A 55697-nucleotide genomic window follows, 5' to 3' on the forward strand; every position below is an offset into this window, starting at 1 on the left:
CTCCACGCGCTCGGCGTCGTAGGGGAGTTCCCGGTGGAAGTAGGCCGCCTCCGCCGTGTCGTACCCGACCCGCCCCGATGTGCCCAGGCGGACCAGGGCGGCCCGGACCCGCTCGGCCGTCAGGCCCGCGGCCGCGGCGAGGTCGGTGACGTCGATGCGCGGCTCCCAGGCCAGGAGCACCGAGATCAGCTCGGCGTCCTCAGCGGCCTCGTCGGTGGCGAGGGCGTCCAGGACACCTCCCTCGCCGGAGAATCCGCGCGAGGCGTCGGGCGACAGCGTGAGCGTGAGCCGCATGCCCGGCAGCACGGCCTCCCAGGCGCCGGCCGTGGCGGCCGCGCCGGTACTCGGGGTCACCGCGGGGCCGTACACCCGCAGGGCCGTCGCGAAGCGCAGCACCCGCTGGAGCGCGATCAGCCGGTCCGGACCCGGCAGACACACCGCACCCGGCACCGCGCGGGTCGTCGGCCGGAGAGTGCCGCCCGCGGGGACCACCCAGCGCGGACCACCGGCCCGCGCCCCGGTCCGGGGGAGCGACCTCAGGAACCGCACCGCCTCGGCGGCGGGCAGCTCGGCCCGCAGATCGAAACCGGCCGCGATGACCTGGGCCTCGGCGAAGCCGCGCAGCCAGCGGTCCGGGAGCGGCACCTTCTTCTCCACGACCGGGCCGTCGAGCGTCGTGACCGCCAACTCCTCGGGGCCGACGCGCAGATGGAGCGGGTCGTCCGTACCGATCCGCGAGAGGGCCTCGCGCAGCGGGTTGTTGACGTCCACGTTCGTCGTGCCGTGGCCCACTTCGCCGCCGTCGAGTCCGGGCGCCAGCACGTCCAGGCGGGCGTACACACCGCCGCAGCCGGAGAAGGACTCGAACCGCAGCCGGTCGCCGTTGCCCGTCACCACCGGGTCCAGTGAGGCGCGCAGCTGCCGCTGGTAGTAGCGCGCGGCCGCCACGTCGGCCACCGCCAGCAGCCCGGCCGAGGCCACCTGAGGAGACGTCAGGAAGCCCGCGAAGAACCGCGGATGGTCCTCGGCACCCGAGGGCGTCGCACCCCGCGAGGTCTCGAGCCCCAGGTGCTGTCCACCCGCTGCGGACTCCAGCACGGAGGGTCGGCGATAGGCCACGGCCTGCAAAGATCGCGTCATGGAAAAACCGTAGAGGCGACCACTGACAATCGGCCCTGACCTGCGAAAACAGCCTGTGTGGGCGGGAGTCGGCAGACCGCTCGCCCGTACGGCGCGCAGGCCGCGCACCGGGGGATGACGCCGGTACGCGGCCCGCCTCCGAGGGTACGGGAGTTGAGCGTGGGGGAGTTGCGGGGGAGTTACTGTCCCACTCGGCCCGGCTGCAGCACCTGCGTGAACAGCACGGTGCCGTCCGACTCGCGCAGCCGGACCGTCAGCTCGCCGCTGTCGCCGTCGATGTCGACCTCGCCGAAGAACTGGTAGCCGCCCGCCGGCGAGACGTTCGCCGTCGTCGGCGCCTTGATGAAGACCCGCTCCGGGCCGAAGGTGCCGTCGAGGGTGTTGGCCGGGAAGGCACCGGCGTTGAGCGGCCCGGACACGAACTCCCAGAACGGCTCGAAGTCGGTGAAGGCCGCCCGGGACGGCTGGTAGTGCTGGGCCGAGGTGTAGTGCACGTCGGCCGTCAGCCACACGGTGCCGGTGATCCGCCGGTGCCTGATGAACCGCAGCAGCTCCGCGATCTGCAGCTCACGCCCGAGCGGCGCCCCGGGGTCGCCCTGCGCGACCGCCTCGATGTTGGGCTTGCCGTCCGTGCCGTCGGGCACCACCAGACCGAGCGGCATGTCCGAGGCGATCACCTTCCAGACCGCCCGGGAGCGGGCCAGTTCACGCTTGAGCCACGCCAGCTGCTCGGCACCGAGGATTCCCTGCGGGTCGCTGGTCTGGTCGTCCGGCGAGTTCGCGTTGCGGTAGGTGCGCATGTCCAGCACGAACACATCGAGCAGCGGGCCGTGGCTGACCTTCCGGTACACCCGGCCGTCGGGGCGGCGCAGGGTCGAGATCGGGAAGTACTCGGAGAACGCCTGCCGGGCCCGGGCCGCCAGCACGTCGAGGTTCTTCTCGGTGTAGCGGGTGTCGGCGAGGATCTCCCCCGGGAACCAGTTGTTGGTCACCTCGTGGTCGTCCCACTGGATGATCGAGGGCACCTGGGCGTTGAACCGCTTCAGGTTCTCGTCCAGCAGGTTGTAGCGGAAGTTGCCGCGGAACTCGGCCAGGGTCTCGGCGACCTTGGACTTCTCCTCCGTGGTGATGTTCCGCCAGGTGCTGCCGTCGGGCAGCGTGACGGACGCCGAGAGCGGGCCGTCGGCGTAGATGTTGTCGCCGCTGCAGAGGAAGAAGTCGGGATCCAGCGCGGCCATCGCGTCGTAGATCCGGTATCCGCCGAAGTCCGGGTTGATGCCCCAGCCCTGCCCCGCCAGGTCGCCCGACCAGACGAACCGCACACCGTCGCGCCGCCGGGCCGAGGCCGTGCGGAACGTGCCGGCGACCGGCTCGCCGGTGCGGCGCGGGTCGTCGGGGTCGGCGAGCCGGACGCGGTAGTGGATCTGCTCGCCCGGCGGGAGGCCGTGCAGCCGGGTGGTGCCGGTGAAGTCCGTGCCGGCGCCGAGCAGCGGGCCGTGCCATCGACGCGCGTTGCGGAACGACTCGGTCGCGGAGGTCTCGACGATCATCCGGGCCGGGCGGTCCGAGCGCACCCACACCAGCCCCGAGTTCGAGGTCACGTCGCCCGTCTGCACGCCCCACCCCGCCTCAGGGCGCCCCGACAGGGCGAACGCCGGTGCCGAACCGGCCACCGCGGGCAGGGTGAGGGCCGCCGACGCGACCAGGGAGCCGCGCAGGACGGTGCGGCGGTCGGGGAGCGGACGGTGTGACATGGATGCGCCTCCAACGACGGGATCCGGCCAGTGTGCGATGCCACAACTACTCGTGCGCCGCAGCGCACACGGAAACCACAAGTGAACAACTGACCGCCAGGAGCAAGGGAACCGGCGTGCGATTCGGCGACGAGGGGATGTACGGCGGCGGTCATTCGGTGGTCATTCGGCGGTCACCCGCCGCTCGCCCCCCGGCCTTCCCGTGCTTGCTCCGGCGTGCACTTCCCGGCCGCGACCGTCACTCGCGCGCCGCGGCCATCAGGCGTACGCCCGCACGGATGCGCGCGGGGGACAGATGTGCGTATCCCAGCACCAGGCGCACCTCCGGCGAATCCTCGGCACGCGCGTGCGTGCAGTCGGACAGCGGACGCAGCGCCACTCCGGCCGCGGCCGCGCGCGCGAGGAAGCGTGACTGGGGCCCGTACCGCTCCGGCAGCGTGGCGATGACGTGCAGTCCCGCCGCGATCCCGGACACCTGAGTGCCGGGGAAGTGCTCCTCCAGAGCGGCGACGAGCGCGTCGCGCCGCTCGCGGTAGGCGCGCTGGCAGCGGCGCAGCTGACGGTCGTAGTCGCCGCGCTCCACGAACCGCGCGAACAGCGCCTGGTCCAGGGTGGGATGGCCGAGGTCCATGGTGCGCTTGCGCTCGACGACCTCGTCGGCGAGCGACTCGGGCACGAGCAGCCAGCCGAGCCGCAGCCCCGGGGCGAGCGACTTGCTGACCGATCCCGTGTACGCGACCCGGTCCGGGTCGAGGCCCTGGAGCGCGCCGACGGGGGCGCGGTCGTAGCGGAAGTCGCCGTCGTAGTCGTCCTCCAGGAGGAACCCGTCCACCGACCGCGCCCAGTCGAGCAGTTCGGTACGGCGACGCGCGGAGCAGGCGATCCCGGTGGGGTACTGGTGGGCGGGCGTCGTCACCACGGCCCGTACGCCCGAGGCCTGCAGCCGGTCCATGGCGAGCCCCTCGTCGTCGAGCGGTACGGGCACCGTGGTCATGCCGGCCGCGGCGTAGAGGTCGTCGTGCTGGGGGCTGCCCGGATCCTCCACGCCCACCTCGCGCAGCCCGCGCGCGTGCAGTGCGAGACCGAGCAGGGTCGACGCCTGCGCCACCCCGGACACGACCACGATCCGCTCCGGATCGGCGACCACGCCCCGGCGGCGCACGAGCAGTTCGGCCAGGGCGGTGCGCAGGCGCGGCAGTCCGCGTGGGTCGGGGTAGCCGAGTTCGTGGTGCGGCAGCTCGGCCAGCACCCCGCGTTGTGCCGCGGCCCAGGCGGCGCGCGGGAACAGCGACAGGTCGGGTGTGCCGGGCACGAAGTCGGCGCGGGCGCCGGGAGTGCGCGGCGCGAGGTCACGCGCGCGTGGGCGGGCGGAGCGGACCGCGCCGCCCACCCAGGTCCCCGCACCCCGTCCACTGCGCAGATAGCCCTCGGCCGTCAACTGCTCGTACGCCTCGGTGACCAGCCCGCGCGACACCCCGAGGTCACCGGCCAGATCCCGGCTCGACGGCAACCGGGTCCCCGGCGCGAGCCGGCCCGACCGCACCGCCTCCCGCAGCGCCGCCTGCAGGGACCGTCCACGCGTGCGTGCGGGCGCGGAGGCGGCGGGGAGAAGCACCTCCCACGCGGCGGAGCCGGCCCGGTCCTCCGCGGACGGCTGCCGATTGGTCTTCGATGGCGTCATGGAAATGGACCTTAATGCGGGCCGCCGGACTTCCTAGCGTCGCTCCCATGAACGCCACCTCCACCCGCGGAGCCCTTCTCGCCGCCTTCGCCTGCGTCCTCGTCGGCGCGTCCTTCACCGCCAACAGCGTGCTCGGCGACTACCCGTACGCGGGCGGCCAGTTCCTGCGCTACGGCCTGGCGTGTCTGCTGCTCCTGCCGCTGGTGGGACGGGGCGCGTGGTCCCGGCTGCGGGCACTCGGGCCCCGCCGGTGGGCCCGTCTCGGACTGCTCGCGGCCGTCGGGATGGTCGGCTTCAACATGGCCGTCATCGCGGCGGAGCGCACGGCCGAGCCGGCGGTGCCGGGTGTCTTCGTGGGCTGTGCGCCGGTGGCGGTGGCCGTCCTCGTCCCGCTCCTCGACGGCCGCCGACCTCAGCGCACGGTTCTGTACGGGGCGTCGCTCGTCGCCCTGGGGGCCTTCACGGTCCAGGGGTGGGGGCGTACGGACGGGGCGGGCCTCGCCTGGTCCGGGTGCGCGCTGGCCGGTGAGGTCGGCTTCGCGGTGCTAGCCGTACCCGTGCTGCGGCCCCTGGGACCTCGGCTGCTGTCGGCCACCGTGTGCGGTTTCGCCGCGCTGGAGTCCCTCGCCGCCGGACTGCTCGTGGACGGCACCGGGTGGCTGCGGCGGCCCGACGGGACCGAGGCCGCCGCGCTGCTGTGGCAGGCGGCGGTCGTCACGGTCGTCGGCTTCGTGTGCTGGTACATCGGCATGCAGCGGATCGGCGCGGAGCGCGCCACCCTCTTCTCCGGCCTCATCCCGGTCGCCGCGGCCTGCACCGCCCCGCTCGTCGGGACCGGGTCCTACGGCGCCGCCCAGGCCTTCGGGAGCGCCCTCGTCGGCGCCGGAGTCGCCCTGGGATCCGGTGCGTTGACGAGGTCAGCGACTGCCGTCGAGGATCACGCGCGCGACGAGGGCCGGGTCGTCGTTCATCGGACAGTGGCCGCACCCGGGCAGCCGTACGAGGCGCGCCTTGGGGATGATCCGCTTGGCCCGGACCCCCTGCCGACGCAGCAGCAGCCGGTCCTTGCTGCCCCAGGCCACGGTGACCGGGACGCCGGGGACGTCGTCGACGAACTGCACGGAGCCGCCCGCGCGGAGGGTCTCGGTGAAGCCCGTGGCGTTCACCAGCGCGAGCGTCTCGGCGACGACGGCCTCGGGTGAACGGCGGCCCGGCCGGGCGTAGATGGTGCTCGTCAGCGCGGTACGGCCGGCCGCCGACCGCGACAGCCGCTCGACCATCGGCAGCGGCATCCGCAGGGCTATGCCCCGCATCGCGAGGAGCACGGTGAAGGCGTAGCGCCGCTCCGCCTCCGACCAGAACCCGGCCGGGGACAGCGCGGTGACGGACCGTACGAGCTTCTCCCGGCCGAGCTCCAGGGCGAGCAGACCGCCGAGCGAGTTGCCCGCGACGTGGGGGCGGTCGAGCTCCAGGGCCTCGCAGAACCCCCGGAACACGGCGGTCGTGGTCGCCAGGTCGTACGCCAGCCCGTCCGGCAGACCGGGGGAGGCACCGAACCCGGGCAGGTCCACGGAGATCACGTCGCGCTCGGTCGCCAGGATGTCCACGACCGGGTCCCAGGCCTGCCGGTGGTGACCGATGCCGTGCAGCAGGAGCAGGGGTTCACCGCGGCCCACGCGCGCGTAGTCGACGGTCACGGTGCGCGGGCCGAGGGGGGTGGGGATCTCGAACGAGACGGTGGCGGCCATGGAGATGTGCTCCTCGTCTGGGACTCGCTGACGTACGGCGTAGACAGCTTGTCAGCAATTGCTACCGACGGGTAGCCCCGGGTGCGTCACGTTCCGAAACCGCCTGGACACCACCGGGCGGGTCGGATGGGATGGAGCCGTGACCACCGACACCCTGACCGACGAATTCGAAGAGCACCGTCCCGTCCTGCTGGGCGTCGCCTACCGCATGCTCGGGCGGGTGGCCGACGCCGAGGACGTGGTTCAGGAGGCATGGCTGCGCTGGTCCGGCGCCGACCGGAGCGAGGTGCGCGAACCGCGCGGCTACCTGGTGCGCATCACGACCCGCCTCGCCATCGACCGGCTGCGCCAGGTCAAGGCGCGCAACGAGGCGTACGTCGGCCCCTGGCTCCCGGAACCGTACGTCACCGACTTCGGGGACGCCGTCCCGGACACCGCGGAGCGCGCCGTGCTCGCCGACTCCGTCTCCCTCGCCGTCCTTGTCGTCCTGGAGTCCCTGTCGCCCCTGGAGCGGGCGGTGTTCGTGCTCAGGGAGGCCTTCGGTTATCCCTTCGCGGACATCGCCGCCATGCTCGACCGCGGCGAGGCGGCGGTGCGCCAGCTCGCCGGACGCGCGCGCAGGCACGTCGAGGAACGCAAGCCCCGCTACGAGGTCGACCCCGCCCAGCGCAAGGACCTGACAGAACGTTTCCTCGCCGCCGCCGAGGGAGGCGACCTGGAGGCCCTCATGGCGATGCTGGCCCCGGACGTCCGCCTGGTCGGCGACAGCGGCGGCAAGTCCCGGGCGCCGCTGCGGGTCCTGGAGACGGCCGACCACGTGGGCCGCTTCATGGTCGGCGTCGCGCAGAAGGGCGTCGAGGACATGTCCTACCGGTTCCTGGAGCTCAACGGCGGTCCCGCGATCCTGGTCCTGTCGGGCGGCAAGCCCGACTCGGTCATCCAGGTCGACATCGCCGACGGCCGGATCCAGTCGGTCTACATCGTCCGCAACCCCGACAAGCTGTTGTCCCTGGCCGTGCAGTAGACCGGGCAGGCACCGGCACGAAGCCCCCGTCCCGCGACGGGGGCTTTGCCGTCGTGTCACGCACATGGCCTCGTGCGAACGCCTCATGAACGCTCTGCGGCACCCGCCCTGTGCGTTCCCCAAGGGATCGAGGATTGGTCTTGACCAAGGGTGGGGGCCGTCCTATGGTCGCAGAGAAGTGAAACAACCTTTAATAAACAAGGGCGCTAAAACGCCGCCGGGCCACGGCGATTGCGGAGGACAGGGTGGGGACCACGCAGCTGGAATCGGTGCCGGAGCCGAAGTACTGGCACCTCAAGACCGTGCTCACCGAAGCACTGGACTCCGAGTTCTCGGTGGGTGAGATCCTGCCCAACGAGCGCGATCTCGCCGCCCGGTTCGGCGTCGCTCGCGCCACGCTCCGCCAGGCCCTCGAACAGCTGGAGCTGGAAGGCCGCCTCCAGCGCCGTCGCGGGGTCGGCACGACCGTTGCCCCGCCCCGCGTGGGCGTCGCCGTCGGCACCGAGCAGCACATCTGGCCGGGCACGGCCACGGACGCCTGGCAGCCCGTGGACAGCACGGTGGAGGCCCCGTCGGCGGCCGTCGCCGCGGCGCTGGAAATCGGCCACGACCAGTCCGTGCACATCGTGCGCCGGTCCCGTATGACGCACGGCCAGCCCGTCGCCGCGGAGCTCCTCTACATCCCCGAGGCCTCGGTTCCCGAGCTCTCCGCCATAGACGCCCCGTCCGGACCGGCACGCGCGCGTGCCGTGCTGCGCGAACTGCAGCGCCTGGAACTGGAGGGTCAGGACAGCGCCGTCGAGCTGGGCTCGGCCCGCGCGGACGACGCCAAGCAGCTGGACCGGCTTCCGGGCGCGCCCGTCCTCGTCGTGACGACCCGTTTCTTCGCCGAGGGCCGCACCGCCGCGCTCTCCGTCGCCACCTACCGCGCCGACACCTGCCGGCTGACCTTCGGCGACTCCGGCGGCGTGGAGATCCATCAGGACCCGGAACGCCGCGCGTCCTGACCGTCGTAGCGCCGAACGTCTGGTGCCCCGGAGCAACTCCGGGGCACCAGACGTTCTTCGAGCACCAGGGGCAACAAGCGCCTCTCCAGCAACAGCGGCCCCGTCAGCGTCGTGCCGTCACCGTGCCCTCGACGGCGAACAGCTGCTCCTCCACATGGTCCAGGGCCAGCCGCAGCGCACCCGTCGCCACGGCGGCCTCGCCGAGCAGCGACAGGGTCACCTTCGGCGGCCGCAGACAGTAGCGCGCCAACTCGCGGCGCAGCGGCTCCAGTACGTCGTCGAGGCCGGTCGCCCAGCCGCCGATGACGACCAGTTCCGGGTCGAGGGCGAGCGCGAGGGCGGCCACGTCGTGGACGAGCCGCTGGATGAAGCGGTCGACGGCCGCGCGGGCCCGCTGGTCGCCCTCGCGCGCCTGCGCGAAGACCTCGGCGACCGCCTGTTCGTCGAGGGGATGCAGCGGCTCGTCCGTGGTGGACAGCAGCTTCTCCGGCGTCACCTCGCGCCCGAGCAGATGCAGCGCACCGATCTCACCGGCCGCGCCCCCGTAACCCCGGTGCAGCCGCCCGCCGATCAGGGAGCCCGCGCCCGGGCTCAGTCCGGCCAGCACGAACACGACGTCGTCGGACTCGGTGGCGGCGCCCTTCCAGTGCTCGGCGACCGCCGCGGCGTTGGCGTCGTTCTCGACCAGGACCGGGCACTTGAAGGAACGGCTCAGCCGCTCGCCCAGCCGCAGCCCCGTCCACTCGGGAAGCGCGGCGCACAGCCGTACCGTGCCGTCCGCCTCGACGATCCCCGGCGAGGCGACCCCCACCGCCCGCAGCGAATCGCGCGAGACCCCGGCCCGGCGCAGCAGCTCGGCGACCGCGGTCCGCAGCCGCTCCAGGCGCTCGTCGGCCGGCGCCGACTCGTCGACGTCCTTGGCCACGGCACCGAGCACCCGCCCGTCCAGATCGGCGAGCAGCGCCGCCACCCGGTGCGACCCGATGTCGAGCCCCAGCAGATGCCCCGCCTCGGCCCGGAACCGGAACCGCCGGGCCGGCCGCCCCTGCCGCCTCACGACACTCTCGTCGGCCGCCTTCTCGACGACGTAGCCCGCCTCGATGAGCCCCTCGACCACACCCTCGACGGTCGGCCGGGACAGGCCGGTCACCCGAGTGATCTCGGTCAGCGTCGCGCAGTCCGTGGCGCGCAGCGCGTGCAGCACCACCGCGGAATTGATCCTTCGCAGCAGCGAGGGATCCCCGCCGGTCAGCCGCCCCAACGTCCGTCCTCCCAGCTCGTGCGCGTGTTGGGCGGATCGTACTCGGCGCGGCGGACCCCGGCGAGTGCGGGGACGCGAGAGATCGCCGGACGACCCGGACGACGAGATCCGGTCAGCCGGGCGCCACGAACCCGGACTCGTACGCCGCGATCACCGCCTGTGTGCGATCCCGCGCCCCGAGCTTCGCCAGTACGCCGCTGACGTGCGACTTCACGGTCTCCGTCCCGACGACCAGCCGGGCGGCGATCTCCGCGTTCGACAGCCCGCGCGCCATCAGCCGCAGCACCTCCGCCTCCCGGTCGGTCAGCTGGGCCCGCTCCATCGCCGCCCGGGCCGCACGGTTCCCGCCGCCCTCGCCGTACTCGGCGGCCAGCTGCCGCACCGACGCCGGGAACAGCAGCGACTCGCCCTCGGCCACCAGCCGCACCGCGTGCACGATCTCCGCCGGCCGGGCCCGCTTCAGCAGAAACCCGTCGGCTCCGGCCCGCAACGCCTCGTACACGTACTCGTCGTTCTCGAACGTCGTCACCACGAGGATCTTCGGCGGCCCGTCCACCGTCCGCAGCACCGCGCGCGTGGCCTCGATCCCGTCCAGCAGCGGCATCCGTACGTCCATGGCGACCACGTCGGGCCGCAGTTGCCGCACCAGCGGGATCACCGCCGCCCCGTCCGCCGCCTCACCGACGACCTCGATGTCGGGCTGCGCCTCCAACACGGCACGAAGACCCGCGCGTACGAGGGGTTCGTCGTCGACGAGGAGAACGGTGACCGGCATCCGGCCAGCGTAGATCAGCGCAGCGGCAGCTCCACATGCACCTGCCAGTCACCTTGGTCCGGGCCGGTTCGCGCACGTCCGCCCAGGAGGGCCGCACGCTCGCGTATGCCACGCAGGCCGCTGCCCCGCCCGGGCCCGGGTATCTGGGCGGTGAGCGGATTGCGCACCTCCAGGGCGAGATTGCCGTCGCCGACCTCGATACGGATCCGCACGGGCACGGCCCCCGCATGCCGCAGCACATTGGTCAGCGACTCCTGGAGGATGCGATAGCCCTCCCGGGAGACCGGCCCCGGCACGGTGTCCAGCGGCCCCGTCAGGTCGGCGTCGACCTTCGCGCCCGAGGCGCGCGCCGACTCCAGCAGACGGTCGGCGTCCGTGAGCGTCGGCCGGCTGCTGACCGGCCGCTCGGACTCGCGGAGGATGCCGAGGACCCGTTCGAGATCCTCCAGCGCGGCCCGCCCCGTCTCCTCGATGGCGCCCAGGGCCCGGTCGGTGAAGGCGGGATCGCCCGCCGCACGCGCGGCACCTGCCTGGACCACGGCCACGGTCAGGGCGTGCCCGATGGAGTCATGGAGCTCACGGGCGATGCGGGTGCGCTCCAGAAGCTGCTCGGTGCGCTCCTCCATGGCGGCGAGGCGCTCGGCGGGGGAGGGACCCAGGAGGCGGTGGGCGAGAGCGGTGATCAGCAGGCCCGGCCCGACCACGAGCGCCCCCACCACGGCCAGCACCGGGGGGACGAGCAGGGCGTGCCACCAGGCGTGGCCGCCGGGCAGGAACAGCGCGCCTCCGGCCACGTCACGGCCGGACGCGGACAGCGTCAAGTCCACCGCGGCGACGAGCAGTCGGACGATGAGCATCGCGGTCAGGCAGCCGATCAGCAGCCGCGCCTCCAACCACACCACGACCCGCCCCCGGTCGCTCCAGGAGGCGGACGGCGCGACCACGATGTCGGAGCTCCGGCTGTCGTGCCGGTGACCGGTCAGCAGCAGCCTGGCCTGCAGCCCCTCCACGGTGCGCATCGCGGGCACCAGGCCGGCGGGCACGAGCAGCGCGCCCGCCAGCACCCAGGTCCACCACGCCTCCTCGACGAACAGCCACATCGACGGCCACACGATCGCGATGAACAGATGCAGCAATCGTGTGTACGTCACCACCCGGCCGAACGGGCGCAGCAAGCGGACCATCCCGTCATCGTGCCAGCCGCCACTGACAACGGGCCTCCCCCGCACGGGGGAGACGATCTCCACCCGCGGGGGAGGCCCCACCCCCGTCCCACCGGCCAGGCTGCTGCCATGACCAGCATCGAAGTCCAGAACCTCACCAAGGAGTTCGGCACCCGGCGAGCCGTGGACGACCTCACCTTCACCGTCCGCCCCGGCCGCGTCACCGGCTTCCTCGGCCCCAACGGCGCGGGAAAGTCCACCACCATGCGGCTCGTCCTCGGCCTGGACCGGCCGACGTCCGGCACCGCCACGCTCGGCGGCCGCGCCTACGCAACGCTCGGCGAACCCCTGCGGCAGGTGGGCGCCCTTCTCGATGCACAGGCCGCGCACGGCTCCCGAACCGGCCGCAACCACCTGCGCACGCTGGCCGTGAGCAACCGCATCCCCGACCGCCGGGTCGACGAGGTGCTGGAGGAAACCGGCCTGGCGTCGGTGGCGGGCCGCCGGGTGAAGACGTACTCCCTGGGCATGCGCCAACGGCTCGGCATCGCGGCCGCGCTGCTCGGCGACCCCGGGGTGGTCATGCTCGACGAACCCTCCAACGGCCTCGACCCCGAAGGCATCATCTGGATCCGCGAGCTGCTGCGCCGGCTCGCGGCGGAGGGGCGCACGGTGCTGGTCTCCAGCCACCTCATGAGCGAGACCGCGTCCTTCGCCGACCACCTCGTGGTCCTCGGCAAGGGGCGGCTCCTGGCCGACACCCCGATGCGGGAGTTCATCCACGCACGCGTGCAACCGGCCGTACGCATCCGCACCACGGACCCGACCGGCCTCAAGGCGACCCTCGCCCGGCACGGCCACGACGTCGCCGAGCACGTGGACGGGCACTGGACCGTGCACCACGCGCGCGTGGACGAGATCGGCCGCATCGCGTCCGCCGCCGGCGTCCCGATCCTCGAACTCGCCGCAGAGGAGGGCACCTTGGAGCAGGCCTATCTGGATCTGACCGCCACCGAGACCGAGTTCACCGCACAGCCGCAGGAGGCCTGACATGTCGTTCGTACACCGGCGAGTACCCGTGCTCCACTCCGAGTGGCTGAAGATCCGTACGCTGCGGTCCCTTCTCGGGGCGCTGCTGGCGCTGTTCGGGGCCACCACCGCCTTCTCCGCGCTCGCCGGCGTCTCGGAGACGTCCGACCCGGAGTTCGATCCGCTGTTCACGGCACTGTCCGGAGTCACACCCGGTCAGATCGCCGCGATCGCCTTCGGCGCGATGGCCGTGTCCTCGGAGTTCCACGGGGGTGGACTCCGGGTGTCGCTGGCCGCGGTCCCGCAGCGCGGCCGGTGGTTCGCGGCCAAGGCGGCCGCCATCGCCGTACCCACGCTGGCTGTGGGCCTGGTGACGGCCTTCGCCGCGCTGCTGGTGGCGAAGGCGGGCCTGGGGGAGGCGGCGAGCGGACTCACCGTCGCGGAGCAGGCGCGGGGCGTCGTCGGCTGCGGCATCTACCTGACGCTGATGGCGCTGCTCGCGGCCGGACTCGCGGCCCTGCTGCGCAGCGGCGTGGGTGCGCTGTCCCTGCTGATCCCGTTCATCCTCGTCGTCTCGTTCGTGATCGGCGACGTGGCCGGCGGCGCGACCGACTTCATGCCGGACCGGGCCGGACAGATCGTCCTGTACGAGACGCACGACGGCCCGCTGGGACCCTGGTCCGGGCTCGGGGTGACCGCGCTGTGGACGGCGGCGGCACTGCTCGCGGGGGCGTGGAGCGTACGGCGCAGGGATGCCTGACGGCACGCCAGTTGTCAGTGGGACCGGCTTTACTGGATCACATGGACATCGCGAAGGACCTCGCTCTGATCGACGCCCTGTGCGCCCGGGACTTCCCCGCGGAGCACAGCGGCTGTCACACCGCGTGGTTAGGGCCGGGTGACTGGCCGGACGCGAGCGATTGCTACGCCTATGAAGCGGCTGTCGTCGCACGGCTGACGGAGCGATGGGGAGAGCCGTCGCGCTGGGGGACCGTGACACTGGAGGTGCGCATCGCGCGGGGTGAGGTCATACCCGAACCCTGGGCGACGCTCACCGCCCTGGCTGTCGACGTGCATACGTGGATCGAGCCCGTCAGCCGCCGCCACGTCACCCTGGCGGTCGCCGACCACGAAGAGGGGAACCAGCCGCAACTCTGGGTCGCCGTCACGGAGTCCGACCCGCCGTGACGGGTCAGGCCTCCGCCGCGAGCCGCAACCGCCCGAACTCCTCCGCCATCGTCGCCGCCGTCCAGTGCGCGTTCAGCCCGCTCGGATTCGGCAGCACCCACACGCGCGTGTCCCCGATCATCCGCTCCTGCGGGCCCACCCGGGCCTTCTTGTCGTCGAACGCCGCCCGGTACGCGGTGACTCCCACCACCGCCAGCCAGCTCGGCCGCAACCGCGCCACCTTCAACGCCAGTTGACGGCCGCCCTCGCGATACTCCTCAGCGCTCAGCTCGTCGGCCCGCGCGGTCGCCCGTGCCACGACGTTGGTGATCCCGAGCCCGTAGGACAGCAACTCCTCCTGCTCCGACGGCTTCAGGAGCCGGGGCGTGAACCCCGACAGGTGCAGCACCGGCCAGAAGCGGTTGCCGGGACGGGCGAAGTGATGGCCCGTCGCCGCGGTCATGAGCCCCGGGTTGATCCCGCAGAACAGCACACGGAGACCGTCCGCGACGACGTCCGGTACCAGACGGTCGCGGGCGGCCTCCAGCTCCGCGGGGGTGAAGCGAGCCATCGCGTGCGGCGGGTCAGACCGTGCGGCGGGTCAGAGGATCGCGCCGGGCGTGTAGCCCGCGGCCTCGGGGTGCTGCTTCACGATCTCCTCGATCCGGCCGACGACGACACCGACCTGGTCGGACGCGGCGCCGGTGAAGGAGAGCTTGTCGGCCATCAGCGCGTCCAGCTGGGCGCGGTCGAGCGGGATGCGCTCGTCGGCGGCCAGCTTGTCGAGGAGCTCGTTGCGCTCGGCGCCCTGCTCGCGCATCGCGAGCGCGGAGGCGACGGCGTTCTCCTTGATCGCCTCGTGCGCGACCTCACGGCCGACCCCCGCACGCACCGCGCCCATCAGCACCTTCGTGGTGGCGAGGAACGGCAGGTAACGGTCCAGCTCACGGGCGACGACGGCCGGGAACGCACCGAACTCGTCGAGCACCGTCAGGAACGTCTCCAGCAGACCGTCGAGCGCGAAGAACGCGTCGGGAAGGGCCACGCGGCGGACGACGGAGCAGGACACGTCGCCCTCGTTCCACTGGTCGCCCGCCAGCTCGCCGGTCATCGAGGCGTAGCCGCGCAGGATCACCATGAGGCCGTTGACCCGCTCGCAGGACCGCGTGTTCATCTTGTGCGGCATCGCGGAGGAACCGACCTGGCCCGGCTTGAAGCCCTCCGTCACCAGCTCGTGCCCGGCCATCAGGCGGATGGTCTTGGCGAGGGAGGACGGCGCGGCGGCCAGCTGCACCAGCGCGGTGACGACCTCGTAGTCGAGGGAGCGGGGGTAGACCTGCCCGACCGAGGTGAAGGCCTGCGAGAAGCCGAGGTGCCGGGCGATCCGGTTCTCCAGGTCCGCCAGCTTCGCCGCGTCGCCGCCGAGCAGGTCGAGCATGTCCTGCGCGGTGCCGACCGGGCCCTTGATGCCGCGCAGCGGATAGCGGCCGAGCAGCTCCTCGACCCGGCCGTACGCCACGAGCAGCTCGTCGGCGGCGGTCGCGAAACGCTTGCCCAGCGTCGTGGCCTGCGCCGCGACGTTGTGGGAGCGGCCGGCCATGACCAGCTCGCCGTACTCCCCGGCCAGCTTGCCCAGCCGTGCGAGGACGGCCACCGCACGGTCGCGCACCAGCTCCAGCGAGAGCCGGATCTGCAGCTGCTCCACGTTCTCGGTGAGGTCGCGGGACGTCATGCCCTTGTGGACGTGCTCGTGCCCGGCGAGGTCGTTGAACTCCTCGATCCGTGCCTTCACGTCATGCCGCGTGACCTTCTCGCGCTCGGCGATCGAGGCCAGGTCGACGGTGTCGAGAACACGCTCGTAGTCGGCGATCGCCTCGTCCGGCACCTCGATCCCGAGGTCCTTCTGGGCCCGCAGCACGGCGAGCCAGAGCTGGCGCTCCAGCTTCACCTTCTGCTCGGGCGACCAGAGCGTGGCGAGCTCGGCGGAGGCGTAGCGTCCGGCGAGGACGTTGGGGATGCGGGGCTTGGCGGGAGCGGAAGTCACGTGTACGGATTCTACTGGCGATTCGTGCAGGCCAGCGCCGCGGGTGCCTTCGGCGGATCGTACGAGACCTGGGTCACGCCGCCCGGGGCCACGGTGGCGAGCCGCTTCGATCAACGGTTTCGCCGCGGGCCCTCGCGGTCACTCCTCGTACGGCAGCAGATCCGGCCGCTTCGGCGGCAGCCCGTCACCGCTGGACCGCCCCGTCAACCGCCGCCCGATCCAGGGCAGCAGATGCTGCTTCGCGAACCGCGCGTCCGCCACCCGCCGTGCCACCCACCTCGGCGGCACGGTCGCCGCCATCGGGGTACGCCACTCCGTGTCCTCGGGGTCGTATCCGAGCGTCTGCCAGACCGCCTCGGCGACCCGCCGATGCCCCTCAGCGGTCAGATGCAGCCGGTCCACGTCCCACAGCCGAGGGTCGCTCAGCGACGGCGCCCCGTACAGGTCCACGACGGTCGCGCCGTGCTTCTCGGCCAGTTCGTCGACGCAGGCGAAGAGCTCCTCCATGCGGGGGCGGAAGCGCTCCAGGACCGGCCCCTGGCGGCCCGGGCTGCGCATCAGCACAAGCTGCTCGCAGGCAGGCGCGAGCCGTTCGACGGCCTCGGTCAGCAGACCCTGGACGCGCCCCATGTCGCACTTCGGCCGGAGGGCGTCGTTCAACCCGCCGACCAGCGTGATCACGTCCGGCCGCATGGCCACGGCGACGTCGACCTGCTCCTCGACGATCTGCTGGATCAGCTTCCCGCGCACCGCGAGGTTCGCGTACCGGAAGCCGGGCGTGACGGCGGCCATCCGGCCGGCCAGGAGGTCCGCCCAGCCCCGGTAGGAGCCGTCCGGGAGCAGGTCCGACATGCCCTCGGTGAAGGAGTCTCCGAGGGCGACGAGGCTGGTGTGTGTGGGGTTCTTCTGCATGGCGGAGGAAATGCTATCCCGTTCACATACCCGGCGGTCGGTCAGTCCGGGCCGCTGCCCGGGACAGGCTCACGCCCGCTGCCCGAACAGCTCCCGCAGCACGTCCTCCATCGTCACCAGCCCCGACAGCCGCCCGTCGTCCCCCAGCACCGCCGCGACATGCGTACGACTGCCGCGCATCGCCGTCAGGACGTCGTCCAGCGGCGTGCTCTCCCGCACGCGCGCGATGGGCCGCATGTCCCGTACCTGGAAGGCCAGGTCCCGCGGTGAGGCGTCCAGCGCGTCCTTCACATGCAGATAGCCGAGGATCCGCCGCCCGTCGTCCACCACCGGGAAACGCGAGAACCCGGACTCGGCCGACAGCCGCTCCAGCTGCTCCGGAGTGACGCCCACGCGCGCGTAGACGACCCGTTCCAGCGGGAGGACGACATCGCGCACGGGACGGCTGCCCAGCTCCAGGGCGTCGTGCAGTCGCTCACGCGTCCGGTCGTCGATGAGACCCGCCTCGTCGGAGTCCTTCACCAGACGGGCCAGCTCGGCGTCCGAGAAGGTCGCCGTGACCTCGTCCTTGGTCTCGACGCGCAGGAGCTTGAGCAGGGTGTTGGCGAAGGCGTTGATCGTGAAGATCACCGGCCGCAGCCCCCGGGACAGGGCGACCAGCGGCGGCCCGAGCACCAGCGCACTGCGCACCGGTTCCGCGAGGGCGATGTTCTTCGGCACCATCTCGCCCAGCAGCATGTGCAGATACGTCGCCAGGGTCAGCGCGATCACGAAGGACACCGCGTGTCCGGCGCTCGTCGGCACACCCAGCGCGTGGAACACGGGCTCCAGCAGATGCGCGATCGCCGGCTCGGCCACCACACCCAGGATCAGCGTGCACAGCGTGATGCCGAGCTGCGCCGCCGCCATCAGCGCCGAGACGTGCTGCAGACCCCACAGCACGCTCTTGGCGCGCCGGTCGCCCTCCTCGGCATACGGCTCGATCTGCGAACGCCGTACCGAGATCAGCGCGAACTCGGCGCCCACGAAGAAGGCGTTGACGACCAGGGTCGCCAGACCGATCAGCAACTGGATCGCGGTCACTTGCCGGCCTCCTCGTCAACGGATGCGGACGCGTCGTCCAGCGGCGCGTGCAGCAGCACGCGCGCGGCCCGCCGGCCCGACGCGTCCACCACGTCCAGCCGCCACCCGACGACTTCCACGGTGTCGCCGACCGCCGGGATACGGCCGAGCTCGGTCGCCACGAGGCCGGCCAGGGTCTCGTACGGCCCCTCGGGCGCCCTGAGTCCCACGCGCGCGAGCTGGTCGACACGGGCGGAGCCGTCGGCGGAGTACAGCACGCGGCCCTCGTCGTCGGTTCCGGCCGCGGCCAGGTCGGGTGTCTCGTGCGGGTCGTGCTCGTCGCGGACCTCGCCGACGACCTCCTCGACGATGTCCTCCAGGGTGGCCACGCCGGCGGTACCGCCGTACTCGTCGATCACCACGGCCATCGTGCGCTTGCCGGACAGCCGGTCAAGGAGCCGGTCCACGGTCAGCGACTCGGGGACCAGCAGCGGCTCGCGCATCAGCTCCGAGACGGGCACCCGGGGCCGGCGCTCGGCCGGCACCGCGAGGACGTCCTTGATGTGCGCGGTGCCCACGACCGAGTCGAGGTTGCCGCGGTAGACCGGGAAGCGGGACAGTCCTGTCGCGCGCGTGGCGTTCGCCACGTCCTCGCAGGTCGCCTGGGCGTCGAGGGCGATGACCTGGACGCGCGGGGTCATCACGTTCTCCGCGGTGAGGTCGGCGAGGTTCAGGGTCCGTACGAACAGTTCGGCGGTGTCGGCCTCCAGGGCGCCCTCCTTGGCGGAGTGCCGGGCCAGGGCCGCCAGCTCCTGGGGCCCGCGCGCGGCCGCCAGCTCCTCGGTCGGCTCCACACCGAAGAGGCGCACGATGCGGTTCGCCGTGTTGTTGAGGTGCGTGATGAACGGGCGGAACGCGGCGCTGAACCAGCGCTGCGCGTTGCCCACCCGCTTGGCCACGGCCAGCGGCGAGGAGATCGCCCAGTTCTTCGGCACCAGTTCGCCCACGACCATCAGGACGACGGTCGACAGGGCCGTACCGAGCACCAGCGCGACGGAGGACGCGGCGGACCGGGAGATGCCCAGCGACTCCAGCGGGCCCGCGATCAGCTTGGCGATCGACGGTTCGGCGAGCATGCCGACGACCAGGTTGGTGACGGTGATGCCGAGCTGTGCACCGGAGAGCTGGAAGGTCAGATTGCGTACGGCCTTGAGGGCGCCTGACGCGCCCCGCTCACCGCGCTCGGCCGCCCGCTCCAGGGCGCCGCGCTCGACCGTGGTCAGCGAGAACTCCGCGGCGACGAAGGCACCGCAGGCTAGCGAGAGCAGGATCGCCACGAGCAGGAGGAGCACTTCGGTCATCGGGTCACCTCCGTCCCATGATCGGACAGGGTGCGGGGGATCGCGCGATCTCGCGTACTACTGGGAGGCTCGCCCATGGGCGGACGCTCACACCTTTCATTGGAGGACCGAGTGGTCCCCCAATGGTAAAGGACCGGCAAAGTGGATCGGTCGGCGGTCACACTGTGAGGTGCTTCACCCAGCGTCGCCACTTCTCCTCGGGCTCGTACCCGCCGGCCCGCCACGCGGCCTGTCCCGTCTCGTTGCGCACCAGCACCATCGCGTCCGCGCGGCGCCCGCCCAGCCGTACGAACCGCTCCTCCGCGGCCGCGAGCAGCGCCGAGCCGATGCCCTGGCGACGCCGCTCCGGGTGCACCGCGAGCCGGTACAGATGGCAGCGCCAGCCGTCGAATCCCGCGATCACCGTGCCGACCAGTTCCCCCTCCTGCTCGGCCAGGATCAGCGCCTCGGGGTCGCGCGCCACGAGCCGCTCCACCCCGTCCCGGTCGTCGCTGATGCTCGTGCCCTCGGCGGCGGTCTTCCAGAAGGCCAGTACGGCGTCGAGATCCTCGGGTGCGGCGGCGCGAAGGTGCAGTTCAGTCATACGGCGATCCCATCATGCACGCCGGACCGGTACGCCGAATTCCAGCATCCGGACGCTCACTTGCCGCCCAGCTCCGCGACGACCGGCGCGAACGCCTCCATGTACGGCTCCAGGACGGTCAGATAGGTGAAGCCGTACCGCTCGCGCTGGGCCAGCACCTGCGCGGTGATCTGCTCCAGGGTGCCGACCAGCAGGATCGGCAGCTCCAGCGCCTGCTCCACGGTCGCGCCCGGCACGCGTTCCACGAGCGGTGCCACAGCGGCCGCGCGGTCGTCGGTGACGACCACCATCTGGATGAGCAGGTTCAGCTCGGCCGGTTCCTTGCGGCCCGCCGCCAGCTCCTCGTACCGGGCGAGCCGGGCCTCGAAGTCCGCATCGGCCATCGGCACCAGCTTTCCCTCGGTGCTTCCCGTCACCAGGGACACGCCCGTGAACGCCGCGATGTCCGCGTGCTCGGCGGCGAGCCGCAGCGTCCGCTCCCCGTTGCCGCCGATCATCAACGGCACCGCGTCGGGCCCGAGCAGCCGCTCCAACTCCTCCACCGTGTGCCGCAGATGATCCACACGCGCGCGTGCCGAGCCGAACGGCAGCCCGGCGGCGTCGTGTTCCGCCTGTACGTACCCGGCGCCCAGCCCGAGCTCGAGGCGCCCGCCCGTCAGCGCGTCCGTCGTCGCCACCTCGCGCGCGAGCAACGCCGGGTTCCAGAAGCCCGCGTTGAGCACGAACGTGCCCAGCCGCGGCCGCTCGGTCACCGACGCCGCCGCGACCAGGGCCGGGAAGGGCGCCGGCATGCCCAGATGGTCGGGGACCAGGATCACGTCGTACCCGAGCTCCTCGGCCCGGCGGCTCTTGGCCCGCCACTCCTCGGCGGGCGCCGGGTCGATGAGGCTGACACCGAAGCGGAACGGACGCGGCATGAACTCTCCTCGGACGAAGACGACTTGAGATCAGACCGATTCCATCACCCACCGGCGACGACTGTCAGCGCGAGGGCCGCCGGCACGGACGGCCGCCGACGCGACGGTCACCGGCCCGCGACAGCCGCCGGCGCGGTAGTAGCCCTCCCGCGACGGGCCGTCGGCACGGCAGTCACCTGTCCTCGACGGCCGCCCGCACGGAGGTCACCGGCCCGCGACAGCCGCCGCCACGACACTCGTCCTGCCGCGACGGGGCGCCGACACGGCAGCCGCTCGGCCACGGCAGCAGGCGGCACGGCAGCCGCCCGGCCGTGACCGCCGCCGTCACGGCCGTCACCCGTCCACGACGGCCGCCCGCACCCCAGTCCACCGCCCTCTGGCGGCCGACACCCCGTCGCTCACTCGTGTGCGATCGCAGCCAGCACGTTCATCCGCGATGCACGGAGCGCCGGCAGCAGTGCCGCCACCACGCCCACCACCGCCGAGCCGACCACCACCGCGGCGATCGTGCCCCAGGGGATCGCCAGCGCCGACATGCCCTGCAGGGCGAGCACCTGCTGGGTGCACACGCCCCACACCAGGCCCAGTGCCAGTCCGAGGACCGCGCCGAAGACGGCGATGACCACCGACTCCAGGCGGATCATCCGCCGCAACTGGCGTCGGGCCAGGCCGATCGCCCGCAGCAGGCCGATCTCGCGGGTCCGTTCCACCACCGACAGGGCGAGGGTGTTCACCACACCCAGCACCGCGATGACGATCGCGAGGCCGAGCAGCGCGTACACGAGGTACAGCAGGACGGCGATCTGGTCGTGGATCAGTTCCTTGTAGTCGGCGAGGTCGCGCACCTGGACCTGCGGATACGGGTCGAGCGTCTTCTCCAGGGCCGCGCGCAGATCGTCCGGACCGGTACCGGACGCGGCGTTGACGTACAGCGCGGAGTCCTGCCCGCCCGGCGCGTACCGCTGGAGCGTCTCCAGGCCGAAGTAGATGCCGCCCTGTGTCCCGAAGCCCTCGGCGGTCTCCTGGTCGGTGAGGGCGCCGACCTTCAGCTCCGCCGTCTTGCGGCCCTGGAACTCGACGGGGACCGTGCCGCCGATGCGTACGCCGTGGTCGCGTGCGAAGTCGGCGTCCATGGCGAGGCTTCCGGGGGCGAGCGCGGCGGCCGTGTCGCCTTGGGCGTACGTGATGTTGGCGACCTCGTCGAGCTGCGGGTCGTAGGCCGCCGCGGCCGTCTCGACACGGTCGCCGTCCGGCAGCCGTACCGCGATCGTCGCGAACTGCGAGCGGACCACGAGCCCCACGCCGTCGGTGTCGCGGACCTTGTCGGTGACCTCCGCGGGGAAGGGCACGAAGTTGCTGTTCTGGATGACGAAGTCGGCGCCAAGCGTGTCGTCGATCTGCTGGTCGAAGGACTTGGTCATGGAGGCGCTGGCCACGGACATCCCGCCCACCAGGGCGAGCCCCACCATCAGCGCGGCGGCGGTGGCGCCGGTGCGGCGCGGGTTGCGCAGGGCGTTGCGCTGGCTCATCCGGCCGATCGAGCCGAACAGCGCCGGGAACGCCCCGCCGAGCACCCGGATCACCGGACGCACCAGCAGCGGTCCCGCGATCACGGTGCCGATCAGGGTCAGGACGACACCGAGGCCGAGCAGGGACGCCGACGAGGACGTGTCCGAGGAGAGCACACAGCCCACGAGGGCCGCCGCGCCGGCGCCGAAGACGGCGCCGCCCACCACGGCACGCATCCGCAACGGCCGCCCCACGCCCGCGATCTCGGCGTCCGCCAGCGCCGCCATCGGCGAGACACCGGCCGCACGCCGGGCCGGGAGGTAGGCCGCCACGAAGGTGACGCCGACACCGACGACGTATGCCGCGACCGGTGTTCCCCAACCGATCACCATCTCGCTGGACTTGATGTTCATGCCGAGCGTGTTCATCAGTGCGATGAGCCCGGCGGCGAGCCCGATCCCGGTCGCCAGGCCCAGCGTGGAGCCGACGAGGCCGAGCAGCATCGCCTCGGTCAGCACCGAGCGGCGGACCTGGCGGCGGTCGGCGCCCAGGGCGCGCAACAGGCCCAGTTCGCGGGTGCGTTGGGCGATCAGCATGGAGAAGGTGTTGACGATGAGGAAGACACCGACGAGGACGGCGATGCCCGCGAAGCCGAGCATGACGTACTTGATGACGTCGAGGAATCCGCCCAACTGCTCGACGTCCGACTTGGCCTGCTCGTCGGCGGTGCGGATCTCGTAGTCGCCGGTGCCGACGGCCGCGGCGATGCGCTGCTTCAACTGTGCGTCGGACACGCCCTCCTGGGCGTCCACGGAGATGCCGGTGGCGGCGTTCGCGTCGCCCAGCAGCTTGGTCTGCGCGGTCGGGGTGTCCAGGAAGAGCAGGGTCGCCCCGGGGTTGGTGGTGGTGAACGTGGCGATGCCCACGAGCCGGACCTCGAAGGTGCCCTGCGGTCCGATGACGCGGAGCGTGTCACCGATCTTCAGATCCTTGCGGTCGGCGGACTCCGAGTCGAGCAGGGCCTCGCCCGGGCCGTGCGGGGCATGACCGGAGGTGAGCTCGACGGGACTGCGCGGGCCGGGGCTCCAGTCGGTGCCGATGGTGGGGGCGCCGGTGGTCGAGCCGACCGCCTCGTTCTTGCTGTCGGCGACGGTGATGTTCTGGACCTCGGCCTCCAGGCGCGCGTCGGCGACCCCGTCGACCCGGGACACCTGGGCGAGGAGCGAGGCGGGCAGGGTGGCCGTCATGCCGGAGGGGATCGACTCGTCGAGGTCCTCGCGCGGGCTGACCGTGACATCGGGCGCGGTCGAGGCGAAGAGCCGGTCGAAGGTACGGCTCAGGGTGTCCGAGAAGATCAGGCTGCCCGCCACGAACGCGACGGACAGCACGACGGCCAGCGCGGACAGCAGCAGCCGTCCCTTGTGGGCGAGGAAGCTGCGGAGCGTCGCCTTCAGCACGGTCTCAGTCCTTGTCGAGGGAGGGGGCGTCCGGGGCGTCCGTGGGCGCGGCCTCCGGTGGCGGGCCCATTTCGTACTGCCCCCGGATCACGTCGAATCGCTTCATGCGTTCGAGAACCGCCTCCGCCGTCGGCCGCTCCATCTCGTCGACGATCCGTCCGTCCCCGAGGAAGAGCACCAGGTCGGAGTGGGCGGCGGCGCCCGGGTCATGGGTGACCATGACGACGGTCTGGCCCAGGTCGTCGACGGCCGAACGCAGGAAGCCGAGGACCTCCAGGCCGGCCCGAGAGTCCAGGTTGCCGGTGGGCTCGTCCGCGAAGATCAGCTCGGGCCGGGAGGCCAGCGCCCGGGCGCACGCCACGCGCTGCTGCTGGCCGCCGGAGAGCTGCGCGGGCCGGTGCCCCAGCCGGTCCCGCAGGCCCAGGGCGTCGATGACCTGGTCGAGCCACTTCTCGTCGGGCTTCTTGCCCGCGATGTCCATGGGCAGGGTGATGTTCTCGGCCGCGTTCAGGGTCGGGATCAGGTTGAACGACTGGAACATGAACCCGATCCGGTCCCGGCGCAGCCTTGTCAGGTCGCGCTCCTTCAGCCCCGTGATCTCGGTGTCGCCGAGCCACACCTCACCGGCCGAGACGGTGTCGAGCCCGGCCAGACAGTGCATCAGCGTGGATTTCCCCGAGCCCGACGGCCCCATGACCGCGGTGAAGCGGCCGCGTGCGATCTCCACGTCCACCGAGTCCAGGGCGAGCACGGTCGTCTCGCCCGAGCCGTACGCCTTGGTCAGACCACGGGCGCGGGCCGCGATCCCGTCGGCCGACGCATGGCCCCGGGCATGCTCCGCAGCAGGTGTGGACAAGGTTGCCTCCTCGTTCCCGGACACCGCGAACCCCTCAGTACTGACCGAGGCTAGTGTGATCCGCCCCACAGCAGGAATCCCCCTTGAGTGTCGGACGCCCTCCACCCCAGGGATGACCTCTTGCCGGTGCTAGCACCAACGCGCTAGCTTCGAGGTATGGCGAAGACCCAGTTGAATGTGCGCGTGGACGAGGGCACCGCCCGCGCCGCGCGCGAACGTGCCACGGCCCGGGGCATGAGCGTCAACCGCTACATCGAGGAACTGGTCAAGCAGGACACCGGGGAGGTCGGCCACACCTTCGTGGAGGCCGCCGCCGACTTCATGAAGCAGTACGAGTCGGTGTTCGCCGAGGAATTCGGCGCCGATCGCGAAGGCCCGAGCGAAGGTCGCCGCTGAACCGTTGAGCAACCTCAGGATCGATCTCGCCTGGCTCCTCATGCTCGCCGAACAGAAGACACCCGGAGACCCCCAGGTCACCGACTGGGGTGCTCTCGTCGCCGCCGTCGCACGCCACGAGGCCGAGATATTCGACGTCCCGGTCTACGACAGCCCGCACGCCCGGGCCGCGGCCCTGCTCCAACTCCTCATCCACGTCCCGGCGCTGGAGCGCTCCAACGCCCTCTTCGCCTCCGCCGTCGCCTACGCCTACCTGGTGGCGAGCGGCCTGAAGGTCGTCACCTCGCCCGAGCAGGTCCGTGAACTGGCGAGGCTGGTCAAGAGCGGTGAGGCGTCGGTGCATGACATCGCGGAGGAACTGCGGCGGTGGGGCCTGTGATCAGGCCGCTGGCGTCCCGTCGGCGGAGGGGCGCCACGCGGTGCCCAGCACGCAGTAGGACGGCGGCAGCTTCGGCCCCTTCTCCGGCATGAGCACCTGCCGGTAGGGCCCGAGCTCGAAACCGGCCGCCCGCAGCGCCCCGACCGGGTCCCGGGACACATGGCAGCCCCCGCTCAGCGGCGGCCACACCGTACGGTCCAGTGCCCGCTGGGCGAACCGCATCGCCCGCCCGCCGCCCGCGCCGTGCTCGAAGAACCGCACGACACCACCGGGCCGCAGCACCCGCCGTACCTCCGACAGGGCCCGCGGCACATCGCGCACACTGCACAGCACCAGGGAGAGCACGACCGCGTCGAAGGCCTCGCTCTTGACCGGCAGGGCCTCCGCCGCGCCCGGCGCCACGTCGACGGGCACATCGCAGCGCAGCGCGGACTCCGCCGCCAACTGGCGCAGACTGCGCTCCGGTTCGATCGCCACGACCTCCGAGACCGAGTTCGGATAGTGGGCGAAGTTCAGGCCGTTTCCGGCACCGATCTCGATGACCCGCCCGGACAGACCGGCCAGCAGCCGGTCACGGACTCCGGCCATGCCCCAGCGGGTCTCGGCGGACACGCTCACGCGGGCGTAGTAACGGGCGAACAGCGGGTGGTGCACGGGCTCACGCGGCAGCTTGCCGGAGCCGGCGGACCGTAGCGGCATGGCGACCTCCAGAAAGGACGGGCCTACCGTGAGTGTCCCCCGGTACGCGCCCGCGCACCCCCGCCCGGGCCCTACGCCACGAAGTCGCGGACCTGCTCGTACACGCCGTGGTCGTTGTTCATGTCGGTGTGCGAGACGCACCCGACCTCGACATTGGTCGCCCCGCTCAGGATCGCGGTGGTGTCCGGGGTGAGCGCGTCGTCGCAGTTCGACCAGTAGCTGGCGTACGAGACGCTGCCCGGCGTCTCGTCACCGGAGTTGAGCGAGGTCAGGAACGAACTGCCCGTGTACATCTCGGAGCACGACGTGTACAGCCACGAACACCACGAGGCGGTCGTCGTGCCGTGGTTCACCCCGGCCGTCGACACGAAGTCGTCCACGTACGACGTCCCGCCGAGGTTCTTCAGGTAGTAGCGGGAGTTGAGCGCGCCCATCGAGTGCACGACCAGGTCGACCTTCGAGGCGCCGGTCTGCGAGAGCACGGTCTTGATGTAGCTGGAGAGCTGGCTCGCCGTGGTGACATTCGACTGCTGCCAGTTGTACGACCACGCGAACAGCTCGGACGACGAGTAGCCGTCCGCCTTGAAATCCGCGATCCAGTCGTCCCAGCTGCTCGACGAACTGCTCAAGCCGTGCACGAAGACGATCGGATGGTGGGTCGCGGCCTGAGCGGGGGTCGCGGAGAGGGAGAGGGCGAGCAGGAGCGATGAGACGACGGCCGAAGCGGCCGCTGAGACGCGACGCCGGGAGCGCTGCATGATGCCTCCTGATGCAGGTGGGGTTGTCAGGAGTGTCAGCGGGGTCTACGCGCGCCGCATCGGCGAAATCGCCGGTCTTTACGTGTCAATTAACTCGCCAGTAACGTCATTCGTGTGCTGACTCCGGTAACCCCCCAGCCCATCGAGGGCACTTCGTCACCGCGGCCCGCGGAGACGTGGCAGGACCTGGCCCCCGCCCTCCCCGAAGGCGTCCGGGTCCGGCTCCTGCATTCGGTGTACGGCGATCCGCGCGCCGCCGTCGAGGCCGTACGGCTGCTCAGCGCACGTCAGTCGGCCGGCCTGGAGCCGCTGCCCACCGAACCGGTGGAACTGGCCCCGGCACTGCTGCGCGCCCACCGCGCGGAGATCAGACGGCTGCCGGACGACACCCGACTGCTCCTCCTCCTGGCCGCGGCCGACCAGTACCCGGTCGCCACCCACGCCTTCCCGCGCGCCGTCGCGGCGGCCCGTCTGGACACCCGGCCGCTGGAGGCCGCCGAGGCGGCGGGGCTCGCGCACACCACGGCCGCCGGGGTCGTCTTCCGCGACGCATGGACGCGGATCGCCGCGTACGAGACGGGCTCCGCCGAGGACCGGCGCGACGTCCACCGGCTGCTGGCCCGTGTACTGCACACCTCGGGTGAAACGTCACTGCGCTCTTGGCATCGTGGGGCCGGCGCGCTCGGCCCCAGCACCCGACTGGCGGCGGAACTCGCCGCGGCGGCCACGAAGTCCCGCGCCGCGGGGCAGACCCCGCAGGCCCGCGCCCTCGTGGAACGCGCGGCGGCGCTGTGCCCCGAGCGCCCCGAACAGCTCCGACTCCTGGCCCGCGCCGCGGGTTACGCCTGGCAGTCGGGGGACGGGAACCGGGCCCGCCGACTGGTCGCCATGACTGCGGACGAGGCACTGACCGGTCTGCTCGCCCTGCGGGCGGGGAACGCGGCGGAGGCCTTCGACGTGCTGTTGGCGGCGGTGGTGACGGAGGGGGAGGCGGCCGGGGGAGCCGGAAGCCCGGGCGCCGGTGCAGTTCCATTGGCAGGGGAGCGGGAGGACGGATCGCGGACGCGCGGCGGCCGGGTCCCCGGGCGGGGGCGTAGCGGTGCCGAGGACGCCGGGTCTGGTGGGCCGGATGAGGGCAGCCGTGTCGGTGAGGGGGCGGGCCTTGGCGTTCCCGCACTGGACGCGGGCGTCCGCCGGACGGCGCGATGCCGGCGACCGGGAGAGGGGCGTGCCGCGTCCGGGGCGGGCGGTCAGCGCGCGTCGCTGGCGGCGCCGGGGGCCGGGCATGCCGCCGACGCCGGGGAGGCAGGTTCCGCAGCCGGGCAGCCGGCGCCTCCGGACTCGACTGCGGGTGCCGGGCGGGCTGCTGGGGGTGCCTCGGTGCGCTCCGGGACCGCTGTGTACTCGGTGGTGCCGGTCGCGACCGCGGGTTGCGGGCATGCAGCGGCCGTTGCTTCGGTGTGCTCCGGGATCGACGACCACTCGGTACTGCCGGTACCGGCCGTGGATTCCGGGGCAGCCGCTGCTACTGCCTCGGCCATCTCCCTGGCATCGGACGGGCCCTCCAGTTCCCCGCACCCCCTCACCACCGCCCTCGACGTGCCCGACCCCGTCCTTCACCTCCTCGCGCGGGCCACCGAGGCCGCCATGTACACCGGTGATCTGCGGCGCTGTCGGGAAGTGGCGCGGGTCGCCCGGCGGATGGGGGCCGAGCCGCCCGGGACGCTCGGAGGGCTGGCGGCCGCGTTCGACGGGCGGTACGAGGACGCGCGGGATCTGCTGCAGGCGGCGGCCGGACGGTGTGGGCCGGGGGGTGACCCCACCGGTCTCATCCACGCCGGGATCGCCGCGCTGCTGCTCGGTGACCACACCCGTGCGACCGCCGCGACGGTGCGGGCGGCCGCCTCCGCCCGGGTGCGCGGCGCGACCGTCACCGCGGTGCAGGCCATGGAGTTCCGGGCCTATGCCGACTTCTGGACCGGACGGCCACGGGCCGGGGAGGCCGCGGCGGCGGATGCGCTGTGGCAGGCGCACGTCACCGGCCAGGACAACGGTGCCTGTCATCTGCAGGCCGCCCTCGCCATGTTCGCGGCGCTCACCGGCGACACGGAGGTGTGCCGGGAACGCGCCGCCGTCGCCCGCTCGTACGCCCTCGCCCACGGACTGGGTCTGCCTGCCGCGCTCGCCCAGTGGGCGCTCGCCTACCTCGACCTCAGCAGTGGCCGGTTCCCCGCGGCGGCGGCCCGCTTGCGGGCCCTCGCCGGGTTCGGCCCGGGCCACGGACACCGGGCGATCCGGCACCTGGCCACCCCGCACTACGTCGAGGCGGCCGTCCGGACCGGCGACACCCGCGTCGCCCGGACCGCCCACGCCGACTACCACCGCTGGGCCAGCGTCGTGCGCAGCCCCGACGACCTCGCCCTCAGCGCCCGCTGCCGTGCCCTGCTCGCACCCGGCGCCGAGGCGATCGACCACTACCGCGAGTCACTCGACCTGCACGCCCGCGGCACCCGCGACCTCGAACGCGCCCGTACGGAGCTGCTGTTCGGCAGCGCCCTGCGCCGACTGCGCGAGCGCACCGAGGCCCGCGACCGTCTCCACAGCGCCCTGGAGGCCTTCGAACACTTCGGAGCCCCGCACTGCGCCGCCCGGGCCCGCGCCGAACTCCGCGCCCTCGGTGCCCCCGCGACGCCCGCACAGGCCGACGCGGACGACCCCACCACCCGCCTCACGGCCCAGCAGCTCATGATCGCCCGCATGGCTGCCGACGGCGCGACCAACAAGGAGATCGCCACGCGCCTCGCGCTCAGCCCGCGCACCATCGACCACCATCTGCGGGGCGTCTTCACCCGGTTGGGGATCCGGTCGCGGATCGAACTGGTGCGGCTGCTGGGAGAAGGCGGGGGGATGTGATGATGCCCGGATGTTCTACGAAGACCTGAGCACATACGACTACTTCGAGGACGACATCTTCGGCGTCCGAGGGACGCCCGGCCAGTGGGTCCGTTTCCGACCGGGCTACGAACGCGCCACCGTGGGATGGCTGGAGGCGGATCGGCCCTGCACGACGGGGCCGGTCCCGGAGGCCTTCACGGAGAAGCTGGCGGCGATCCAGGAGGTGCAGCGCATGAACGTGTGCCGCGGCTGGCACTTCTGCGATCTGTGTCCCCGGCGGAAGAATCGGGAAAGGCACCCGCGCTGCAACAGTGAGATCCGGATCCCCGGCGCACCCGGAACCGCCTACGCCGCCCCGTCCCTGATCGGCCACTACATCGGCGTGCACGACTACCGGCCGCCCCAGGTCTTCGTCGACGCCGTCATGGCGGTGGACCTCGGCGCATGGGCCGCTGCCGAGGTGCCCTTCCCGTGGATCCCGGCGGACGCCGACCGCATCTAGTCAGCCGGCCTCCCGGCCCCGGAACACCTCCGCGTCCCACGTCCCGTCCAGCCCCGGCGCCAGCCAACCAGGAGCCCCCGCACGGAAGTCGGCGGGCGCCAACGCCCCCGCACCCGCGGGCACCGCCCCGAGCAGCGGCGCCCCCGCCACCTCCGGCAGATCCGCCAGATTGCAACGCGACGCCAGATCAGGCGAGTCGGGCCAGCTGCCGATCACCACTCCGCGCAAGTCCAGCCCTCTGGAACGGAGTTCACGGGCCGTCAGTTCGGTGGTGTTCAGCGTGCCCAGCCCCGCTGACGCCACCACCAGCACCGGCGCCTCCAGCAGCTCCGCCGCGTCCGCCAGTGTGCCGCCCGCCTCGTCGAACCGTACGAGCAGCCCGCCGGCCCCCTCGACGAGCACCAGGTCGTGCTCGGTCGCCAACTTGGCGGCGGCTTCGGCGACCTCCCGCGGCCGTACCGGAGCGCGTCCGGCCCGCCGAGCCGCCGTCGCGGGGGCCAACGGCTCCGGATAGCGGGCGACTTCGGCCACCGTCACCGGTCCCGCGAGCCGCGCCACCTCCTGGGCGTCCCCGGGCTCGTCCGGCCGTACCCCGGTCTGCGCCGCCTTGAGCACGGCCACCGACCGTCCCGCCGCCACCGCGGCAGCGGCGACCGCGGCGGTCGCGATCGTCTTGCCGACCTCCGTGCCGGTGCCCGTGATCACCAGAACAGCCATCTCAGCCCTCACTCAACCCAACCCGAACCCCAACCCGTGCCAGTGCCCCTACCGGCATCCGCACCGGCACCTCAGCCCTCCCGCGCCGCCGCACACACCGCACGCGCGATCCGTGCCACATCCGCGTCGCCCGTGATATACGGCGGCATCGTGTACACCAGGTCACGGAACGGCCGCAGCCACACGCCCTCGCGCACCGCCGCCTCCGTCGCGGCCTTCATGTCCACGGGACGGTCGAGCTGGACCACCCCGATCGCCCCGAGGACCCGTACGTCCCGCACACCCGGCAGTTCCCGGGCGGGCGCCAGCCCCTCCCGCAGCCCGGCCTCGATCCGCTTGACCTCGGCCGTCCAGTCCTGCCCGAGCAGCAGCTCGATCGACGCACAGGCCACGGCCGCCGCCAGCGGGTTGCCCATGAACGTCGGACCGTGGGCCAGCACCGGGACCTCGCCCCGCGAGATGCCGTCGGCCACGCGGGACGTGCACAGCGTCGCCGCCATCGTCAGGTAGCCGCCGGTCAGCGCCTTGCCCACGCACATCACATCCGGCGTGACCGCCGCGTGCTCCGCCGCGAACAACGCCCCCGTGCGCCCGAATCCGGTCGCGATCTCGTCGAACACCAGCAGCACGTCATGCGCGTCGCACGCCTCCCGCAGCACCCTCAGATACGCGGGGGAGTGGAACCGCATCCCACCCGCACCCTGCACCACCGGCTCCACGATCACCGCGGCCAGCTCATCGGCATGCCGCTCGATGGCGGCGCGCAGCTGATCGGCGTACGCCTCCTCGTACTCGGCCGGGGGCGACTCCACGAACACCTGGCGCGGGAGGACCCCGCTCCACAGCTCGTGCATACCGCCCTCGGGGTCGCACACCGACATCGGCTGCCAGGTGTCACCGTGGTAGCCGCCGCGCCAGGTGAGCAGGCGCTGTTTTCCGGCACGGCCCAGTGAGCGCCAGTACTGGAGGCACATCTTCACCGCGACCTCGACCGACACCGATCCGGAGTCGGCGAGGAAGACGTGTTCGAGGCCGTCGGGCGACATGTCGACAAGGTGTTTCGTCAGGCGTACGGCGGGCTCGTGGGTGAGCCCGCCGAACATCACATGGCTCATCCGTCCGAGCTGTTCGTGCGCGGCCTCGTTCAGGACCGGGTGGTTGTAGCCGTGGATGGCCGACCACCAGGACGACATGCCGTCGACGAGCTCACCCGAGCCGTCCGCCAGCCGCAGCCGCACCCCGCTCGCCGACTCCACGACCAGCGGCTCGACCCGTCCCGGCATCGGCCCGTACGGATGCCACACATGCCGCCGGTCGAGCTCGAGGAGGTCGGACACCGGCAGGTCAGGCATTGGGAGCGAGATCCGTTCCGGCACCACGACGGCGTACGGCGACCAGGTCCGTGCGGGGTTCGTTGACCGCCGGCTCGGCGGTGGCCGTACCGCAGACGGACCCGCACCCGGCGCTCTCGTGCGAGCCGCATCCGGCGCCTTCGTGCGAGCCGCAGCCCGCGCTCTCGTGCGAGCCGCAGCCGCCCCCGGCCGCCGCGGCGTGGGCCCGGTGCTGGGGCAGGGTGACCTCGCCGGCGCCCTCGACCTCGAACCCGGCGTCCGCGATCATCTCCAGGTCGGCCTTGCCGGCCTGGCCCTCGCTGGTGAGGTAGTCGCCCAGGAAGATCGAGTTGGCCAGGTGCAGGGCGAGCGGCTGCATCGTGCGCAGATGGACCTCGCGGCCGCCCGCGATGCGGACCTCGACGTCCGGGCAGACGAAGCGGACCATCGCCAGGATGCGCAGACAGCGCTGAGGGGTGAGGTTCCACTCCTTGGCCAGCGGGGTGCCCTCGAACGGGATCAGGAAGTTGACCGGAACCGAGTCCGGGTCCAGCTCGCGCAGCGAGAAGACGACGTCGATGAGGTCCTCGTCGCTCTCGCCCATGCCCGCGATCAGGCCCGAGCAGGCGGAGAGGCCGGCCGCGTGGGCCTTCTGCACGGTGTCGACGCGGTCGGCGTAGGTGTGCGTGGTCGTGATGTCCCCGTACGTCGCCTCGGACGTGTTGAGGTTGTGGTTGTAGGCGTCGGCGCCCGCCTCGCGCAGCCGCTCGGCCTGGCCGTCGGAGAGCAGGCCCAGGCAGGCGCAGACCTCGACGCCCTCGTTCTGGTCCTTGATCGCCTTGATGGTGCCCGCGACCCGGTCCACGTCCCGGTCGGTCGGGCCGCGGCCGGAGGCCACCAGACAGACCCGCTTCGCGCCCCCCGCGAGGCCCGCGGCGGCGGCCTGGGAGGCCTCGTCGGGCTTGAGCCAGGTGTACTTCAGGATCCCGGCCTTGGCGCCCAGCGCCTGCGAGCAGTAGGAGCAGTCCTCGGGGCACAGGCCGGACTTGAGGTTGACGAGGTAGTTGAGTTTGACCCGTCGGCCGAACCAGTGCCGGCGCACCTTTCCGGCCGCGGCCACCACATCGAGCAGGTCGTCGTCGGAAGTGGCGAGGACGGCCAGTGCTTCCTCGCGGGTCGGCAGCTCGCGCCGAAGCCCCTTGTCCACCAGCGTGTTCAGCAGGTCCATGAGAGCTGATCCTGTCTTAAGGAGCCGTCCCGGGCCAAGGAGAGTTCGTACAACAGCTGCCCATCACTGTGTGGGTATTGCCACACAGTGGGTGCCCGGATCGGGCACTAGTGTCTGTTCGCTGCCTACAAAACCCCGGAGGACCCATGGCGTTCGGCTGGATCGACGAGCAGGCGCTGGCGCGCCGCCGCGCCGGGCTCGTACGGAGCCTGCGGCCCCGTCCCGCCGACTCGCCGCTCCTCGATCTGGCGAGCAACGACTACCTGGGGCTGGCACGCCACCCCGAGGTCGTCGAGGGGGCCGCCGAGGCCGCCCGGACCTGGGGCGGAGGCGCCACCGGGTCCCGGCTCGTCACCGGCACCACCGAGCTGCACACCGAGCTGGAGCGCGAGCTGGCCGAATACTGCGGGTTCGAGGCGGCCCTCGTCTTCTCCTCCGGGTACGCCGCCAACCTCGCCGCGGTGACCGCGCTGGCCCCGCACGGCTCGCTGATCGTCTCCGACGCCGGAAACCACGCCTCGCTGATCGACGGCTGCCGGCTGGCCCGGGGCGCGACCCAGGTCGTCGGGCACGCCGACCCGGACGCCGTGCGCAAGGCGCTGCAGACGCACGACGGCCCCGCGATCGTCGTGTCCGACACGGTCTTCTCCGTGGACGGCGACGCCGCCCCGCTCGCCGGACTCGCCGAGGCATGCCGGGAGCACGGCGCGGGTCTGGTGGTCGACGACGCCCACGGCCTGGGTGTGCTCGGGGACGGCGGCCGCGGCGCCCCGCACGCGGCGGGACTCGCGGGCGCCGACGATGTCGTCGTGACGGTCACGCTGTCCAAGTCGCTCGGCAGCCAGGGCGGCGCCGTGCTCGGCCCCGCCCGGGTCATCGACCACCTGGTCAACGCGGCCCGGACCTTCATCTTCGACACCGGGCTCGCCCCCGCCGCGGCCGGGGCGGCCCTGGCCGCACTGCGCCTGCTGCGCCGCGAGCCGGAGCGCGCGGCGCGAGCCCGCGAGGTGGCCGCCGAACTGCACGCACGGCTGACCGCCGCGGGTCACGAGGCGGTACGTCCGGACGCCGCGGTGGTCTCCGTGCGCGCTCCCTCCCCGGATCAGGCCGTGCGGTGGGCGGCGGACTGCCGTGCCGCGGGGCTCGCCGTGGGCTGTTTCCGTCCCCCTTCCGTGCCCGACGGCATCTCACGGCTCAGGCTGACCGCCCGTGCGGACCTCTCCGAGGCGCAGATCGAACGCGCTGTACATGTGATCGGTGAGACACGACCATGAGTCGGCGTGACACGGCCGTGCTGGGGGCGGATGTGCTCAGAACGCGGCCGTGAACTCCGCCCAGCTCCCGGGGGAGAAGAGCAGCGCGGGTCCGGACGGGTTCTTCGAGTCGCGCACGGCGAGCAGACCGGCAAGCGAGCCGGTCCGGGGCCGAGCGGTCTCCACACAGTTGTTCGCTCCGGTGCTGTAGCTGCTGCGCAGCCACCGCACGCCGTGCAGATCGGTACTGGAATCGGTACTGGAATCGGTACTGGAAGGTACGTTCCGAGGCATTGCGGACATGGTGCCTCCTTACGCGCCGTCACCTATCCCGGCGATGTAATCCAACGAGTCCTCGGGCGAAAGGGCGTGGATCTGAAGGGCGTTGAAGGCCTCGGTATAGGCCTGGAGGTCTTCTTTCCGTTCGAGGTAGAGGCTACTCGTCAAGTGGTCGAGAACAACCACGTCCAGATCAGATGTGCTCGAAAATGAGAAGATTACGAAAGGCCCTGTGATGCCGATGTGCGCTCCCGCGGCGAACGGCAACACCTGAATCCTCACTTGGGGCAACCGGGCCGCCTCGACCAGTCGCCGCAACTGCCGCGCCATCGTCTCGGGCCCGCCGATCTCCCGCCGCAGCACCGCCTCGTCGAGCACCGCGGTCAGCTCCAGCGGCGGCTCGGCCTTCAGTACGTCCTGCCTGGCCAGCCGCACCTCGACCAGCGCGTCCAACCGTTCGTCCATGTCGTCCAGCTCGTCACCGACACCGCCCACCGCGGCCCGCGTGACCGCTCGCGCGTAGTCGGGCGTCTGCAGCAGCCCCGGCACCACGGAGGTCTCCAGCGTGCGCATCGCGCTGGCCTGCGACTCCAGACTGATGAAATCGCGGTACGTCGGTGGCAGTACGCCGCGGTACTGGTGCCACCAGTGGTGCCGTCCGCCGCCCTCCTCGGACCCCGCCAACACCAGGAGCAGCTCCCGCAGTTGGCTGTCACACACCTCGTAGACGTCCAGGAGTAACCGCACATCGGCCGGTTTCACTCCGCTCGCACCGGTCTCGATCCGGCTTACCTTGGACTGGTGCCAGCCCGCCAGCCGCGCCGCCTCACCACTGGTGAGCCCCGCACCCGTGCGCAATGCACGCAGTTCGGCGCCCAGTTTCCGGCGGCGTACCGCGGGACCGTGCTGCATGGGCTACTCCTTACTCCTTCCGGGCCGCCCAAATACGGTCTTCCGTCGGAGAGTTCACCGCTTCGAGCGACAGATATATGCATATCTTGGTGGATCGGCACCGAGACCGCCCTGGTAATGGCAGTCTGACGAAGAAGCACCAGTCCGGGACCGTACTCGAACCATCCGCTCCGTGTCGGACTGCGGTCCCGTGGGAAAGGGACGACGTCGCCATGGCAGACCATCTGGAAGCATCCGTCACTCTGCCGAGCGATCCCGCCTCGGTCTCCGCGGCCCGCACATACGTCATCGGCACCCTGGCGGAGTGGGGTCTGCCGGCGGACACGGAGGTGGCGGACACCATCCGGCTCATCGTCTCCGAACTCGCCACCAACGCCGTACAGCACACCTTCGGTCAGTCACCCACCTTCACGGTGGACATCCTCCTCGACCGTGACGAGCAGCTCCGCATCGGCGTCACCGACAGCCACCCCCGCTTCCCCAAGCGGCTCCCGGCCGCCGTGCAGCAGGACAACGGCCGCGGCATGGTGATCATCCGCTGGCTCACCGCGGAGTGCGGCGGCAAGCTGAGAGTGAGGCCGACCCGCGAGGGCGGCAAGACCGTCTCCATCGAACTCCCGTGGACGGTACGGGCGGAGCCGGTCTCGGCGGCGGGCCAGCAGGAGCCGTGACGTCCCCGTCAGCCGTGCCGAGCGCGCCGCGCAGCAGCGCCCGGTCCCGGCAGCCGCACCCACACCGGGGGCGCCGCCGTCCGCGCCAAGGGGGTGGCCAGGAGGTGGAACTCGTCAGCGTATGGCCGGGGAGGTCATCAGGACCGGCTCCTCCATCAGGCTCGGCTCGGCGCTGGCTGTCGCGGGGAGCGGGACCGGAGGCCACCACTGCAGTCGCCGCGGTTCTCCTCCGGCAGGGAACCGCCGGCGGCCCCGTGGGGGGTGATGGCAGGTCAAGTCGCCACCACCCCCCACGAGTCGGGTCACTTGACCCGGCCGTACCAGACGCTCTTGCTCCAGATCTTCTCCAGCTTCACGACCTCCCCGGTCTTCGGGGAGTGCCAGATCTTCCCCTTCCCCGCGTAGATACCGACGTGGTACACGTTCGACCCCGAGTGGAAGAACACGAGGTCTCCGGCCTTGCGGTTGCTGGAGGAGATGTGGCGGGTCTTGTTGTACTGCTGGGCCGCCGTACGAGGCAGCTTCTTGCCCGCCTTCTTGTACGAGTAGAGCGTGAGCCCCGAGCAGTCGAAGCGGTGCGGCCCCGCGGCGCCGTACTTGTACGGGGAGCCCTTTTTGGAGGCCGCTACCTGGAGTGCCTTCTTCGCTGGTGTCGCGGCCTCGGCATCGGACGACATGCCCGGGACCACGAGAGAGCCGCCCACTGCGGCGATGGTGAGAGCCGAAGCCGTACCGGCTCGGGCCATCAGCGACGGGACACGATTGAGCGCAGTCATGCGCAACCCTTCGTCAGCCGCCTGTGAAGGATGACCTGTCGGATTCGGGCTGGCGAAGTTGCCCGGCCGCAAGTTGCGGCTTCACCCCAAGGGCTGCTCGGAACGGCCGATGACGGCTGCTCCGGCGACCCGTCGTGCTTGGGTCCTCCACTCCTGCCGATCCACTCCTGTCGACTCGGTCATCCGGGCGGCGGCAGGACTCGGCGTCCACCCGGATCGCCCCGCCGCTGTGGCGGGGGCTTGTCGTCAGACAGGGATCTTCACGCACTCAACGCCGAAAATCCCAATGGAATCGGGGATTTGTGTTGTTACTCACCACTCACCCGTTCGGGTGGACACTCGACTGTTCGAGGGAGCGTCCAGGGGGTCGAGGGTGCTCGGACCAGCAGCGGAGGTACTGGTTCCGGAGCGGGGCTACGCGCGTTGCGCAACCTTTTAGGCCCTGTCAAAGGAGAGGCGACTACTCCAAAGGGGGGTACGTCTTTTGGTCCGTTTCAACCCCGGTCCGGACACTGCGGCGGCACGGCGACCCGGGCGGTGCGCCGCTCGCCGTCGAGCACCCGCAGAGCCCGCGCCAGCGTCTCGGCGTGCACCTCGGTCTCGCCGCGCTGATGCATCGTCACCAGCGCGTCGCGCAGCTCCGCCGCCTTGGCGACCAGCGCCTGGGCGGCCCGAAGTCCACGGTACGTGTCTCCGTGGCGCGCCGGGTTGATACGGCCGAGCAGGTCGACCACGTCCAGATAACGGTCGATCAACTCGCCCTCGGCCCGCGTCAGGGCGGGCAGCGGAGGAAGGTCCGGCACCATCGCCGCTCACCGGGTGCCGGGTGCGGCGGGCGAGGCCTTCCGGCTGGGGATGATCCCGTCCACCAGCCCGTACTCCAGGGCCTCCTGGGCGTCCAGGATCTTGTCCCGCTCGATGTCCGCGGTGACTTGCTCCCGGCTGCGCCCGGTGTGCCGTACGAGGAGTTCCTCCAGGCGGCCCCGGACGCGCATCAACTCCGCGGCCTGGATGGCCAGATCGCTGGCCTGTCCCTCCACCGGCTGGGACAGCGACGGCTGATGGACCACCATCCGCGCGCCCGGAAGCGCGAAGCGCTTGCCCGGGGTGCCCGCCGCCAGCAGCACCGCGGCCGAGGAGCCGGCCTGGCCCAGGCAGATCGTCTCCACGTCGCAGCTGACGTACTGCATCGTGTCGTAGATCGCCGACATCGCGCTGAACGCGCCGCCGGGGGAATTGATGTAGAGGGAGATGTCCCGGTCCGGATCCTGGTACTCGAGGTGCATGAACTGCGCCATCACATCGTTCGCCGAGATGTCGTCGACCTGCGTCCCGAGGAAGACGATCCGCTCCTCCAGCAGCTTCGAGTAGGGATCCATCGTCTTCTGACCGGAGCTCGTGCGTTCCGTGAACTCGGGCAGTACGTGGCGGGCGGTCGGTCGGGTCATGGTGCCCCTCCTTCTGCGTCTGTAAAAAATGTACAGGATGTACGTGACGTTAGAATGAGGTCATGGCCTACGAGATTCCGGTGACGCAAGCCAGGGCTGAGCTCGCCGATCTGATCAACCGTGTGGTGTACGGCGGTGAGCGCGTGGTCGTGACCCGCCACGGCAAGCCCCTCGTCGCCCTGGTCTCCGCCGCCGACCTGGAACGACTGGAGAAGCTCGCGGAACCGGCCGCACCCGCCGAACTCGCCGAGGAGCAGGTGATCAGCGCGGTCTCGGCCGTCCGTGAAGTCGCGTCCGCTCCTCGCGAACAGCAGCGGTTCGGGATCGCGGCGCACCACCGGGGCACCGGAGCCTCCTGACACACGAACAGGGTCTCCTGGCACACGAAAAGACCGTGCACCCCCGTCCGCTACAGCGGGGGTGCACGGTCCGATCGGGTTGCCGGCCGGTCAGCCGACGGTCGCCAACTCGCGCTCCGCCACCGGCTCGACGCCCGCCCGGCGTGCCTTGAGCGCGTGCCCGAGCAGCACCGCGCCCAGGCCGAGCGCGGTCCACCAGGTCAGGGTGAGCACGGGGCCGGTCGCCGCGGCGCCGTCGAAGTAGGCGACCGAGCGCATCAGGGTCGCGCTCGCCCCCGGCGGCAGCCACTGGCCGATCGTGCCGACCGGCTCGGGCAGCATCTGCGGCGCCGACGCCGCCCCCGACCAGGGGTTGCCGAAGAACATGACGACGCCCGCGGTGATCCCCACGCCGGCGGTGCCGAGGAGTGCGGCGAGACCGGCCACGGCACCGCTCACGGCCAGGGTCGTCAGCCCGAACGCCCCGGCCTCGGCCCACCAGTCACCGGCGAGCACCCCGAGCCAGCTGTCCGCGATGCCGGCTGCGGCCACCCCGACCAGGGCCGAGGCGCCGACCAGGGCGGCCACGGCCCGGGTGCCGCGCAGCCCGCTGAAGGTGACCAGCGCGCCCGCCGCCATTCCGGCCAGGGCCAGTGGCAGCACGCTGGCGCTCAGGGCCGCGCCGCGCGGATCGTTCGCCGGCGCGGCCACCACGTCGACCGTCCTGACCTGCGCGCCGGCGGCGGCCGCCTGCTCCGCCACCGCCTGTTGCAGCAGCTGGGCGACGGCCGGGCTCGCGGCCGACGCGGTCAGCAGTTCGGGCCCCTCAGGGGTGACCACGACGGCGCCGTATACGGCCCGGTCCTTGATGGCGGCCCGGGCTCCGGCCTCGTCCGGGTAGCGGTGGATCTCGAACGCGCCCTCGTGGCGGTTCAGTTGCTTCTCCACCTGGGCGGTGGCCGCGGCCGGCCCGGCCACGCCGAGCGGGAGGTCGCGGGGTGCGGTGCGGGCGGCGGGCCAGGCGAAGGCCCACAGGGCGAGCGCGGCGAGGACCGGGACCAGGACGGCGATCGCGATCATGCGGCGTGCGTTGCCGGCGGGGGCGGTGGACATGGCGGGTTCCTTCCGGAGCGGATTAAAAAAGAAGGATCGTTCGTTTTACGGCTGTCCCCACCGTCCTGCCAGATCCGTGCCTTGTCAAGAAGGAACGTTCGTTTTACTTTGGTGACCATGGCCCGTGTATCCCAGGAACACCTCGACGCCCGCCGCCGGCAGATCCTCGACGGCGCCGCGATCTGCTTCGCCCGCAACGGCTTCCACGCCACGTCCATGCAGGACGTGCTCAAGGAGGTCGACCTCTCGGCCGGGGCGGTCTACCGCTACTTCAGCGGTAAGGACGAGCTGATCGCCGCGATCGTCGGCGAGGTGCTCGTCCAGGTCCGGGACGGCTTCGAGGAGGCCGCCCGCAGCACCCCGCCCCCGTCGCCGGACCTCCTGGTGGCGTCGGTGCTCAGCCGCGTCCTCGCCACCAAGGAGTCCCTGACGGTGGACGGACGGCCGGCGTTCCCGGGGCTCGTCGTCCAGGTGTGGGCGGAGACCATCCGCAACGAGGAGCTGGCCGCCGTCCTGCACGAGGGCTACGGCGCGGTGCGCGAGGCCTGGACGCGGATCGTCCGGGCACACCAGGACGCGGGGACGATCCGGTCGGACGTCCCCCCGGAGTACGTGGCCCGCACCATGATGGCGGCCGCGATGGGCTTCCTCGCCCAGCAGGCGCTGTTCGGGCCTGCGCCCACTGAGATCCTGCGGGACGGTCTACGGGCGTTGATGAGCGCGCCGGACGAAGCCGGCGCGAACTGATGGATCACAGCTCGGTTAACTTGCTTGAAATGCGGTCCAACTAGCCTGCCGCCACGCCACCAGGGACTTTGCCCAGGGGCTGCGGCAACCGGACCCCGCACGGTCCGGAGCGAGGACTGTGAGGTGGGACGTGCAACTGACCCCGCACGAGCAAGAGAGGCTGCTCATCCACGTGGCGGCCGACGTGGCCGAGAAGCGCCGGGCCCGCGGGCTCAAGCTGAACCACCCGGAGGCGGTCGCCCTCATCACGTCGCACATCCTCGAGGGTGCCCGTGACGGTCGTACCGTCGCCGAGCTCATGTCCTCGGGGCGCAAGCTGCTCACCCGGGACGACGTCATGGAGGGCATCCCCGAGATGATCCACGACGTCCAGGTCGAGGCGACCTTCCCGGACGGCACCAAGCTCGTCACCGTCCACGACCCGATCGTCTGACGGGGGACCGCCGTGATTCCCGGAGAGATCCTTTTCGCCGAGGGCTCGATCGTCTACAACGAGGGCCGTGAGGTCACCCGGCTCACCGTCCTCAACGCCGCCGACCGGCCCGTCCAGGTCGGCTCCCACTACCACTTCGCCGAGGCCAACCCCGGCCTGGAGTTCGACCGCGCCGCCGCGCGCGGCAAGCGGCTGAACGTCGCCGCCGGCACCGCCGTACGCTTCGAGCCCGGGATCCCCGTCGACGTCGAACTCGTCCCGCTCGCCGGCGCCCGTGTGGTGCCGGGCCTGCGCGGGGAGACCGGAGGTGCCCTCGATGCCTGAGATCTCACGTGCCGCGTACGCCGACCTGTTCGGCCCGACGACCGGCGACCGCATCCGGCTCGCCGACACCGACCTGATCGTCGAGATCGAGGAGGATCGTTCCGGCGGGCCCGGACTCGCCGGTGAGGAGGCCGTGTTCGGCGGGGGCAAGGTCATCCGCGAGTCCATGGGGCAGTCGCGTGCTACGCGCGCAGACGGCACCCCGGACACCGTCATCACGGGTGCGGTGATCATCGACCACTGGGGCATCGTCAAGGCCGACGTCGGCATCCGTGACGGCCGGATCACCGGCATCGGCAAGGCGGGCAACCCCGACACGATGGACGGCGTCCACCCGGACCTCGTCATCGGTCCCGAGACCGAGGTCATCGCGGGCAACGGGCGGATCCTGACGGCGGGCGCGGTCGACGCGCACGTCCACTTCATCTGTCCGCAGATCGCCGACGAGGCGCTGTCGGCCGGTGTCACGACCCTGGTCGGCGGGGGCACCGGGCCCGCCGAGGGCTCGAAGGCCACGACGGTGACGCCGGGGCCCTGGCATCTCGCCCGCATGCTGGCGGCGATGGAGCAGTACCCGCTCAACATCGGCTTCCTCGGCAAGGGCAACACCGTCTCGCACGAGGCGATGCTGTCGCAGATCCGGGGCGGCGCACTGGGGCTCAAGCTCCACGAGGACTGGGGTTCGACCCCCGCCGTCATCGACGCCTCGCTGACGGTCGCGGACCAGACCGGCATCCAGGTCGCCATCCACACGGACACCCTCAACGAGGCCGGGTTCGTCGGCGACACCCTCGCCGCGATCGCCGGACGCGGCATCCACGCCTACCACACCGAGGGTGCGGGCGGCGGGCACGCGCCGGACATCATGACCGTCGTCTCCGAGCCGCACGTGCTGCCCAGCTCGACGAACCCGACCCGGCCGTTCACCGTCAACACCGCCGAGGAACACCTCGACATGCTGATGGTGTGCCACCACCTCAACCCGGCGGTGCCGGAGGACCTCGCCTTCGCCGAGTCCCGGATCCGGCCCTCGACCATCGGGGCGGAGGACATCCTCCACGACCTCGGCGCGATCTCGATCATCTCGTCCGACGCCCAGGCCATGGGCCGCGTCGGCGAGGTCGTCATGCGGACCTGGCAGACCGCGCATGTGATGAAGCGGAAGCGGGGCGCGCTGCCCGGGGACGGGCGGGCCGACAACCACCGCGTACGGCGGTACGTCGCCAAGTACACGATCAACCCCGCGATCGCCCAGGGCCTCGCCCGGGAGATCGGGTCGGTCGAGACCGGAAAGCTCGCCGACCTCGTGCTGTGGGAGCCCGCGTTCTTCGGCGTCAAGCCGCATCTCGTCGTCAAGGGCGGGCAGATCGCCTGGGCGCAGATGGGCGACGCCAACGCCTCCATCCCGACCCCGCAGCCGATTCTGCCGCGGCCGATGTACGGGGCGATCGGACGGGCGCCGGCCTCCAACTCCTTCAACTTCGTCGCCCCGCTGGCGATCGAGGACGGGCTGCCGGAGCGGCTTCAGCTCGGGAAGCGGTTCGTGGCGATCGAGTCGACGCGTGGGGTCACCAAGGCGGACATGCGCGAGAACGACGCGCGGCCACGGGTCCAGGTCGACCCCGACAGCTTCGCCGTGCACATCGACGGCGAGCTCGTCGAGGCGACGCCCGCCGCCGAACTGCCCATGGCCCAGCGTTACTTCCTGTTCTGACGGGGTGGATCCGATGGTGGGGTTCTGATGTCTCGCGCTGCACTTCTCGTACTGGCCGACGGCCGCTTTCCCGCCGGGGGGCACGCGCACTCCGGCGGGGCCGAGGCGGCCGTCAAGGCCGGGCGGGTGACCGGGGCGGCGAGCCTGGAGGAGTTCTGCCGGGGGCGGTTGCACTCGGCGGGGCTCGTGTCGGCGGCGGTCGCCGCGTCGGCCGTACTCGGGGCGGATCCCGTGGAGTTGGACGGGGCCCTGGATGCGCGTACGCCGTCTCCGGCACTCCGGGTCGCCTCGCGGAGGCTGGGGCGGCAGTTGATGCGGGCGGCGCGGGTGACGTGGCCGTCGGCGGAACTCGACGCCCTGGCCCGGGAGTTCCCCAAGGGGGCGCACCAGCCCGTGGTGTTGGGGGTCTCGGCCCGGGCGGCCGGTCTCGACGCCGTCGACGCGGCGTACTGCGCGGCGTACGAGAGTGTGAGCGGGTCGGCGTCCGCGACGGTGCGGTTGCTGAGTCTCGATCCGTTCGAGGCCACGGCGGTGCTGGCGCGGTTGGCGCCGGAGCTGGATCGCGTCGCGGATTCGGCGGTGGAGGCGGCTCGGGCGGTTGTCGAGGTGGGGGTGGACGCCTTGCCCGCGGCTTCTGCTCCGCTGCTGGAGATCTCCGCGGAGGTGCATGCGGGGTGGCCTGTGCGGCTGTTCGCCTCGTAGCTTTTTCTCGCCCCCGCCGCCCCTACCCGTCCCGTACCTGGGGGCTGCCGCCCCCAGACCCCCGCTTCGGCCCTTAAGGGGCCTCGTCCTCAAACGCCGGACGGGCTGAGATTGCCTGACCGGCGTGAAAAGCACGCCGGCGTCAAAAAAGGAGCCGTCATCATGCATCTCGATCATTCCCACTCCGGCCCCGCTGCCGTCAGCGCCGACGCCCGTCGTCCCGACGGCTCGCGCCGTGCCCTCCGTATCGGGCTCGGCGGCCCCGTCGGCTCGGGCAAGACCGCCACCGTCGCCGCCCTCTGCCGTGCCCTGCGCGACGAGCTGTCCCTCGCGGTCGTGACCAACGACATCTACACCCGCGAGGACGCCGAGCTCCTGCTCCGCGAGGCCGTGCTCCCGCCCGAGCGGATCGCCGCCGTGGAGACCGGAGCCTGCCCGCACACCGCGATCCGGGACGACATCTCCGCGAACCTCGAAGCCGTCGAGGATCTGGAGGACGAGATCGGCCCGCTGGACCTCGTGCTGGTCGAGAGCGGCGGGGACAACCTCACCGCGACCTTCTCCAAGGGGCTCGTCGACGCGCAGATCTTCGTGATCGACGTCGCGGGGGGCGATGACATTCCGCGCAAGGGCGGGCCCGGTGTGACCACCGCCGACCTCCTCGTCGTCAACAAGACCGACCTCGCCCCCTACGTCGGCTCCGACCTCGCCCGCATGGCCGCCGACGCCAAGGCACAGCGCGCCGAGCTGCCCGTCGTCTTCCAGTCGCTCCGGAGCGAGGCCGGAGTCACCGACGTCGCCGCCTGGGTGCGGGCGCAGCTCGCCGCGTGGGCGGCATGAGCGTGGCCGTGGCGGGCGGCGTGCGGGCCACCGCGCGGATCGAGGCGCGGGCCGACGGCCGGGGTGGTACGTCGCTGCCTGTGCTGGAGGGGGACGGGCCGCTGGCGCTGCGGCGGACCCGGGGGAGTGGTGCCGAGGCCCGGGTCATGCTCGTCGGGGCGATGAGCGGGCCGCTCGGTGGCGATCACTTCACCGTCGGGGCGGAGGTGGGGGAGGGCGCCGTACTGCGGGTCGGGTCGGCCGCTGCCACCATCGCGCTGCCGGGACAGCACAAGGGCGAGGCGCGTTACGACGTGCGGCTCGATGTCGCCGACGGCGGTGAACTGCACTGGCTGCCGGAGCAGTTGATCTCCGCGCGGGGGAGTGAGCTGTACGTCGGCACCCGCGCCGACGTCGGTGCGGGCGGCCGGCTCGTGCTGCGGGAGGAGCAGGTGCTCGGGCGGGCGGCCGAGGAACCCGGGAGACTCAGCAGTCGTCTTACCGTGCGGGTCGGTGGGCGGACCGTTCTCGATCAGGAGCTCGCCTGCGGGCCCGGGGCGCCGGGCGGCTGGGACGGGCCGGCTGTCCTCGGGGGGCATCGGGCCGTGGGGCAGCTGGTCGTCGTACGCCCGGAGTTCGAGGACGCGCCGGTCGCCGCGCGTGTGCTCGGGGAGGGGGCCGTGGTCGTGCCGCTGGCCGGGCCTGCCGCGCTGGTGACGGCCGTGGCGCCGGACGCGCTGCGGCTGCGCAGGGTGCTGGACGAGGCGCTGGCCCTGCTCGGGTAGCTTGGTGGCCGGCAGCCCGCAGCGGATCGATTAGCGAACACCTCTCTCCGTTTATCGGATTGGCAAAGAACAGCGGCCGACCCTGTTCACAGAGAGAGCACAGCCGCGAGGATCTCCGTACTTGTCATATGAGTACGGGGAGGCCGCACTTGAAGCACAGCAGACCGAAGAGGCGGACCGTGGCATTCGGCTCCGCCGGAGTGCTTGTCACGGCGACCCTGATAGCCGGGGCCGTCACGGCTCCCACCGCGAGCGCGAGTGCGGAGAGCCGGCACGGCCAGGACCGCGAGGCCCGCGGCGCGGCCATCGCCGCCGCCCGGGCCGAGAAGGCCGGGATCGACTGGCAGGACTGTCCCGCCGACTGGGGGCTGGAGAAGCCCATCCAGTGCGGCTGGGTGACCGTGCCGCTGGACTACGCCAAGCCCAACGGCAAGCAGATCAAGCTCGCCGTCGACCGCATCGGCAACACCGGCACCAAGTCGGAGCGGCAGGGCGCGCTCATCTACAACCCGGGCGGTCCCGGCGGCTCCGGCCTGCGGTTCCCGCGCCGAGTCGTCACCAAGGCCCCGGTATGGGTCAACACGTCCAAGGCGTACGACTTCGTGGGCTTCGACCCGCGTGGCGTCGGCAAGTCGGCGCCCATCTCCTGCGCCGACCCGCAGGAGTTCGTGAAGGCGCCCAAGATGGACCCGGTGCCGGACTCCGAGGCCGACAAGCGCGCCCAGCGCAAGCTCGCCCGTGAGTACGCCGAGGGCTGCTACGAGCGCAGCGGCGAGATGCTGCCGCACATGACCACGCCGAACACCGCGCGCGACCTGGATGTCATCCGTGCCGCGCTCGGCGAGAAGAAGCTCAACTACCTGGGCGTCTCCTACGGCACCTACCTGGGCGCCGTCTACGGCACGCTGTTCCCGAAGCACGTCCGCCGCATGGTCGTCGACAGCGTCGTCAACCCGTCGCGGGAGAAGATCTGGTACGAGGCCAACCTCGACCAGGACGTCGCCTTCGAGATGCGCTGGAACGACTGGCAGGACTGGGTCGCCGCCAACGACGCCGTCTTCCACCTCGGCACCACGCGTGACGCGGTGCAGGCCAAGTGGCTGGAACTGCGCGCCGCCGCCAAGAAGAACCCCATCGGCGGGGTCGTCGGCCCGGCCGAGCTGATCGGCTTCTTCCAGGGCGCGCCGTACTACGACTCCTCGTGGATCCCGGTCGCCACCGTGTTCAGCAAGTACTTCGCCGGTGACACCCAGGCGCTCGTCGACGCGGCCGCGCCCGACCTGTCCGACACGGCGGGCAACGCGGCCTCCGAGAACGGCAACGCCGTCTACACGGCCGTCGAGTGCACCGACGCCAAGTGGCCCACCAGCTGGAAGAAGTGGGACCGCGACAACACCCGGCTGCACAAGGACTACCCGTTCCTCACCTGGGCCAACGCCTGGATGAACCTGCCCTGCGCGACCTGGCCGGTCAAGCAGCAGACCCCGGTGAACGTCAAGACCGGCAAGGGTCTGCCCGGTGTCCTGATCGTCCAGTCCGAGCGTGACGCCGCGACCCCGTACGGCGGTGCGGTCGAGCTGCACCAGCGCTTCAAGGGCTCCCGCCTGATCACCGAGAAGAACGCGGGCTCCCACGGTGTGACCAGCCTGGTCAACCCGTGCATCAACGAGCGGGTGGACGCCTACCTGCTCAGCGGCAAGCTGGACAGCTCCGACGTCACGTGCGGCCCGCACGCGACGCCGAAGCCGTAACACCCCGGAACACCTGAGGGGCGGCCCGTGGTCGGGCCGCCCCTCTTGCCTGCCGTCCCTCTTCCAGGTTCAGGCCGTGAACCAGGCGTCCTCCGCCGCGTAGTCGAAGAGGTCGCCGTAGGTCTGGAACATCTTCGGGTACGCCTCCCGCCAGTCCCGCCCGGCCAGCTGCCCCTCGATCCAGGCGACCGTGGCGGGCAGGGTCTCCGCGTACCGGGCCACCGCCCGATACCCCAGCTCCCGCTCGGCGGCGGACATGTCCAGCACCACCGGCACGGGCACCGACCACGGTGTGTCCCCGACGGTCGGCGCGGGCGGCGGCCCGTCGACGAGCACGTCCTCCCGCTCCACGCCCATCACGGCGTCGATGGCCCGCGCGATCTCCGCCACCGTCGGAGCGTCCGGATCCACGGCGTTGAGCACCCGGCTGCCGGGCCGTGCCGCCGCCAGCCGGATCAGCTCGGCGATGTTGTGGACGCTCGCCGGGTGGAACCGGCTCTCGCCGGAGTAGGGGAGGACGCGTCGGGTCCGCCCGTCGAGGTTGCGCTTGACGAAGTACAGCTCGCGCGGGGTCTGGCAGTGCGGTCCGTGGATGGCGCCCGCCCGCAGCAGGGTGGTGGGCAACTGCTCACCGGCGGCTCGCAGTTCACGCTCCAGCCCGGCCTTGCGGGTGCTGTACGAGTCCTCGCCCGGCCGGACGGTCCGCTGCGCCTCGGTCATCGGCACCGGGTACTCGGGGAAGCCGTCCGGCTCCTCCTGGGTGCCGAAGTTGCGTCCTTTGTCATCCTCGTACACCGAGACGCTGGAGATGACGACGGCCGAGCCCACCCGGCCCGCCAGCGAGGTCAGCTGCCGTGCGTGCGCGGGTCCGTAGGCGACCATGTCGACGAGTACGTCACACCCCTCGCCGACCGCGGCGGCGAGCTCGGCGTCGTCCTCCCGGTCGGCCCGCGCGACCCGTACGTCCTCGGGCCACCCCTCGTCCCGCCCGCCGCCCCGCGAGACGGCGGTCACCTGCCATCCGTCCCGGGCCAGCGCACCCACCGCCACCCGGCCGATCTGTCCGGTCGCTCCGATCACCACAGCGCGTCGAGTCATGCGGCGACGGTACGACGTCAGAGCCCGGTCGCCCCAGGGGTTTCTGCCGACGGCAGAGACCGGCGAGCGGTCGGGGCGGCCGGGGGTGAAGGCCAGCCGGGGGTCGAGGGCAGCCGAGGTCAGGGGCGGCCTAGGTCAGGGGCGGCCGGGGTTGACGGCGGCCGTGGGGCGGGACCGGCCGGGGCGGTCGACGGCCGGGGCCGGCCAGGGTGGGGGCTGTCCGGCGTCGGGGGCAGCCGGGGTTGAGGGCAGTGGGCGGCGGGGCCGGCCGTGGGGCGGGGCCGGCCGGGGCAGTCGGCGGGCGAGGTCGGCCGGGGGTGGGGTCAGCCGAGGGGCATCCGGGGGAAGCGGCGCTCCTTCTCCTTCTCCGACTTCGCCGCGGCCTCCGCCGCCTTCGCGACGGCCGCGTACTCGTCGACGTACTCCTGCCCCGAGAGGTTGAGGATGGCGTAGATGATCTCGTCGGTGATGGCGCGCAGGATCGCCTTCTCGTTCTCCATGCCGGCGTAGCGGGAGAAGTCGAGGGGCTCGCCGAAGCGGATGACCACGGGGTGGATGTTGGGGATGACCTTGCCCGGTGGCTGCGCCTCGAAGGTGCCGATCATCGCGCACGGGATGACGGGCACCCCGGACTTCAGCGCCATCACCGCGACACCGACCTTGCCCTTGTAGAGACGGCCGTCGTGCGAACGGGTGCCCTCCGGGTAGATGCCGAGCAGTTCCCCCTTGCTCAGCACCCCGAGACCCTCGCGGATGGCGGCCTGGCCCGCCTCCTTGCCGGTGCGGTCCACCGGGATCTGTCCGGCGCTGCGGAAGAAGAACGCGGTGAGCCTGCCCTTCACGCCGGGGCCCGTGAAGTACTCCTTCTTCGCGAGGAAGGTGATGCGGCGCTTGAGGATCGCGGGCATCAGGAAGTGGTCGGAGAAGGAGAGGTGATTGCCCGCGACGATGGCGGCACCCTCCGCCGGTACGTGCTCCAGCCCTTCGATCCGGGGCCGGAAGACCAGTCTGAGCAGGGGTCCCAGCAACACGTATTTGAGCAGGTAATAGAACAACGAGGCGCTCCTCACTCCGGCATATCGGCTCAACCGCCGCGTTCCAGCAGGTCAACCGGCGTGTCGTGGGGGTGCCAGTGTAGTGGCCTGCGGGTTCGCGGGGAACGGGGTCGCGGGTGGGGAAGGCCGCGGGAACAGCCTGGTGCTACCGGCCGGTAGGTATCAACCGCATCGGGTGATCCTGGCCGAATCGGTGTCGCCGATCGGTGTCGCCGGGAGCTGTTGAATTCGTACCCGGACAGCATGACGGCCGCCCCTTCCGCATCCGAGGCGGCCGTCATGTCGAGGTCAGACCCCCTGCATCAGAACCTTCTCCAGCGCGCCCAGCGCGCCCGTGAGTTCCTCGCCCGTGATGGTCAGCGGCGGCGCCAGCCGGATCGTCGACCCGTGCGTGTCCTTGACCAACACCCCTTCGCGCAGCAGCCGTTCACCGATCTCCCGTCCGGTGCCGACCGCCGGGTCGATGTCGACACCCGCCCACAGCCCGCGGGACCGGAAACCAAGGACGCCCTTGCCGACCAGATCCGCCAGACCGTCCCGCAGCACCACGCCCAACTCCGTTGCCCGGCGCTGGAATTCGCCCGTCTCCAGCAGTTCGAGCACGGCCGTGCCGACCGCGGCCGCGAGCGGGTTGCCGCCGAACGTCGAACCGTGTTCGCCCGGGCGCAGCACCCCGAGCACGTCCCGGCGGGCGACCACCGCGGACACCGGGACGATGCCGCCGCCCAGCGCCTTGCCCAGCAGCAGCACGTCCGGGACGACACCCTCGTGCTCGACCGCGAGGGTGCGGCCGGTGCGGCCGAGGCCCGACTGGATCTCGTCGGCGATGAAGAGGCAGCCCTTGCGGCGGGTCAGCTCGCGTACCCCGGTGAGGTAGCCCTGGTCCGGGATGACCACGCCCGCCTCGCCCTGGATGGGCTCCAGGAGCACCGCCGCCGTCGTCTCGTCGACCGCCGCCTCCAGCGCCACCAGGTCGTTGTACGGCACGATCCGGAAGCCCGGGGTGAAGGGGCCGAAGCCCTTCCGCGCCGTCTCGTCCGTGGAGAACGACACGATCGTCGTCGTACGGCCGTGGAAGTTCTCCGCCGCGACCACGATCGTCGCCCGGTCGGCCGGGACGCCCTTCACCTCGTACGCCCACTTGCGGGCCACCTTGATGCCGGACTCGACGGCCTCGGCGCCCGTGTTCATCGGCAGGACCATGTCGAGGCCGGTCAACTCCGCGAGCCGTTCGGCGAATTCGGCCAGCTTGTCGTTGTGGAAGGCCCGGGAGGTCAGGGTCAGCAGGTCCAGCTGGCGGTGGGCCGCCTCGATCAGCGCCGGGTGGCGGTGGCCGAAGTTGAGGGCCGAGTAGCCGGCCAGCATGTCCAGGTAGCGGCGGCCCTCCACGTCCTCCACCCAGGTGCCCTCGGCGCGGGCGACGACCACGGGCAGGGGGTGGTAGTTGTGCGCCAGGACCGGTTCCTCGGCCTTGATGAGGTCGGCGGAGGTACGGGTGCGTACGGGAGCGGTCATGGGCGGATCTCCTGGGTGCAGCACTTGATGCCGCCGCCGGCCTTGTGGAACTCGGAGAGGTCGACGGGGACGGGGACATAGCCGTGGTCGTCGAGGCGTGCGGCCAGCGCCTCGGCCTGCGGCGCGATGAAGACATGGCGGCCGTCGGACACGGAGTTCAGACCGAACGCCATCGCGTCCTCGCGGGTGGCGAGCACCGCGTCCGGGAAGAGCCGCGCGAGCACCGTACGGCTGCCGGCCGAGAAGGCCTCCGGGAAGTACGCGATGTTGGCGTCGTCGAGCACGAACAGGGCCGTGTCCAGGTGGTAGAAGTGCGGGTCCACCAGCGTCAGGCTGATCACCGGGTGCCCGAAGAACTCCTGCACCTCGCGGTGCGCGTCCCGGGTCGTGCGGAACCCGGTGCCGGCCAGCAGGTACCGGCCGGTCCAGACGAGGTCGCCCTCGCCCTCGCAGACCGACAGCGGGCGGTGGACGTCGTAGCCGGCCTTCTTGAACCACAGGTCGTAGTGGGTGGACTCGGGGCGCCGCTCGGGCGCGTGGAACAGCGAGCCGAAGACGCGGCCGTCGACGACGACCGCCGAGTTCGCGGCGAAGACCATGTCCGGGAGGCCGGGGACCGGCTCCACCGCGTCGACGTCGTGGCCGTGGGCCCGGTAGGCGCCGATCAGCGCCTGCCACTGCTCCTGGGCCAGGTCCACGTCGACATGGGTGTCGGGATGCATCCAGGGATTGATCGCGTACTGCACGGCGAAGTGTCTGGGTTCGCAGACGAGGAAACGCCGTCGGCGCTGCACACGGGACTCGGACACAGAGGGGTTCCTCCGCTTCCTGCGGTGTCTACTGAGGGTTGACACCAAGGTAGGAAGTGACGGCACGCTTGACAAGCAACAAGAATTGCGTGTCCGCGCAGGAATGCTGCGTCTTTTGCCGGTGAAACGCAGTTCTGATGCGCATATTCAGGACTCGCTCGGCGCGGCCTGACTCGCCCCCGCCTCCGGACTCTCCGGGATCAGATGGGACAGCACCATCACACTGATCGTCTTCCGGATGAACGGCTCGATGCGGATCCGCTCCAGCACCTCCTCGAAGTGCTGCACATCCCGCGCCCGCACATGCAGCAGCGCGTCCGCACCGCCCGTCACCGTCATCGCCGCGGTGATCTCCGGATGGTTGCGCACCACCTCCGCGAGCCGCCGCGGCGGTGCCGCGCCCTCGCAGTACACCTCGACGTACGCCTCCGTGCGCCAGCCCAGCGCCGACGGCTTCACCGTGGCCGTGAACCCGGTGATCACACCGGTCTCCCGCAACCGGTCCACGCGCCGCTTGACCGCCGTCGAGGAGAGCCCCACGGCCGTGCCGATCTCGGCGAAACTCGTCCTGGCGTTGGCCATCAGCGCGGTGATGATCTTCCGGTCGAGCTCGTCGAACGAGGGGGTCGTGCTGTTCATGGCGGCACTGTATCCAGCGGGTACGCCGATTCCCCGGCACGTGTGCAGACGTGCGAATTCCTCCTACACTCCGGGTTCATGCTGCGCGCCCTGGCTGTCGACGACGAACGCCCCTCGCTGGAGGAACTGCTCTACCTCCTGAACGCCGACCCCCGGGTCGGCACCGCGGAGGGCGCCGGCGACGCGACCGAGGCGCTGCGCCGTATCAACAAGGCCCTGGAATCCGGGCCGGGCGGCCCCGATGCCATCGATGTCGTCTTCCTCGACATCAACATGCCGGGGCTCGACGGCCTGGACCTGGCCCGGCTGCTCACCGGGTTCGCCCAGCCGCCGCTGGTGGTCTTCGTCACCGCGCACGAGGACTTCGCCGTGCAGGCCTTCGACCTCAAGGCCGTCGACTACGTCCTCAAGCCGGTCCGCAAGGAGCGCCTCGCCGAGGCCGTGCGCCGGGCCGCCGAGCTCCGCGACACCGCGCCGCGCATCCCCGTCAGCGAGCCCGACCCCGACCACATACCCGTCGAACTGGGGGGTGTGACCCGTTTCGTCAACGTCGAGGACATCACCCACGTCGAGGCCCAGGGCGACTACGCCCGGCTGCACACCACCAAGGGCAGCCATCTCGTCCGCATCCCCCTGTCCACCCTGGAAGAGCGCTGGCGCTCCCGCGGCTTCGTCCGCATCCACCGCCGCCACCTCGTCGCCCTGCGCCACATCGGCGAACTGCGCCTCGACGCCGGCACCGTCAGCGTCCTCGTCGGCGCCGAGGAACTCCAGGTCAGCCGCCGCCACGCCCGTGAACTGCGGGACCTGCTGATGAGGAGGTCGTGACGGTGCCCCAGAACCAGAGCCCCGCCGAACGCCGGGTCGTCGTCACCGGCCCGCCCCGCCAGACCCGCCGCGCCCCCGGCTACTACCGCCCCCGCACCGAGATCGACGAACAGACCACCCTCGGCCACACCTACGTCCGCTCCCTCATGCGCACCCAGCTCCGCGCCGGACTCACCGTGTTCGCCGTCCTCGGCCTCCTGATCGGCCCGCTCCCCCTGCTCTTCGCCGCGATGCCGGACGCCCGCCGGGTGGAATGGGCGGTCCTCGGCTTCGGCCTGTACGTCCCACTGGTCCTGCTCGCCCGCTGGTACGTGCGGCGGGCCGAGCGGAACGAGCGGGACTTCGTACGCCTTGTCGAGGACCGATGAGGCGCGCGGAACGGGTACGCCCCGACGGCCCGGCGAGGCGCGGCGACCGATGAACTCCGGCTACGCCGTCCCCGCCGTCGCCCTCGTCGTCGTCGCGACCGTCTTCGTCGGCGCCTTCGGCCTGCGCATCTCCCGCACCACCTCCGACTTCTACGTCGCCTCCCGCACCGTCGGCCCCCGTCTCAACGCGGCCGCCATCAGCGGCGAGTACCTCTCCGCCGCCTCCTTCCTCGGCATCGCGGGCCTGGTCCTGGTCCAGGGCCCGGACATGCTCTGGTACCCGGTCGGCTACACGGCCGGCTACCTGGTCCTGCTCCTCTTCGTCGCCGCCCCGCTGCGCCGCTCCGGCGCCTACACCCTCCCCGACTTCGCCGAGGCCCGGCTCGCCTCCCAGGCCGTACGACGCCTCGCGGGGGCCTTCGTCGTCGGCGTCGGCTGGCTGTATCTGCTGCCCCAACTCCAGGGCGCCGGGCTGACGTTGCAGGTGCTGACCGGGGCGCCGGACTGGCTCGGCGGAGTGATCGTGGCGGTCGTCGTGGTCGCCACGGTCGCCGCCGGAGGCATGCGCAGCATCACCTTCGTGCAGGCCTTCCAGTACTGGCTGAAGCTCACCGCTCTCCTCGTCCCCGCTCTCTTCCTGGTCCTCGCCTGGCAGAGCGACGGCGCCCCCACCCACGCCTTCGAGGAACCGGCGGCCTTCCGCGAACGGAGCTCCGTGCGCATCGACGACAGCCTCGACCTGAAGCTCGACCGGCCGCTGACCGTCACGGTCGACGGCGAGGTCGACGGCCGCGGGTACGAGGGCACGGAACTCACCCTCCCGGAAGGCACCCACCACATCGACTCCGGAACCCGGCTGACCTTCCCCGCGGGCGCCCAGGTCCCCGAGGCCGACCGCGGCGGTGACGCCGGCCTCTCGCCCTCCCAGGCCGAGACCCGTGGCGAACGCCCGCTGTACGCCACGTACGGGCTGATCCTCGCGACCTTCCTCGGCACCATGGGCCTGCCGCACGTGGTGGTCCGCTTCTACACCAGCCCGCACGGCGTCGCCGCCCGCCGCACCACCGTCGCGGTCCTCGGCCTGATCGGCGCCTTCTACCTCCTGCCCCCGGTCTACGGCGCCCTCGGCCGCCTGTACGCCCCCGAACTCACCCTCACCTCCGACGCGGACGCCGCGGTCCTGCTCCTGCCCGACCGGATGATCGGCGGCCTCGGCGGCGACCTGCTCGGCGCGCTGGTCGCCGGGGGAGCGTTCGCCGCGTTCCTCTCGACCGCCTCGGGGCTGACGATGGCCGTGGCGGGCGTCCTCACCCAGGACGTCCTCCCGTCGCGCGGGGTACGGCACTTCCGGCTCGGCACGGTGCTCGCCATGGCCGTACCGCTGGTGGCGAGCGTCCTGGTCGGGGGGCTGCCGGTCGCCGACGCGGTCGGCCTCGCCTTCGCGGTGTCCGCCTCCTCCTTCTGCCCGCTGCTCGTCCTCGGCATCTGGTGGCGCCGCCTGACCCCGCCGGGCGCGGCCGCCGGGATGCTGGTGGGCGGCGGCTCCGCCCTGGTCGCCGTGGCCGCGACGATGGCCGGCTTCCCGGGCTCCGGGGCCCTGCACGCCCTGCTCGCCTGGCCGGCTCTCTGGTCGGTGCCCCTGGCCTTCCTCACCATGGTCCTGGTCTCCCTGGCCACGCCGGGCCGGGTACCGGCCGGAACGGCGGCGATCCTGGCCCGGTTCCATCTGCCGGAGGAACTACGGGCGGAGGTGAAGGCATGAGGGAACGCCACAGGGACGGGAGGGGACACCCCCACGGCCCGGCCGGCCGGCCGACGGACCACGCCGGGCACGGCACAGCCCCCGACCCCCGGCCCGCGGATCGCCCCGGGCGCGCGGCAGCCCCCGGCGCGGGCCCCAAGGGCCGACTCGGGCGTGCCGACGTTCTCGGCGGCCGGTTCGCGGGCCGGGGTGGGTGTGTCGAC

Annotated in this window: 56 protein-coding genes, 1 pseudogene and 1 riboswitch (2 of these 58 only partly in view); of the genes and pseudogenes, 25 read left to right on the forward strand and 32 right to left on the reverse strand. The window is 71.9% G+C overall.

Annotated elements, in window-relative coordinates; genetic code table 11:
* The 3 genes from PH203_RS38605 to PH203_RS38615 form a co-directional block, all read right to left on the reverse strand.
* A protein-coding gene (locus PH203_RS38605) for an SWIM zinc finger family protein (protein ID WP_289926415.1) crosses the window boundary here: on the reverse strand, positions 1-1140 show its 5' portion. The gene continues 267 nt to the left of window position 1, outside the view; 1140 of the gene's 1407 nt are visible here — the first part of the coding sequence; its start codon is at positions 1138-1140; its stop codon lies off the left edge, out of view.
* A 179-nt stretch (positions 1141-1319) separates the two neighbouring features.
* The gene (locus PH203_RS38610; protein ID WP_289926417.1) at positions 1320-2894 is read right to left on the reverse strand and encodes an alkaline phosphatase D family protein; all 1575 of its coding nucleotides are present in this window, start codon (positions 2892-2894) and stop codon (positions 1320-1322) included.
* A 238-nt stretch (positions 2895-3132) separates the two neighbouring features.
* Positions 3133-4575: a PLP-dependent aminotransferase family protein gene (locus PH203_RS38615; RefSeq protein ID WP_289926419.1), complete on the reverse strand. Its 1443-nt coding sequence runs from the start codon at positions 4573-4575 to the stop codon at positions 3133-3135.
* Positions 4576-4622: 47 nt separating this feature from the next.
* On the opposite strand from PH203_RS38615, the pseudogene PH203_RS38620 reads away from it, so the two are divergent.
* Positions 4623-5459, forward strand: a pseudogene (locus PH203_RS38620) (DMT family transporter); the annotation flags it as partial.
* 33 nt (positions 5460-5492) lie between these two features.
* Here the strand turns inward: PH203_RS38620 and PH203_RS38625 are convergent.
* Positions 5493-6323 (reverse strand): alpha/beta fold hydrolase, encoded by an 831-nt coding sequence (locus PH203_RS38625; RefSeq protein WP_289926421.1) that lies wholly within the window; start codon positions 6321-6323, stop codon positions 5493-5495.
* A 139-nt stretch (positions 6324-6462) separates the two neighbouring features.
* On the opposite strand from PH203_RS38625, the gene PH203_RS38630 reads away from it, so the two are divergent.
* Both PH203_RS38630 and PH203_RS38635 read left to right on the forward strand, forming a co-directional pair.
* On the forward strand, positions 6463-7347 hold the full coding sequence (locus PH203_RS38630; protein ID WP_289926422.1) for an RNA polymerase sigma-70 factor: 885 nt from the start codon (positions 6463-6465) through the stop codon (positions 7345-7347).
* A 245-nt stretch (positions 7348-7592) separates the two neighbouring features.
* On the forward strand, positions 7593-8354 hold the full coding sequence (locus PH203_RS38635; RefSeq protein WP_289926424.1) for a GntR family transcriptional regulator: 762 nt from the start codon (positions 7593-7595) through the stop codon (positions 8352-8354).
* 103 nt (positions 8355-8457) lie between these two features.
* Here the strand turns inward: PH203_RS38635 and PH203_RS38640 are convergent, their stop codons facing one another.
* The 3 genes from PH203_RS38640 to PH203_RS38650 form a co-directional block, all read right to left on the reverse strand.
* The gene (locus PH203_RS38640) at positions 8458-9615 is read right to left on the reverse strand and encodes an ROK family transcriptional regulator (protein ID WP_289926425.1); all 1158 of its coding nucleotides are present in this window, start codon (positions 9613-9615) and stop codon (positions 8458-8460) included.
* 112 nt (positions 9616-9727) lie between these two features.
* Positions 9728-10390, reverse strand: a complete 663-nt coding sequence (locus PH203_RS38645) for a response regulator transcription factor (RefSeq protein ID WP_289926426.1) — start codon at positions 10388-10390, stop codon at positions 9728-9730.
* Positions 10391-10404: 14 nt separating this feature from the next.
* The gene (locus PH203_RS38650; RefSeq protein ID WP_289926428.1) at positions 10405-11574 is read right to left on the reverse strand and encodes a histidine kinase; all 1170 of its coding nucleotides are present in this window, start codon (positions 11572-11574) and stop codon (positions 10405-10407) included.
* Between the two features lie 108 nt (positions 11575-11682).
* Here PH203_RS38650 and PH203_RS38655 point away from each other — a divergent pair, with 108 nt between their 5' ends.
* Genes PH203_RS38655 through PH203_RS38665 form a run of 3 tightly spaced genes read left to right on the forward strand, consistent with a single transcriptional unit; the run spans position 11683 to position 13770 of the window.
* Complete coding sequence (locus tag PH203_RS38655; protein ID WP_289926430.1) at positions 11683-12603, forward strand: ABC transporter ATP-binding protein; 921 nt, start codon at positions 11683-11685, stop codon at positions 12601-12603.
* A 1-nt stretch (position 12604) separates the two neighbouring features.
* Positions 12605-13342, forward strand: a complete 738-nt coding sequence (locus PH203_RS38660; RefSeq protein ID WP_289926431.1) for an ABC transporter permease — start codon at positions 12605-12607, stop codon at positions 13340-13342.
* A 41-nt stretch (positions 13343-13383) separates the two neighbouring features.
* Positions 13384-13770 (forward strand): hypothetical protein, encoded by a 387-nt coding sequence (locus PH203_RS38665; protein WP_289926433.1) that lies wholly within the window; start codon positions 13384-13386, stop codon positions 13768-13770.
* A gap of 4 nt (positions 13771-13774) precedes the next feature.
* On the opposite strand, the gene mug is transcribed toward PH203_RS38665, so the two are convergent.
* The 9 genes from mug to PH203_RS38710 all read right to left on the reverse strand — a co-directional run bounded on the left by mug (position 13775) and on the right by PH203_RS38710 (position 24450).
* Positions 13775-14320, reverse strand: a complete 546-nt coding sequence (gene mug, locus PH203_RS38670; RefSeq protein WP_289926435.1) for a G/U mismatch-specific DNA glycosylase — start codon at positions 14318-14320, stop codon at positions 13775-13777.
* A 30-nt stretch (positions 14321-14350) separates the two neighbouring features.
* On the reverse strand, positions 14351-15793 hold the full coding sequence (gene purB / locus PH203_RS38675; protein ID WP_289926437.1) for an adenylosuccinate lyase: 1443 nt from the start codon (positions 15791-15793) through the stop codon (positions 14351-14353).
* A gap of 138 nt (positions 15794-15931) precedes the next feature.
* Positions 15932-16705 (reverse strand): SGNH/GDSL hydrolase family protein, encoded by a 774-nt coding sequence (locus tag PH203_RS38680; protein WP_289926439.1) that lies wholly within the window; start codon positions 16703-16705, stop codon positions 15932-15934.
* Positions 16706-16774: 69 nt separating this feature from the next.
* The gene (locus PH203_RS38685; protein WP_289926441.1) at positions 16775-17788 is read right to left on the reverse strand and encodes a hemolysin family protein; all 1014 of its coding nucleotides are present in this window, start codon (positions 17786-17788) and stop codon (positions 16775-16777) included.
* Positions 17785-19128, reverse strand: coding sequence for a hemolysin family protein (locus PH203_RS38690; protein WP_289926443.1), 1344 nt, complete (start codon positions 19126-19128; stop codon positions 17785-17787). The genes PH203_RS38685 and PH203_RS38690 overlap by 4 nt, the downstream gene beginning before the upstream one ends.
* A gap of 157 nt (positions 19129-19285) precedes the next feature.
* Positions 19286-19711, reverse strand: a complete 426-nt coding sequence (locus tag PH203_RS38695; protein ID WP_289926444.1) for a GNAT family N-acetyltransferase — start codon at positions 19709-19711, stop codon at positions 19286-19288.
* 56 nt (positions 19712-19767) lie between these two features.
* Positions 19768-20628 carry an LLM class F420-dependent oxidoreductase gene (locus PH203_RS38700; RefSeq protein ID WP_289926445.1) on the reverse strand — a complete coding sequence of 287 codons (861 nt, stop codon included), beginning with the start codon at positions 20626-20628 and terminating at the stop codon, positions 19768-19770.
* Between the two features lie 398 nt (positions 20629-21026).
* A complete protein-coding gene (locus PH203_RS38705; protein WP_289926446.1) occupies positions 21027-23594 on the reverse strand; it encodes an ABC transporter permease in 2568 nt (855 codons plus the stop codon).
* A 4-nt stretch (positions 23595-23598) separates the two neighbouring features.
* Complete coding sequence (locus PH203_RS38710) at positions 23599-24450, reverse strand: ABC transporter ATP-binding protein (protein WP_289926447.1); 852 nt, start codon at positions 24448-24450, stop codon at positions 23599-23601.
* Positions 24451-24606: 156 nt separating this feature from the next.
* Between PH203_RS38710 and PH203_RS38715 the strand changes: the two genes are divergently transcribed.
* Together PH203_RS38715 and PH203_RS38720 are read left to right on the forward strand one after the other, a co-directional pair.
* Positions 24607-24846 (forward strand): toxin-antitoxin system HicB family antitoxin, encoded by a 240-nt coding sequence (locus PH203_RS38715; RefSeq protein WP_289926449.1) that lies wholly within the window; start codon positions 24607-24609, stop codon positions 24844-24846.
* Positions 24847-24850: 4 nt separating this feature from the next.
* Positions 24851-25225, forward strand: a complete 375-nt coding sequence (locus PH203_RS38720; RefSeq protein WP_289926451.1) for a fic family toxin-antitoxin system, toxin component — start codon at positions 24851-24853, stop codon at positions 25223-25225.
* Here the strand turns inward: PH203_RS38720 and PH203_RS38725 are convergent, their stop codons facing one another.
* The gene (locus PH203_RS38725) at positions 25226-25924 is read right to left on the reverse strand and encodes a class I SAM-dependent methyltransferase (protein WP_289926453.1); all 699 of its coding nucleotides are present in this window, start codon (positions 25922-25924) and stop codon (positions 25226-25228) included.
* Between the two features lie 71 nt (positions 25925-25995).
* Positions 25996-26682 carry a triacylglycerol lipase gene (locus tag PH203_RS38730; RefSeq protein WP_289926454.1) on the reverse strand — a complete coding sequence of 229 codons (687 nt, stop codon included), beginning with the start codon at positions 26680-26682 and terminating at the stop codon, positions 25996-25998.
* A 114-nt stretch (positions 26683-26796) separates the two neighbouring features.
* Here PH203_RS38730 and PH203_RS38735 point away from each other — a divergent pair, with 114 nt between their 5' ends.
* The gene (locus PH203_RS38735) at positions 26797-29595 is read left to right on the forward strand and encodes a LuxR C-terminal-related transcriptional regulator (RefSeq protein ID WP_354671296.1); all 2799 of its coding nucleotides are present in this window, start codon (positions 26797-26799) and stop codon (positions 29593-29595) included.
* A gap of 10 nt (positions 29596-29605) precedes the next feature.
* Complete coding sequence (locus PH203_RS38740; protein WP_289926455.1) at positions 29606-30079, forward strand: hypothetical protein; 474 nt, start codon at positions 29606-29608, stop codon at positions 30077-30079.
* On the opposite strand, the gene bioD is transcribed toward PH203_RS38740, so the two are convergent.
* The 3 genes from bioD to bioB form a co-directional block, all read right to left on the reverse strand.
* The gene (bioD, locus tag PH203_RS38745; protein WP_289926456.1) at positions 30080-30796 is read right to left on the reverse strand and encodes a dethiobiotin synthase; all 717 of its coding nucleotides are present in this window, start codon (positions 30794-30796) and stop codon (positions 30080-30082) included. It lies immediately after the preceding gene.
* Positions 30797-30867: 71 nt separating this feature from the next.
* Positions 30868-32148 carry an adenosylmethionine--8-amino-7-oxononanoate transaminase gene (locus tag PH203_RS38750; RefSeq protein WP_289926458.1) on the reverse strand — a complete coding sequence of 427 codons (1281 nt, stop codon included), beginning with the start codon at positions 32146-32148 and terminating at the stop codon, positions 30868-30870.
* Positions 32141-33355 (reverse strand): biotin synthase BioB, encoded by a 1215-nt coding sequence (gene bioB / locus PH203_RS38755; protein WP_289926461.1) that lies wholly within the window; start codon positions 33353-33355, stop codon positions 32141-32143. The genes PH203_RS38750 and bioB overlap by 8 nt, the downstream gene beginning before the upstream one ends.
* Before the next feature lie 146 nt (positions 33356-33501).
* Here bioB and PH203_RS38760 point away from each other — a divergent pair, with 146 nt between their 5' ends.
* Positions 33502-34629 (forward strand): 8-amino-7-oxononanoate synthase, encoded by a 1128-nt coding sequence (locus PH203_RS38760; RefSeq protein ID WP_289926462.1) that lies wholly within the window; start codon positions 33502-33504, stop codon positions 34627-34629.
* A gap of 36 nt (positions 34630-34665) precedes the next feature.
* Here PH203_RS38760 and PH203_RS38765 read toward each other — a convergent pair whose 3' ends face one another.
* Complete coding sequence (locus tag PH203_RS38765) at positions 34666-34911, reverse strand: DUF397 domain-containing protein (protein WP_289926463.1); 246 nt, start codon at positions 34909-34911, stop codon at positions 34666-34668.
* Positions 34912-34920: 9 nt separating this feature from the next.
* Positions 34921-35799 (reverse strand): helix-turn-helix transcriptional regulator, encoded by an 879-nt coding sequence (locus tag PH203_RS38770; RefSeq protein ID WP_289926465.1) that lies wholly within the window; start codon positions 35797-35799, stop codon positions 34921-34923.
* 212 nt (positions 35800-36011) lie between these two features.
* Between PH203_RS38770 and PH203_RS38775 the strand changes: the two genes are divergently transcribed.
* A complete protein-coding gene (locus tag PH203_RS38775) occupies positions 36012-36470 on the forward strand; it encodes an ATP-binding protein (protein ID WP_289926467.1) in 459 nt (152 codons plus the stop codon).
* Positions 36471-36772: 302 nt separating this feature from the next.
* Here the strand turns inward: PH203_RS38775 and PH203_RS38780 are convergent, their stop codons facing one another.
* The 3 genes from PH203_RS38780 to PH203_RS38790 all read right to left on the reverse strand — a co-directional run bounded on the left by PH203_RS38780 (position 36773) and on the right by PH203_RS38790 (position 38694).
* Positions 36773-37246, reverse strand: coding sequence for a C40 family peptidase (locus PH203_RS38780; RefSeq protein WP_289926468.1), 474 nt, complete (start codon positions 37244-37246; stop codon positions 36773-36775).
* Positions 37247-37249: 3 nt separating this feature from the next.
* Positions 37250-37462: riboswitch (cyclic di-AMP (ydaO/yuaA leader) on the reverse strand.
* Between the two features lie 278 nt (positions 37463-37740).
* Positions 37741-38052 carry a hypothetical protein gene (locus tag PH203_RS38785; protein WP_289926471.1) on the reverse strand — a complete coding sequence of 104 codons (312 nt, stop codon included), beginning with the start codon at positions 38050-38052 and terminating at the stop codon, positions 37741-37743.
* A gap of 6 nt (positions 38053-38058) precedes the next feature.
* Positions 38059-38694, reverse strand: coding sequence for an ATP-dependent Clp protease proteolytic subunit (locus PH203_RS38790; protein WP_289926472.1), 636 nt, complete (start codon positions 38692-38694; stop codon positions 38059-38061).
* A 62-nt stretch (positions 38695-38756) separates the two neighbouring features.
* Between PH203_RS38790 and PH203_RS38795 the strand changes: the two genes are divergently transcribed.
* Positions 38757-39053 carry a type II toxin-antitoxin system Phd/YefM family antitoxin gene (locus tag PH203_RS38795; RefSeq protein ID WP_289926474.1) on the forward strand — a complete coding sequence of 99 codons (297 nt, stop codon included), beginning with the start codon at positions 38757-38759 and terminating at the stop codon, positions 39051-39053.
* Between the two features lie 90 nt (positions 39054-39143).
* On the opposite strand, the gene PH203_RS38800 is transcribed toward PH203_RS38795, so the two are convergent.
* Positions 39144-40145, reverse strand: a complete 1002-nt coding sequence (locus PH203_RS38800; protein ID WP_289926477.1) for an ABC transporter permease — start codon at positions 40143-40145, stop codon at positions 39144-39146.
* A gap of 117 nt (positions 40146-40262) precedes the next feature.
* Between PH203_RS38800 and PH203_RS38805 the strand changes: the two genes are divergently transcribed.
* From PH203_RS38805 to PH203_RS38840, 8 genes are all read left to right on the forward strand, one after another.
* A complete protein-coding gene (locus PH203_RS38805) occupies positions 40263-40892 on the forward strand; it encodes a TetR/AcrR family transcriptional regulator (RefSeq protein ID WP_289926478.1) in 630 nt (209 codons plus the stop codon).
* A 130-nt stretch (positions 40893-41022) separates the two neighbouring features.
* Entirely contained in the window at positions 41023-41325 is a 303-nt protein-coding gene (locus tag PH203_RS38810) for an urease subunit gamma (protein ID WP_010988499.1), read from the forward strand.
* Between the two features lie 12 nt (positions 41326-41337).
* On the forward strand, positions 41338-41649 hold the full coding sequence (locus PH203_RS38815; RefSeq protein ID WP_289926486.1) for an urease subunit beta: 312 nt from the start codon (positions 41338-41340) through the stop codon (positions 41647-41649).
* The gene (locus PH203_RS38820; protein ID WP_289926488.1) at positions 41642-43363 is read left to right on the forward strand and encodes an urease subunit alpha; all 1722 of its coding nucleotides are present in this window, start codon (positions 41642-41644) and stop codon (positions 43361-43363) included. The genes PH203_RS38815 and PH203_RS38820 overlap by 8 nt, the downstream gene beginning before the upstream one ends.
* Positions 43364-43390: 27 nt before the next feature.
* Complete coding sequence (locus PH203_RS38825) at positions 43391-44065, forward strand: urease accessory UreF family protein (RefSeq protein WP_289926489.1); 675 nt, start codon at positions 43391-43393, stop codon at positions 44063-44065.
* 162 nt (positions 44066-44227) lie between these two features.
* Entirely contained in the window at positions 44228-44905 is a 678-nt protein-coding gene (ureG, locus tag PH203_RS38830) for an urease accessory protein UreG (RefSeq protein ID WP_289926490.1), read from the forward strand.
* The gene (locus PH203_RS38835) at positions 44902-45669 is read left to right on the forward strand and encodes an urease accessory protein UreD (RefSeq protein WP_289926492.1); all 768 of its coding nucleotides are present in this window, start codon (positions 44902-44904) and stop codon (positions 45667-45669) included. The genes ureG and PH203_RS38835 overlap by 4 nt, the downstream gene beginning before the upstream one ends.
* Before the next feature lie 149 nt (positions 45670-45818).
* A complete protein-coding gene (locus PH203_RS38840; protein ID WP_289926493.1) occupies positions 45819-47420 on the forward strand; it encodes an alpha/beta hydrolase in 1602 nt (533 codons plus the stop codon).
* A gap of 69 nt (positions 47421-47489) precedes the next feature.
* On the opposite strand, the gene PH203_RS38845 is transcribed toward PH203_RS38840, so the two are convergent.
* The 5 genes from PH203_RS38845 to PH203_RS38865 form a co-directional block, all read right to left on the reverse strand.
* The gene (locus PH203_RS38845; protein WP_289926564.1) at positions 47490-48503 is read right to left on the reverse strand and encodes an NAD(P)-dependent oxidoreductase; all 1014 of its coding nucleotides are present in this window, start codon (positions 48501-48503) and stop codon (positions 47490-47492) included.
* Positions 48504-48841: 338 nt separating this feature from the next.
* Positions 48842-49573: a lysophospholipid acyltransferase family protein gene (locus tag PH203_RS38850; RefSeq protein ID WP_289926494.1), complete on the reverse strand. Its 732-nt coding sequence runs from the start codon at positions 49571-49573 to the stop codon at positions 48842-48844.
* Between the two features lie 288 nt (positions 49574-49861).
* Complete coding sequence (gene rocD / locus PH203_RS38855; RefSeq protein ID WP_289926495.1) at positions 49862-51088, reverse strand: ornithine--oxo-acid transaminase; 1227 nt, start codon at positions 51086-51088, stop codon at positions 49862-49864.
* Positions 51085-51897: a dimethylargininase gene (gene ddaH / locus PH203_RS38860; RefSeq protein ID WP_289926496.1), complete on the reverse strand. Its 813-nt coding sequence runs from the start codon at positions 51895-51897 to the stop codon at positions 51085-51087. The genes rocD and ddaH overlap by 4 nt, the downstream gene beginning before the upstream one ends.
* A 147-nt stretch (positions 51898-52044) precedes the next feature.
* Positions 52045-52536 carry an Lrp/AsnC family transcriptional regulator gene (locus PH203_RS38865; protein ID WP_289926497.1) on the reverse strand — a complete coding sequence of 164 codons (492 nt, stop codon included), beginning with the start codon at positions 52534-52536 and terminating at the stop codon, positions 52045-52047.
* A 78-nt stretch (positions 52537-52614) separates the two neighbouring features.
* Between PH203_RS38865 and PH203_RS38870 the strand changes: the two genes are divergently transcribed.
* The 4 genes from PH203_RS38870 to PH203_RS38885 form a co-directional block, all read left to right on the forward strand.
* Entirely contained in the window at positions 52615-53364 is a 750-nt protein-coding gene (locus PH203_RS38870; RefSeq protein ID WP_289926498.1) for a LytTR family DNA-binding domain-containing protein, read from the forward strand.
* On the forward strand, positions 53361-53732 hold the full coding sequence (locus PH203_RS38875; protein ID WP_289926500.1) for a hypothetical protein: 372 nt from the start codon (positions 53361-53363) through the stop codon (positions 53730-53732). The genes PH203_RS38870 and PH203_RS38875 overlap by 4 nt, the downstream gene beginning before the upstream one ends.
* A 49-nt stretch (positions 53733-53781) precedes the next feature.
* Entirely contained in the window at positions 53782-55494 is a 1713-nt protein-coding gene (locus PH203_RS38880; protein ID WP_289926502.1) for a cation acetate symporter, read from the forward strand.
* 153 nt (positions 55495-55647) lie between these two features.
* Positions 55648-55697, forward strand: partial view of a hypothetical protein gene (locus tag PH203_RS38885; protein WP_289926503.1) — the 5' portion only. Its footprint extends 190 nt past the window's final position; 50 of the gene's 240 nt are visible here — the first part of the coding sequence; its start codon is at positions 55648-55650; its stop codon lies off the right edge, out of view.

The organism is Streptomyces sp. S.PB5, assembly GCF_030403745.1.
Lineage (GTDB): Bacteria > Actinomycetota > Actinomycetes > Streptomycetales > Streptomycetaceae > Streptomyces.

What these genes read in the sequence shown, in the direction of transcription:
- PH203_RS38610 (WP_289926417.1), bottom strand. Translation starts at nt 2,894, where the DNA reads ATGTCACACCGTCCGCTCCCCGACCGCCGCACCGTCCTGCGCGGCTCC.
- PH203_RS38615 (WP_289926419.1), bottom strand. Translation starts at nt 4,575, where the DNA reads ATGACGCCATCGAAGACCAATCGGCAGCCGTCCGCGGAGGACCGGGCC.
- PH203_RS38625 (WP_289926421.1), bottom strand. Translation starts at nt 6,323, where the DNA reads ATGGCCGCCACCGTCTCGTTCGAGATCCCCACCCCCCTCGGCCCGCGC.
- PH203_RS38645 (WP_289926426.1), bottom strand. Translation starts at nt 10,390, where the DNA reads ATGCCGGTCACCGTTCTCCTCGTCGACGACGAACCCCTCGTACGCGCG.
- PH203_RS38650 (WP_289926428.1), bottom strand. Translation starts at nt 11,574, where the DNA reads ATGGTCCGCTTGCTGCGCCCGTTCGGCCGGGTGGTGACGTACACACGA.
- PH203_RS38655 (WP_289926430.1), top strand. Translation starts at nt 11,683, where the DNA reads ATGACCAGCATCGAAGTCCAGAACCTCACCAAGGAGTTCGGCACCCGG.
- PH203_RS38660 (WP_289926431.1), top strand. Translation starts at nt 12,605, where the DNA reads ATGTCGTTCGTACACCGGCGAGTACCCGTGCTCCACTCCGAGTGGCTG.
- PH203_RS38665 (WP_289926433.1), top strand. Translation starts at nt 13,384, where the DNA reads ATGGACATCGCGAAGGACCTCGCTCTGATCGACGCCCTGTGCGCCCGG.
- mug (WP_289926435.1), bottom strand. Translation starts at nt 14,320, where the DNA reads ATGGCTCGCTTCACCCCCGCGGAGCTGGAGGCCGCCCGCGACCGTCTG.
- PH203_RS38680 (WP_289926439.1), bottom strand. Translation starts at nt 16,705, where the DNA reads ATGCAGAAGAACCCCACACACACCAGCCTCGTCGCCCTCGGAGACTCC.
- PH203_RS38690 (WP_289926443.1), bottom strand. Translation starts at nt 19,128, where the DNA reads ATGACCGAAGTGCTCCTCCTGCTCGTGGCGATCCTGCTCTCGCTAGCC.
- PH203_RS38695 (WP_289926444.1), bottom strand. Translation starts at nt 19,711, where the DNA reads ATGACTGAACTGCACCTTCGCGCCGCCGCACCCGAGGATCTCGACGCC.
- PH203_RS38700 (WP_289926445.1), bottom strand. Translation starts at nt 20,628, where the DNA reads ATGCCGCGTCCGTTCCGCTTCGGTGTCAGCCTCATCGACCCGGCGCCC.
- PH203_RS38715 (WP_289926449.1), top strand. Translation starts at nt 24,607, where the DNA reads ATGGCGAAGACCCAGTTGAATGTGCGCGTGGACGAGGGCACCGCCCGC.
- PH203_RS38725 (WP_289926453.1), bottom strand. Translation starts at nt 25,924, where the DNA reads ATGCCGCTACGGTCCGCCGGCTCCGGCAAGCTGCCGCGTGAGCCCGTG.
- PH203_RS38730 (WP_289926454.1), bottom strand. Translation starts at nt 26,682, where the DNA reads ATGCAGCGCTCCCGGCGTCGCGTCTCAGCGGCCGCTTCGGCCGTCGTC.
- PH203_RS38740 (WP_289926455.1), top strand. Translation starts at nt 29,606, where the DNA reads ATGTTCTACGAAGACCTGAGCACATACGACTACTTCGAGGACGACATC.
- bioD (WP_289926456.1), bottom strand. Translation starts at nt 30,796, where the DNA reads ATGGCTGTTCTGGTGATCACGGGCACCGGCACGGAGGTCGGCAAGACG.
- PH203_RS38750 (WP_289926458.1), bottom strand. Translation starts at nt 32,148, where the DNA reads ATGCCTGACCTGCCGGTGTCCGACCTCCTCGAGCTCGACCGGCGGCAT.
- bioB (WP_289926461.1), bottom strand. Translation starts at nt 33,355, where the DNA reads ATGGACCTGCTGAACACGCTGGTGGACAAGGGGCTTCGGCGCGAGCTG.
- PH203_RS38760 (WP_289926462.1), top strand. Translation starts at nt 33,502, where the DNA reads ATGGCGTTCGGCTGGATCGACGAGCAGGCGCTGGCGCGCCGCCGCGCC.
- PH203_RS38765 (WP_289926463.1), bottom strand. Translation starts at nt 34,911, where the DNA reads ATGTCCGCAATGCCTCGGAACGTACCTTCCAGTACCGATTCCAGTACC.
- PH203_RS38770 (WP_289926465.1), bottom strand. Translation starts at nt 35,799, where the DNA reads ATGCAGCACGGTCCCGCGGTACGCCGCCGGAAACTGGGCGCCGAACTG.
- PH203_RS38775 (WP_289926467.1), top strand. Translation starts at nt 36,012, where the DNA reads ATGGCAGACCATCTGGAAGCATCCGTCACTCTGCCGAGCGATCCCGCC.
- PH203_RS38780 (WP_289926468.1), bottom strand. Translation starts at nt 37,246, where the DNA reads ATGACTGCGCTCAATCGTGTCCCGTCGCTGATGGCCCGAGCCGGTACG.
- PH203_RS38785 (WP_289926471.1), bottom strand. Translation starts at nt 38,052, where the DNA reads ATGGTGCCGGACCTTCCTCCGCTGCCCGCCCTGACGCGGGCCGAGGGC.
- PH203_RS38790 (WP_289926472.1), bottom strand. Translation starts at nt 38,694, where the DNA reads ATGACCCGACCGACCGCCCGCCACGTACTGCCCGAGTTCACGGAACGC.
- PH203_RS38795 (WP_289926474.1), top strand. Translation starts at nt 38,757, where the DNA reads ATGGCCTACGAGATTCCGGTGACGCAAGCCAGGGCTGAGCTCGCCGAT.
- PH203_RS38800 (WP_289926477.1), bottom strand. Translation starts at nt 40,145, where the DNA reads ATGTCCACCGCCCCCGCCGGCAACGCACGCCGCATGATCGCGATCGCC.
- PH203_RS38805 (WP_289926478.1), top strand. Translation starts at nt 40,263, where the DNA reads ATGGCCCGTGTATCCCAGGAACACCTCGACGCCCGCCGCCGGCAGATC.
- PH203_RS38820 (WP_289926488.1), top strand. Translation starts at nt 41,642, where the DNA reads ATGCCTGAGATCTCACGTGCCGCGTACGCCGACCTGTTCGGCCCGACG.
- PH203_RS38825 (WP_289926489.1), top strand. Translation starts at nt 43,391, where the DNA reads ATGTCTCGCGCTGCACTTCTCGTACTGGCCGACGGCCGCTTTCCCGCC.
- ureG (WP_289926490.1), top strand. Translation starts at nt 44,228, where the DNA reads ATGCATCTCGATCATTCCCACTCCGGCCCCGCTGCCGTCAGCGCCGAC.
- PH203_RS38835 (WP_289926492.1), top strand. Translation starts at nt 44,902, where the DNA reads ATGAGCGTGGCCGTGGCGGGCGGCGTGCGGGCCACCGCGCGGATCGAG.
- rocD (WP_289926495.1), bottom strand. Translation starts at nt 51,088, where the DNA reads ATGACCGCTCCCGTACGCACCCGTACCTCCGCCGACCTCATCAAGGCC.
- PH203_RS38865 (WP_289926497.1), bottom strand. Translation starts at nt 52,536, where the DNA reads ATGAACAGCACGACCCCCTCGTTCGACGAGCTCGACCGGAAGATCATC.
- PH203_RS38870 (WP_289926498.1), top strand. Translation starts at nt 52,615, where the DNA reads ATGCTGCGCGCCCTGGCTGTCGACGACGAACGCCCCTCGCTGGAGGAA.
- PH203_RS38880 (WP_289926502.1), top strand. Translation starts at nt 53,782, where the DNA reads ATGAACTCCGGCTACGCCGTCCCCGCCGTCGCCCTCGTCGTCGTCGCG.